61 protein-coding genes and 1 pseudogene (2 of these 62 running past the window's edge) are annotated in these 53,472 nt (G+C 73.0%); 20 read left to right on the top strand and 42 right to left on the bottom strand.

All coding sequences use genetic code 11. The features are described from left to right. The 16 genes from GA0070616_RS22645 to GA0070616_RS22720 all read right to left on the bottom strand — a co-directional run. Nucleotides 1–389 carry the 5' portion of a major capsid protein gene (locus GA0070616_RS22645; RefSeq protein ID WP_091086869.1) on the bottom strand. It extends 529 nt beyond the left edge of the window, so 389 of the gene's 918 nt are visible here — the first part of the coding sequence; the start codon lies at nt 387–389; its stop codon lies beyond the left edge, outside the window. Between the two features lie 17 nt (nt 390–406). Continuing rightward, a complete protein-coding gene (locus GA0070616_RS28345; protein WP_091086873.1) occupies nt 407–937 on the bottom strand; it encodes a hypothetical protein in 531 nt (176 codons plus the stop codon). A 68-nt stretch (nt 938–1,005) separates the two neighbouring features. Then, nucleotides 1,006–1,746, bottom strand: a complete 741-nt coding sequence (locus GA0070616_RS22655; protein WP_091086877.1) for a VG15 protein — start codon at nt 1,744–1,746, stop codon at nt 1,006–1,008. Further along, the gene (locus GA0070616_RS22660) at nt 1,733–3,121 is read right to left on the bottom strand and encodes a phage portal protein (protein WP_091086882.1); all 1,389 of its coding nucleotides are present in this window, start codon (nt 3,119–3,121) and stop codon (nt 1,733–1,735) included. Before GA0070616_RS22660 ends, GA0070616_RS22655 begins: the two co-directional genes overlap by 14 nt. Nucleotides 3,122–3,155: 34 nt before the next feature. Beyond that, nucleotides 3,156–4,904: a terminase gene (locus tag GA0070616_RS22665; protein ID WP_217628224.1), complete on the bottom strand. Its 1,749-nt coding sequence runs from the start codon at nt 4,902–4,904 to the stop codon at nt 3,156–3,158. Next, complete coding sequence (locus GA0070616_RS22670; RefSeq protein WP_091086885.1) at nt 4,901–5,350, bottom strand: phage terminase small subunit; 450 nt, start codon at nt 5,348–5,350, stop codon at nt 4,901–4,903. Before GA0070616_RS22670 ends, GA0070616_RS22665 begins: the two co-directional genes overlap by 4 nt. Nucleotides 5,351–5,495: 145 nt before the next feature. Further along, entirely contained in the window at nt 5,496–5,840 is a 345-nt protein-coding gene (locus GA0070616_RS22675) for a RyR domain-containing protein (protein WP_217628225.1), read from the bottom strand. 159 nt (nt 5,841–5,999) lie between these two features. Next, entirely contained in the window at nt 6,000–6,635 is a 636-nt protein-coding gene (locus GA0070616_RS29500) for an HNH endonuclease (RefSeq protein WP_425412966.1), read from the bottom strand. Nucleotides 6,636–6,845: 210 nt separating this feature from the next. After that, the gene (locus GA0070616_RS22685) at nt 6,846–7,052 is read right to left on the bottom strand and encodes a hypothetical protein (protein WP_091086889.1); all 207 of its coding nucleotides are present in this window, start codon (nt 7,050–7,052) and stop codon (nt 6,846–6,848) included. 15 nt (nt 7,053–7,067) lie between these two features. After that, the gene (locus GA0070616_RS22690; RefSeq protein ID WP_139128979.1) at nt 7,068–7,490 is read right to left on the bottom strand and encodes a hypothetical protein; all 423 of its coding nucleotides are present in this window, start codon (nt 7,488–7,490) and stop codon (nt 7,068–7,070) included. A gap of 157 nt (nt 7,491–7,647) precedes the next feature. Next, nucleotides 7,648–8,190 (bottom strand): hypothetical protein, encoded by a 543-nt coding sequence (locus GA0070616_RS22695; protein WP_091086895.1) that lies wholly within the window; start codon nt 8,188–8,190, stop codon nt 7,648–7,650. Continuing rightward, nucleotides 8,190–8,507: a hypothetical protein gene (locus GA0070616_RS22700; protein ID WP_091086898.1), complete on the bottom strand. Its 318-nt coding sequence runs from the start codon at nt 8,505–8,507 to the stop codon at nt 8,190–8,192. The genes GA0070616_RS22695 and GA0070616_RS22700 overlap by 1 nt, the downstream gene beginning before the upstream one ends. Further along, on the bottom strand, nt 8,504–9,079 hold the full coding sequence (locus GA0070616_RS22705; protein WP_091086901.1) for a hypothetical protein: 576 nt from the start codon (nt 9,077–9,079) through the stop codon (nt 8,504–8,506). Before GA0070616_RS22705 ends, GA0070616_RS22700 begins: the two co-directional genes overlap by 4 nt. 125 nt (nt 9,080–9,204) lie before the next feature. Then, nucleotides 9,205–10,323: a hypothetical protein gene (locus GA0070616_RS22710; RefSeq protein ID WP_091086905.1), complete on the bottom strand. Its 1,119-nt coding sequence runs from the start codon at nt 10,321–10,323 to the stop codon at nt 9,205–9,207. A 116-nt stretch (nt 10,324–10,439) separates the two neighbouring features. After that, nucleotides 10,440–10,706 (bottom strand): hypothetical protein, encoded by a 267-nt coding sequence (locus tag GA0070616_RS22715; protein ID WP_091086909.1) that lies wholly within the window; start codon nt 10,704–10,706, stop codon nt 10,440–10,442. After that, the gene (locus tag GA0070616_RS22720; protein WP_245712860.1) at nt 10,703–11,020 is read right to left on the bottom strand and encodes a hypothetical protein; all 318 of its coding nucleotides are present in this window, start codon (nt 11,018–11,020) and stop codon (nt 10,703–10,705) included. The genes GA0070616_RS22715 and GA0070616_RS22720 overlap by 4 nt, the downstream gene beginning before the upstream one ends. 294 nt (nt 11,021–11,314) lie before the next feature. On the opposite strand from GA0070616_RS22720, the gene GA0070616_RS22725 reads away from it, so the two are divergent. Both GA0070616_RS22725 and GA0070616_RS22730 read left to right on the top strand, forming a co-directional pair. Further along, nucleotides 11,315–12,082, top strand: coding sequence for a DUF5753 domain-containing protein (locus tag GA0070616_RS22725; RefSeq protein ID WP_091086914.1), 768 nt, complete (start codon nt 11,315–11,317; stop codon nt 12,080–12,082). Next, on the top strand, nt 12,073–12,273 hold the full coding sequence (locus tag GA0070616_RS22730; protein ID WP_091086918.1) for a DUF397 domain-containing protein: 201 nt from the start codon (nt 12,073–12,075) through the stop codon (nt 12,271–12,273). Before GA0070616_RS22725 ends, GA0070616_RS22730 begins: the two co-directional genes overlap by 10 nt. A 29-nt stretch (nt 12,274–12,302) precedes the next feature. Here the strand turns inward: GA0070616_RS22730 and GA0070616_RS22735 are convergent, their stop codons facing one another. The 5 genes and pseudogenes from GA0070616_RS22735 to GA0070616_RS22755 all read right to left on the bottom strand — a co-directional run bounded on the left by GA0070616_RS22735 (nt 12,303) and on the right by GA0070616_RS22755 (nt 16,947). Beyond that, on the bottom strand, nt 12,303–12,512 hold the full coding sequence (locus GA0070616_RS22735; RefSeq protein WP_091086920.1) for a hypothetical protein: 210 nt from the start codon (nt 12,510–12,512) through the stop codon (nt 12,303–12,305). Nucleotides 12,513–13,196: 684 nt separating this feature from the next. Then, nucleotides 13,197–14,864, bottom strand: a complete 1,668-nt coding sequence (locus GA0070616_RS22740; protein WP_091086923.1) for a recombinase family protein — start codon at nt 14,862–14,864, stop codon at nt 13,197–13,199. Between the two features lie 40 nt (nt 14,865–14,904). Next, nucleotides 14,905–15,075: pseudogene (locus GA0070616_RS28960) on the bottom strand (antibiotic biosynthesis monooxygenase family protein); the annotation flags it as partial. 114 nt (nt 15,076–15,189) lie between these two features. Further along, the gene (locus GA0070616_RS22750; RefSeq protein WP_091086927.1) at nt 15,190–15,987 is read right to left on the bottom strand and encodes an exodeoxyribonuclease III; all 798 of its coding nucleotides are present in this window, start codon (nt 15,985–15,987) and stop codon (nt 15,190–15,192) included. Nucleotides 15,988–16,026: 39 nt separating this feature from the next. After that, nucleotides 16,027–16,947 (bottom strand): proteasome assembly chaperone family protein, encoded by a 921-nt coding sequence (locus GA0070616_RS22755; protein WP_091086931.1) that lies wholly within the window; start codon nt 16,945–16,947, stop codon nt 16,027–16,029. Between the two features lie 341 nt (nt 16,948–17,288). Between GA0070616_RS22755 and GA0070616_RS22760 the strand changes: the two genes are divergently transcribed. The 3 genes from GA0070616_RS22760 (at nt 17,289) to GA0070616_RS22765 (ending at nt 19,117) form a co-directional block, all read left to right on the top strand. Then, nucleotides 17,289–18,086 (top strand): peptidase M23, encoded by a 798-nt coding sequence (locus tag GA0070616_RS22760; RefSeq protein WP_425413008.1) that lies wholly within the window; start codon nt 17,289–17,291, stop codon nt 18,084–18,086. 103 nt (nt 18,087–18,189) lie between these two features. Then, nucleotides 18,190–18,333, top strand: a complete 144-nt coding sequence (locus GA0070616_RS28350) for a hypothetical protein (protein WP_175440184.1) — start codon at nt 18,190–18,192, stop codon at nt 18,331–18,333. 34 nt (nt 18,334–18,367) lie between these two features. Continuing rightward, nucleotides 18,368–19,117: an EcsC family protein gene (locus GA0070616_RS22765; protein WP_091086936.1), complete on the top strand. Its 750-nt coding sequence runs from the start codon at nt 18,368–18,370 to the stop codon at nt 19,115–19,117. A 20-nt stretch (nt 19,118–19,137) separates the two neighbouring features. Here GA0070616_RS22765 and GA0070616_RS22770 read toward each other — a convergent pair whose 3' ends face one another. Together GA0070616_RS22770 and GA0070616_RS22775 are read right to left on the bottom strand one after the other, a co-directional pair. Beyond that, nucleotides 19,138–19,980 carry a GDSL-type esterase/lipase family protein gene (locus GA0070616_RS22770; RefSeq protein ID WP_091086939.1) on the bottom strand — a complete coding sequence of 281 codons (843 nt, stop codon included), beginning with the start codon at nt 19,978–19,980 and terminating at the stop codon, nt 19,138–19,140. A 112-nt stretch (nt 19,981–20,092) separates the two neighbouring features. Further along, on the bottom strand, nt 20,093–20,731 hold the full coding sequence (locus tag GA0070616_RS22775; RefSeq protein ID WP_091086944.1) for an antibiotic biosynthesis monooxygenase: 639 nt from the start codon (nt 20,729–20,731) through the stop codon (nt 20,093–20,095). A gap of 167 nt (nt 20,732–20,898) precedes the next feature. Here GA0070616_RS22775 and GA0070616_RS22780 point away from each other — a divergent pair, with 167 nt between their 5' ends. The 3 genes from GA0070616_RS22780 to GA0070616_RS22790 are packed head-to-tail and all read left to right on the top strand — an operon-like array spanning nt 20,899 to nt 23,614. Beyond that, on the top strand, nt 20,899–21,162 hold the full coding sequence (locus GA0070616_RS22780; RefSeq protein ID WP_091086948.1) for a DUF6343 family protein: 264 nt from the start codon (nt 20,899–20,901) through the stop codon (nt 21,160–21,162). 16 nt (nt 21,163–21,178) lie between these two features. Next, complete coding sequence (locus GA0070616_RS22785; protein ID WP_091086952.1) at nt 21,179–22,591, top strand: NADP-dependent succinic semialdehyde dehydrogenase; 1,413 nt, start codon at nt 21,179–21,181, stop codon at nt 22,589–22,591. 57 nt (nt 22,592–22,648) lie between these two features. Beyond that, entirely contained in the window at nt 22,649–23,614 is a 966-nt protein-coding gene (locus tag GA0070616_RS22790) for a TIGR03885 family FMN-dependent LLM class oxidoreductase (protein WP_091086957.1), read from the top strand. A 224-nt stretch (nt 23,615–23,838) separates the two neighbouring features. Here GA0070616_RS22790 and GA0070616_RS22795 read toward each other — a convergent pair whose 3' ends face one another. Next, the gene (locus GA0070616_RS22795; RefSeq protein WP_091086961.1) at nt 23,839–26,445 is read right to left on the bottom strand and encodes a glycoside hydrolase family 9 protein; all 2,607 of its coding nucleotides are present in this window, start codon (nt 26,443–26,445) and stop codon (nt 23,839–23,841) included. Between the two features lie 220 nt (nt 26,446–26,665). Between GA0070616_RS22795 and GA0070616_RS22800 the strand changes: the two genes are divergently transcribed. Then, nucleotides 26,666–27,394, top strand: coding sequence for a PP2C family protein-serine/threonine phosphatase (locus tag GA0070616_RS22800; RefSeq protein WP_091086965.1), 729 nt, complete (start codon nt 26,666–26,668; stop codon nt 27,392–27,394). Nucleotides 27,395–27,397: 3 nt separating this feature from the next. Here the strand turns inward: GA0070616_RS22800 and hrpB are convergent, their stop codons facing one another. The 3 genes from hrpB to GA0070616_RS22815 are packed head-to-tail and all read right to left on the bottom strand — an operon-like array spanning nt 27,398 to nt 31,058. Continuing rightward, a complete protein-coding gene (hrpB, locus tag GA0070616_RS22805; protein ID WP_091086969.1) occupies nt 27,398–29,923 on the bottom strand; it encodes an ATP-dependent helicase HrpB in 2,526 nt (841 codons plus the stop codon). Nucleotides 29,924–29,974: 51 nt separating this feature from the next. Continuing rightward, the gene (locus tag GA0070616_RS22810) at nt 29,975–30,175 is read right to left on the bottom strand and encodes a DUF397 domain-containing protein (protein ID WP_091086972.1); all 201 of its coding nucleotides are present in this window, start codon (nt 30,173–30,175) and stop codon (nt 29,975–29,977) included. A 40-nt stretch (nt 30,176–30,215) separates the two neighbouring features. Then, complete coding sequence (locus GA0070616_RS22815) at nt 30,216–31,058, bottom strand: helix-turn-helix domain-containing protein (protein WP_091086978.1); 843 nt, start codon at nt 31,056–31,058, stop codon at nt 30,216–30,218. 140 nt (nt 31,059–31,198) lie between these two features. Between GA0070616_RS22815 and GA0070616_RS22820 the strand changes: the two genes are divergently transcribed. The 3 genes from GA0070616_RS22820 to GA0070616_RS22830 are packed head-to-tail and all read left to right on the top strand — an operon-like array spanning nt 31,199 to nt 33,997. Further along, entirely contained in the window at nt 31,199–31,822 is a 624-nt protein-coding gene (locus GA0070616_RS22820; protein WP_091086982.1) for a GOLPH3/VPS74 family protein, read from the top strand. Between the two features lie 43 nt (nt 31,823–31,865). Next, complete coding sequence (locus tag GA0070616_RS22825) at nt 31,866–33,407, top strand: APC family permease (RefSeq protein WP_091086986.1); 1,542 nt, start codon at nt 31,866–31,868, stop codon at nt 33,405–33,407. Further along, entirely contained in the window at nt 33,404–33,997 is a 594-nt protein-coding gene (locus GA0070616_RS22830; protein ID WP_091086990.1) for a GNAT family N-acetyltransferase, read from the top strand. Before GA0070616_RS22825 ends, GA0070616_RS22830 begins: the two co-directional genes overlap by 4 nt. 138 nt (nt 33,998–34,135) lie before the next feature. On the opposite strand, the gene GA0070616_RS22835 is transcribed toward GA0070616_RS22830, so the two are convergent. Further along, nucleotides 34,136–34,960 (bottom strand): SigB/SigF/SigG family RNA polymerase sigma factor, encoded by an 825-nt coding sequence (locus GA0070616_RS22835; protein ID WP_091086994.1) that lies wholly within the window; start codon nt 34,958–34,960, stop codon nt 34,136–34,138. A 406-nt stretch (nt 34,961–35,366) separates the two neighbouring features. On the opposite strand from GA0070616_RS22835, the gene GA0070616_RS28965 reads away from it, so the two are divergent. Together GA0070616_RS28965 and GA0070616_RS28970 are read left to right on the top strand one after the other, a co-directional pair. Next, on the top strand, nt 35,367–35,765 hold the full coding sequence (locus GA0070616_RS28965) for an acetoacetate decarboxylase family protein (RefSeq protein ID WP_245712861.1): 399 nt from the start codon (nt 35,367–35,369) through the stop codon (nt 35,763–35,765). Next, entirely contained in the window at nt 35,747–36,127 is a 381-nt protein-coding gene (locus GA0070616_RS28970; RefSeq protein WP_245712862.1) for a hypothetical protein, read from the top strand. The genes GA0070616_RS28965 and GA0070616_RS28970 overlap by 19 nt, the downstream gene beginning before the upstream one ends. Here the strand turns inward: GA0070616_RS28970 and GA0070616_RS22845 are convergent. Then, a complete protein-coding gene (locus tag GA0070616_RS22845; RefSeq protein ID WP_091086999.1) occupies nt 36,056–37,645 on the bottom strand; it encodes a phospholipase D family protein in 1,590 nt (529 codons plus the stop codon). The two genes, GA0070616_RS28970 and GA0070616_RS22845, sit on opposite strands and share 72 nt — an antisense overlap. A gap of 122 nt (nt 37,646–37,767) precedes the next feature. On the opposite strand from GA0070616_RS22845, the gene GA0070616_RS29225 reads away from it, so the two are divergent. Continuing rightward, on the top strand, nt 37,768–37,896 hold the full coding sequence (locus tag GA0070616_RS29225) for a hypothetical protein (RefSeq protein ID WP_281188348.1): 129 nt from the start codon (nt 37,768–37,770) through the stop codon (nt 37,894–37,896). A 55-nt stretch (nt 37,897–37,951) separates the two neighbouring features. On the opposite strand, the gene GA0070616_RS22850 is transcribed toward GA0070616_RS29225, so the two are convergent. Beyond that, the gene (locus GA0070616_RS22850; RefSeq protein ID WP_091087002.1) at nt 37,952–38,938 is read right to left on the bottom strand and encodes a pirin family protein; all 987 of its coding nucleotides are present in this window, start codon (nt 38,936–38,938) and stop codon (nt 37,952–37,954) included. Between the two features lie 74 nt (nt 38,939–39,012). Next, the gene (locus GA0070616_RS29230; protein ID WP_091087006.1) at nt 39,013–39,558 is read right to left on the bottom strand and encodes a MarR family winged helix-turn-helix transcriptional regulator; all 546 of its coding nucleotides are present in this window, start codon (nt 39,556–39,558) and stop codon (nt 39,013–39,015) included. Nucleotides 39,559–39,755: 197 nt separating this feature from the next. On the opposite strand from GA0070616_RS29230, the gene GA0070616_RS22860 reads away from it, so the two are divergent. Beyond that, nucleotides 39,756–40,286: a GNAT family N-acetyltransferase gene (locus tag GA0070616_RS22860; RefSeq protein WP_091087008.1), complete on the top strand. Its 531-nt coding sequence runs from the start codon at nt 39,756–39,758 to the stop codon at nt 40,284–40,286. An 83-nt stretch (nt 40,287–40,369) separates the two neighbouring features. Here GA0070616_RS22860 and GA0070616_RS22865 read toward each other — a convergent pair whose 3' ends face one another. Then, nucleotides 40,370–40,957: a general stress protein gene (locus GA0070616_RS22865; protein WP_091087011.1), complete on the bottom strand. Its 588-nt coding sequence runs from the start codon at nt 40,955–40,957 to the stop codon at nt 40,370–40,372. A 205-nt stretch (nt 40,958–41,162) separates the two neighbouring features. Then, nucleotides 41,163–42,569, bottom strand: coding sequence for a glycoside hydrolase family 6 protein (locus GA0070616_RS29235; protein ID WP_091087014.1), 1,407 nt, complete (start codon nt 42,567–42,569; stop codon nt 41,163–41,165). A gap of 117 nt (nt 42,570–42,686) precedes the next feature. Here GA0070616_RS29235 and GA0070616_RS22875 point away from each other — a divergent pair, with 117 nt between their 5' ends. After that, nucleotides 42,687–43,187, top strand: a complete 501-nt coding sequence (locus GA0070616_RS22875; RefSeq protein ID WP_091087017.1) for a metallophosphoesterase family protein — start codon at nt 42,687–42,689, stop codon at nt 43,185–43,187. 83 nt (nt 43,188–43,270) lie between these two features. After that, entirely contained in the window at nt 43,271–44,227 is a 957-nt protein-coding gene (locus GA0070616_RS22880; protein ID WP_091087021.1) for an NAD(P)/FAD-dependent oxidoreductase, read from the top strand. Nucleotides 44,228–44,230: 3 nt separating this feature from the next. Here GA0070616_RS22880 and GA0070616_RS22885 read toward each other — a convergent pair whose 3' ends face one another. Then, nucleotides 44,231–45,520, bottom strand: coding sequence for a cation:proton antiporter (locus tag GA0070616_RS22885; protein WP_091091415.1), 1,290 nt, complete (start codon nt 45,518–45,520; stop codon nt 44,231–44,233). 157 nt (nt 45,521–45,677) lie between these two features. Then, on the bottom strand, nt 45,678–47,804 hold the full coding sequence (locus tag GA0070616_RS22890) for an ATP-binding SpoIIE family protein phosphatase (protein WP_091087024.1): 2,127 nt from the start codon (nt 47,802–47,804) through the stop codon (nt 45,678–45,680). A gap of 190 nt (nt 47,805–47,994) precedes the next feature. On the opposite strand from GA0070616_RS22890, the gene GA0070616_RS22895 reads away from it, so the two are divergent. Then, nucleotides 47,995–48,855: a mechanosensitive ion channel family protein gene (locus tag GA0070616_RS22895; RefSeq protein ID WP_091087030.1), complete on the top strand. Its 861-nt coding sequence runs from the start codon at nt 47,995–47,997 to the stop codon at nt 48,853–48,855. 54 nt (nt 48,856–48,909) lie between these two features. Here the strand turns inward: GA0070616_RS22895 and GA0070616_RS22900 are convergent, their stop codons facing one another. Further along, entirely contained in the window at nt 48,910–49,284 is a 375-nt protein-coding gene (locus tag GA0070616_RS22900; protein WP_091087033.1) for a DUF6401 family natural product biosynthesis protein, read from the bottom strand. 162 nt (nt 49,285–49,446) lie between these two features. Here GA0070616_RS22900 and GA0070616_RS22905 point away from each other — a divergent pair, with 162 nt between their 5' ends. Then, entirely contained in the window at nt 49,447–49,893 is a 447-nt protein-coding gene (locus tag GA0070616_RS22905; RefSeq protein ID WP_091087036.1) for a hypothetical protein, read from the top strand. Here the strand turns inward: GA0070616_RS22905 and GA0070616_RS22910 are convergent. The 6 genes from GA0070616_RS22910 to GA0070616_RS22935 all read right to left on the bottom strand — a co-directional run. Continuing rightward, nucleotides 49,890–50,102, bottom strand: coding sequence for a hypothetical protein (locus GA0070616_RS22910; protein WP_091087040.1), 213 nt, complete (start codon nt 50,100–50,102; stop codon nt 49,890–49,892). The genes GA0070616_RS22905 and GA0070616_RS22910 overlap by 4 nt on opposite strands. A gap of 138 nt (nt 50,103–50,240) precedes the next feature. Then, on the bottom strand, nt 50,241–50,498 hold the full coding sequence (locus tag GA0070616_RS22915; protein ID WP_091087044.1) for a hypothetical protein: 258 nt from the start codon (nt 50,496–50,498) through the stop codon (nt 50,241–50,243). A 103-nt stretch (nt 50,499–50,601) separates the two neighbouring features. Further along, nucleotides 50,602–51,063, bottom strand: coding sequence for an SRPBCC family protein (locus GA0070616_RS22920; protein WP_091087047.1), 462 nt, complete (start codon nt 51,061–51,063; stop codon nt 50,602–50,604). Nucleotides 51,064–51,115: 52 nt separating this feature from the next. After that, entirely contained in the window at nt 51,116–51,532 is a 417-nt protein-coding gene (locus tag GA0070616_RS22925; protein WP_091087051.1) for a DUF2795 domain-containing protein, read from the bottom strand. Nucleotides 51,533–51,578: 46 nt separating this feature from the next. Then, nucleotides 51,579–52,559 carry a YihY/virulence factor BrkB family protein gene (locus tag GA0070616_RS22930; protein ID WP_091087054.1) on the bottom strand — a complete coding sequence of 327 codons (981 nt, stop codon included), beginning with the start codon at nt 52,557–52,559 and terminating at the stop codon, nt 51,579–51,581. Nucleotides 52,560–52,748: 189 nt separating this feature from the next. Further along, a protein-coding gene (locus GA0070616_RS22935; protein WP_091087057.1) for an aldehyde dehydrogenase family protein crosses the window boundary here: on the bottom strand, nt 52,749–53,472 show its 3' portion. The gene runs 710 nt beyond the window's last position; 724 of the gene's 1,434 nt are visible here — the last part of the coding sequence; the start codon falls outside the window, past its right edge — the gene reads right to left on this strand; its stop codon occupies nt 52,749–52,751.

The raw sequence follows: 53,472 nt of genomic DNA on the forward strand, positions 1-53,472 counted from the left end.
AGGGCCTGCATGGTCTCGACCGCGAAGTTCTCGATATCCTCGACCATGCCGCGGATCTGCGGCGCGACGACCTGACGCGCGAAGTTCTCGATATCCATGCGCATCTGGACGTCCGAGACGTCGACCGCGCTGTAGACGTGGTGGGTCATCTCGACCGGCGTGGTGTCCTCGGTGATCGTGTCGACCGTGATCGCGGTACCGTCCGCCGACAGCAGCCGCCGCCGGGCGTTCAGGGTCGCCGGGACGCGGACGTTCACGACGGTGCCCTTACCGCCGCCGAAGTTGTCTTCGTAGTCGCGGTTGAAGGTACCGGCGGTGCCCAGGTCGTCGCGGACCAGCGCGATCGCGGTCTGCAACACCTGCTCGGGAATGACGAAATCGTGAGGCATTTAGCCCCTCCCAGGGGTCAGTAGCGCCGCGCCTTCCGGGCAACGGCGTCGGGGTCGAAAGCGGGGGTGGCGTCGTTCGGCGCTCGGCCCGACGCGGGCGCGGGTCGCGGCAGGCCCGGGAGCGGACTCGGGGCCGGCTGCGCTGCACCGAGACCCGCAGCCAGCGCATCCGCGCTCGCCTTGATCTCCTCGGGCGTCGAACCGGTGACGAAGCCCGCGAGGGCCGCCGGAATCCCCGCCTCTGCGATGGCCGCACGCTTCGCAGCCTCGACAGCCGCGGTCCGCGTCTGCTCCATCTGCGCCGTGAGCGCGTCGAGCTGCGTCTTCAGCTCGGCGACCTCGGGGCCGGGAGCGGCCTCGGTCCGGCGTGCCTTCACCTCGGCCAGCTCGGCGCGAAGGTTGGCGATCAACGACGCGGCGCGTGCCTCGTCGTACGGTCCGTCCCACCGCGGCGCGGCCGGCGGGGAGGCCGGGGGCGCGGGAGCGGGGGCAGGGGCGGGCGGTGCGGCGGGAGCCGGGGGCGTGGTGCCGGGAACCTCGTCGGGCATGGTGGGTCGACCTCCTGGGCCGGTAGAGAGGGCGCGGGGCCTGCCCGCGTGAGCGCTCGCGGAGCGAGCTAGGAGCGGCGCGCTTCGAGCGCGCGACGGAAGGCGTTGACCGCGTCCCTGCCGGACAGGCCAGCGGTCGCGTCCTTCCAAAGGGCCGCGTACTCCCGGGCCTGTCCCGGCCACGGGTCGCTACGGCGATACACGGGCGCGACCACACAGCCGCACCCGTCGTGATACGGGTCGTCCTCGCCGGCCGTCTGCGCGGTCTTGTAGGCCGGGCCGCGGCTGGCGAGCATCGCGCAGAAATAGCAGGGGTCGCCGTCGGTGACCCGTGCCCAGCCGAGCGCCAGCCGATCGCGCCCGGAGGTGCCTCGGACCGTGTCTCGACCTGCGCTGGTGACGTGCCGGATAGTGGCGCGCTCGGTTGCAGACCGACCCCCCGCCGCCGCCTGGGCGGGCGAAGCGCCACGCGCAACCATCCGCTTCACGCGGACCGGGCCCGTCACGAGCAGCGACGTCCACAGCCGCGCCCGCGGGATCGCGCCTGCGTATGCCAGCGCCGGAACCTCGTCGAACACCCGCAGCGCTTCGCGATGCGCGATGTAGAACGATCCGGCCAGCAGCACCGACGACCGCCGCGCCTGCGCGATGATCTCGGCTACTGCCTCGGCGTACACGGGGAACGTCGCGTCAAGGCGAAGCGGGTCGAGCAGCGTTTCGTACGCCACCGTGACCCGCGCCGCCGCCTCCCCGCTGAGCTGCGACTGAAGGCGGCGGTACTCGTCTGCGACCTGCTCAGCCGTTGGCATCGGCGGCCCCGGCGTCGCCCGGCGCGGGCTCGGACCGGCGCGCGAGCTGCGCGGCGAGCTGCGTCAGGCCGTCGGATGACTTCGCCATCTCGCGCCAGCGGACGACGTCCTGATCCGTGACCCCCGGGATACGCTCCCAGGCGGCCTCGGCCGGGACAGCCAGCATCGTGACCATCTTGCCGAGAGCGTCGACCGCCGCGGCCATGCTGCGCGCCTCGGTGTCGCGCCAGCGGACCTGTGCGGAGTCGTCCCGCGCGGCCTCGGCGTCGCCGGCTGCGAGCGCGGCAAGCCGTAGCGTCTGTTCCCACGACTCGCCGAAGATCGTTTCGTACTCGCCGATCTTGCGCTGCGTTGCGGCCTCGGCCGCCGCCAGCGCGTCAGCCGAGAGGTTGACGAGGTCGCCGAGCAGGACGTGAGGGCTGAGCTGAGCGATAGCCGCCAGCGTCCGCACGCCGGACCCGTAGGTTTCGAGGTGCCCAGTTACGTCGGTCTGATCGAACGACCCGAACTTAGCTTCGTGGTTGTCCGTGACCCACAGTCGGTCAACCGCAGCCTGAAAGGGCTCGACGGGCTGGCCGTACAGCGGCGAATCCTCGTCGTCGACCGTCGGGATAGCCAGGCCCGTTGCCCAACGCTGTCGGAAGCTCGCGTACTGAAGTGCGATCAGCAGCGAGAACACCGCTTCGTTGATCCGGTCCTGAAGGACAATCAACGGCTCGACGATGCCGCGGTTTTCCCCGTCGAGGCGGTCGCGGAAGCGGACCAGTGGCGTCACGCCCAACCCATGCGGGTCCGAGCTGACGACCGTCAACTTCCCGCCGTCTTTCGGCAGCGCCAGCCTGTGCACAGCCCCGCTGTCGTACAGGTCGAATAGCTGGGCCCCGCCGGTCGTCTGCCGCAACTTGTGGATGCCGTGAAGCGGCCACTCGTCGCCGTCGTCCTCGTACCGCGCGAACGTGTCGAGCGCGGGCAGGGGGCGGATGCTCGGGGCCACCCCGGCGCTCGGCAGGACGCGCGTGTACGCAGCGCCGAAGTCGAGCGCGCCGCGATGCGCGATGGTCTGCCGGGCGTCGAGGCGGTTCGCCTGCCAGTACGACCAGGGGCGGGCGTTCTCCGTGCTCTTCGCGGCCCGGAAGCCGTCCACGAAGAGGCCCTTCACATACGTTTCGCTGATCAGGGGTAGCCAGTTCGTGACGCTCTTGCGCGCCAGCTCGCGGTACTCCTGACGGGCCCCGCGCGGGGCGTACGGGAGGTCATGGTCACCGCGCAGGTAGCGCGCGACCCGCCCTGCCCCCTTCCGAGGGTTGTCGGTTGCGGCCTTGTGCTCCCCGATTAGCTCTTCGGCGAGGCCGACGACACTGCCGTCAGTCGGCATAGACGGGCCCCCTTCCGAGGCGTGTAAACGGGGATCAGAAACCGAGCAGGCGGCCGGTCGGCTTGCGCCGCTTCGCGAGCACGCCGTCAGCGATCACACGGGAACGCGCCATCACCGCGAGGAGAAGCGCGGCCAGCGCATCGACCTTCTTCGGGGACTCGCGCGTCTCTTTGCCGAAACTGACGCCCCACCGATTCGGCCGGCGGCGAGCGTTCAGGACGTGTCGACGTAGGCGCGGCTCACCGTCGTGCGGCACTTCGCCGTCGATGAAGGCGCGGTGAAGTGCCTCGACCGCCCGGACCGTGTCGCCCTGGTGCGAACGCATGTCCCACGCAATCGTGTGCTTCGTCGTGGCCTTAACGAGGAGGCGTTCCCCGTGAAGCTCGCGCCAGCGATCGACGTCGGTCTCCCAGTACGCGACGTCCGAGAAGAACCCAACGACGTCCAACGTCGCGAAAGCGTGATCGACCACGCCGCGCACGTCGTCCTGATTGACTTCCCAGCCGACGCCGGACGGGCCCTCGGGTTTCTCCCAGAGGCCCAGCAGGAACGCCGCGCCGTCGGACATGCGGACCGCAACCAGTGCGGTTGAGTCGTCCGTACGCCCGCCGTCGAAGCCGAGCGTCACCGTGTCGGCGCTGCGCCACTTCCCGGGCTCGCTGCGCTTCAGCGGGACCAGGTCGCCGCGAAGATTCGCGTCGTACTCATGCGGCGCGAGCCAGCTATCGGCGGCAGCAACGATTTGGTTCAGGTAGAACCGCCGGGCCTCCTCGGGCGGCGTCGCCGGGTCGTACACCTCCTCGGCGATCCGTTCGAGGTCGACCCAGAGCGAGTCGCCGTACGCCATAGCGAGGCCGTCCATTAGGGCGTCGCGGTCGCTCAGGTCGATATGCCCCGGGGCCTCGCGGGAGTCGTACAGAATGCCGGTCGCGCGGGTGCGCTTTTCCTTCATCGCGAGATACGCGAGATAGGAAATCTCGGCGACGCTGTCTTGCCCCGGCGCGTGCGCGTTCGTGGTCTCGATTGCACGTGCCATACCGTCGCGGGACTTCGCCAGGTTGCGCCGGATCACGCGGGCGAGGGCGTAACCACCGTTTGACTCGGTCCAATGGTGGGTCTCGTCCATGATCGCGAAGGACGGACGAGCGCCTTCCTGCGTCGAGCTGGACGCGGTAACCGGCATGATCTTTCCGCCCGAGGGCGTGAAGATCCGGGTCTTCCCGATGTCCAGACCTTCGGCCTCGACCAGGGGCGATTGCTCGACCATGGCGCGAATCGCGGCCATGGTGTTTTCAGTCTGCGTCTCGCTGACGCCCGCAATGACAATCCAGGGCGCGGGGTGCGGCTTGCCGACGGGCTCGAAGTCCCGGCGGGGGTCTTCATTGCGGCCGGCGGACTCCCAGTGCGAGAAGCGGACCGGGCCGCACAATTCGGCCAGCGCCAATGCCCCGAGAAATGGCGACTTCCCCCACCCTTTTGCCCTGCGCAATACCGCGCGGCGGTAGACGAAGCGCCCGCGGTCGTCGACCGCATAGAACCAAAGGACGAAGTTCAGTTGCTCGCGCGTCAGCCGGTACGGCTCGCCCGCCTCGTCGCCGTCGGGCTGAAGTAGCCAGCCCTCGACCCACTCGACGACGCCCCACCCGAGCGTTTTCACGCTGCCGTCGAGCGGGAACGCCTCGACCGTCGTCAGGGCGTGCGCGGCGACAGCCTTCCGGGCCTCCTCGGTGGCGAGGCGCTTCAGCTCTTCCAACTCGGCGGCGCGGGCGACCTCGGCGATCACGCGAGCCGATCGCGCAGCGCGGCGCGACGCTCAGCGAGGGACGAGACGCCCGCCGGAAGGTCGCCCTCGGCGGTCTCGTCGCCGGACTCGACTCGCATCCGGGCGCGCATCCGGTCGACGACCGTCGCGCCTAGGCGCTCTTCGTTCATCCGGATTTCTGACAGTGCAGCCGCCGACGGGCGACGCCAGTAGGCGTCAACGATCGGTGCGAGGGTCGCCAGGCGCAGCCAGTCCGTCGCGATGAACACCGCAGCCTGCGGCGAGCGCCGCCAGGTGTCGAACCACGCGACGGTCTCGGGGCGAAACTCACGGCCGGCGGTCAGCGTCGCCAGCTCGGGGCCGCGGACCACGTCATCGTCCGGAAGGATGGTCTCGCCGTGCGTCGGGGCGTTGCGCCGACGGCGCGCGGCGTCGGACTTCGGGGCGTGCATGGTGCCGCGGGCCACGGGCGGACCTCCTTTCAGGCGTAGGGGTAGTTGTCGGACGCCTCTCCCACCTCGGCGGGAACGCACCTTCGGCCCTGCTCGGCCGTTTCTCCCGCTGGCGCTTTCGGCCGTGCGGTTTCCCCGTGGTCAGAGCGAGGCGTCCGGGTCAGCTCAGGGCGGCGACGATCGCGGCGAAGACGGCGTCCTTCTCGCGCTGGCTCTGCGGAAGGTCGGCGTACGGGATCAGGCACGGGTGAGTGCGCGCGTCGGCGTCCTTCACGGGGCCAAACGTCCAGCCCTCGGCGCGCTTGAACTCGCACCACGCCTCGTGAAGCTGCGCGGGGGTCGCGCCGGCCTGGGCCTGACGGACACCGTCGACCGCCGAGGCGCGCTGCCAGTGCGGCGCGTCGTCCCACGCGGGCGACGGGGCCGGGTCACCTTCGAGTACCTGAAGAGCGCGGTTCGCTTCGTGACAGACGCGGGCGATCTCGACGGAGGTCAAGCCGGACATTGATACTCCTCAAAGTAAGCGTGACGCTGCGTGAATTGGCTACGCCCAGTCACGACCTCTATGCCCGTACGCAGCCCGAGGCGCTATGCCGCTTCGGTGAGCAGGGGATCCGGGCGGGGGCCACCCCCCCCCCCCAGGGGTTACGCAGCGTTACAACACTCAGAGTGAGCCAGGATGACGCTCGGGCTTGCGCGCTCGTTTCGGTCGCGGCTGTCGCGCCTGGGCGGCCTCGCCTGCGGTCTTGCGTGCGTGGCAATGCGCGCACAGCGCTTGTAGGTTGCTCAGGTCGTGGTCATCGCCACGCTGTATGTGGTCCACCTGCGACGCAGGCTCACCACACAGAGCGCCTGTGCTGAAGCGCTGCCTACAGCGGTAGCCGTCACGCCGTAGTACCCGCACTCTGCGCAGGGCCCAGTCATGCGGAAGGCGGGCCCTTCGGTCTGACCCCTCCCAGGCCAAAGCGACCCCCCAGGTAGAAAGAGACACCCCCGGGTGCGCATCCACCTCCCCGGGCTGAAGCCACAGGGCAGGGCGCACGCCGGGGGCGTGGTTTAGAAGCACAGCAACCCCGCCTCCGAGCCTGCCCCCAGGGGCGCGCAGGTCGTCGGAAAGCGGGGTGCGTGCGGTCGAGGTGGGGAGACTGATCTCCCCCTCTACATAGGTAGTGGGCCGGGACCCGGAGACGCGCGGCTGCGGCGAGCACGGGCGCTGTCGCAGCCGCGGCACGTGCGCCTCAGCCCATCGCCGGCTGCGGCGTCCTCGGCGAACGCACGCGCCGGCAACTCGACCTCGCACGCCGGGCAGCGCTTGAACGGCCGCGCCGCACGGGCCTTTCGTAGGTCGCGCTGTCGGCGGACACGGGCCGCGAACTCGTCCGGGTCGACGCCGTGGCGCTCGGCCAGCGAGCGCGCGAGGTCGGAGAGGGGGTCCGACATGGGAGTGCCTTTCACGACGAGAGGGCCCGCCCAGCGCGCAGCCGGGCGGGCCCTCGGTAGGGGGGTTGGGTCAGTCGGACGGTACGGACGGCGTGCCGCGCATCATGCCGACAACGCCGGACACGAGGCCCACGACGAGAACCGCGGGGCCGTAGCCGATGGTCGGCAGGTCGGGCAACCACTCGCTGCGGATCACACCGACGGTCAGCATGAACAGCCAGCCGAGCACCGCCGCCCAGGCCAGCGCGGCGAGGGCACCAGCAACGAAGTTTTTCACAGCGTCTCCTAGGGGTCAGGCGGGCGACGGAAGGTCAGCGAGGCCGAACAGCAGCGGTCCGTTCCCGCCGTCCGCCTCGTCCGCGGCGTCGAGGATGCCGGCCGCGAACCGCCGGGCGTCGGCGGTCGTCAGGATCACCAGGCCGCCGCCGGTCGTGCCGCTGGCGACGGAAAGCCGGACCGACGGGCCGTGCACGGCAGAAACGCCGCCCTGAACGGTCGCCTTGTCCGTCGGGGTGTCCGCGCAGGCGACCTCCCGCTTCGGGCCCAGCGGACCGGGGTCGCGGGTGTCCTCGGCCGGCTGCGGGTCGGCGTTCTCCAACATCCACGCCGCCGTGTCGAGCGCGACCCGCGCCATGTCGTCGGCGGGGGCGTGGTTGCCGAACGAAACGGCGAACTCGCGGCCCTTGGCAAGAGCCTCTTCGGGGGTCATGGTCACGGGGTCTCCTTCAGGCAGGACGAACAGACGGCAGACCAGGGCGGGAGCGAACGACTGCAGGGGACGCACTTCCCGAGACCGACATAGCGAGCGGCGGCGTACAGCACGGTGAAGGCCAGGGCCACACCGCCGAGAGCGGCGAGGGCGTCGGGGATCACTAGGCGCGGCCTTCGAGCTTGTCGACGAAGCGCCGGAACGCCCCGCTGATCTCCCCGTCCACGAACGACCCACTTACGCCGTAGTAGTCGGCCACCTCCCGCGCCGCCTGGGCGACGTCGACCGCCGCCGGGGTCGGCTGCGGGTCGTCGATCGGAACGAGGTACTTCGGGTCGACGTAGCGTGTGATCAGCGGGTTACCGCCGTGCCGTCCGTCGAGCGGAGTGACCGGCGCGTCGCCGTCGTCGTCCAGCGGGGCGGCCACCCGGACGCGGGTCGTGCCCTCGCTCGCGACCGTGGTCCGACCCCCGTCGCGGTACCGCGAGTCCGGCAACAGCCGGTACTCCCGGCCGACCTCGACCAGCGTCCGCGCGGGGTTCGGGGCCGGCTTCGGCTCGTCGCCGAGAACGGCGGTCAGGTGGTCACGGAGCTTCACGACCTCCGCGCGCGGGAAGCCGTGCCCGAAGATCGAGAGGTCTCCGTCGTCGTCGAAGTTGTGTGCCGCGAAGCGATCGACACCCCGGTAGTCCTCGAAAGTCGCCATCAGAACAACCCCCCAGTCAGAAAGTGCACACTCAGCCAGCCCACGAAGGCCAGCAACACGAACCGCCGCAGCCGAACCCACCCCGTGACCACACGCTCAGGCTCGCCGGGCTTACGCCGGGCGGTGCCGAACCACAGCCACACGTGTTCGCTGAGCGTGTCCCCGTCGCGCGAGTTGAACAGTGCCGCCAGCTCGACGACCGCGAAGCACGCGAACCACACCAGCCACGCGGCGGCCCAGTTGCCCAGCCCGAAGGCCAGCCCGCCGACGGTGCCCAGGAGCGCACCGCCGACGGCGTAGGGGAGGAGGCGCTTCACGACTCGGTCCCGGCCAGGAACTCGGCGACGCGGACGAGGTCGTACGTGTCGCTGCCCGGCTTGACGTACTCCCGGGCCTTGTCGAGCGCCGCGACCCGCGCCGGGTCGAACTGGCCGACGGTCGTCACGGCCGGGAGCGTGTACAGCCGTCCCGGGTCCGCCGCCGGGACCGGGTCCGCCTCGGCCGGGTCGAACGCCTTCAGCGCCGCCCGCAGCCGGGTCACGCCATCCGGGGTCAGGTTGACGGCGGGCGCGTTGTCCTCGTCGGCGTTGATCACCAGTTGTAGCGGCTCGCCGGGGTTGGTCCGCGTGTAAACGGTCAGGGTGTCGTCGTCGGGGTCGACGTAGTCGAGCACCGCCGAGCCGTCCGCGACCGCCGCCGACGCAGCGCGGCGAGCGCCGTGCGGGGCCAGCGCGTCGCGCAGGCGGTCGACGTCGGCGGGGGTGAGGTGCACGCCGACGGAACTCGCGCCGAAGCGCGGACGCACGAGTGCGAAAAGAGCGCGCCCCGCCGGGCGCTGTATCACCAGCCGGTCGCCGCAGCTGTCGGCGTGGTCGAAGACCTGAGTCAAGGCCCCTCCTCGGGTTGTGTCTTGCGTGGACACAAGGGGAGTGGGCCAGCGCAGGCCGAGGTGTTCACCGCGCGGGCAAAGAAAAAGCCCGCCCCCGGGCGGGGACGGGCTTTCTCAGTGAGGGGTTACGGGCGGCGCAGCACGGAGGTACGGGTGTACCACCCCGCGTCGGGCCGCGTGGCGGACGCCGCGCGCACCTGACGGGAACCGTCGCGCGGGTCCACGCGCTCGCTGATGTAGGTCAGCCGGACACGCTCGCCCGTGCGGAAACCATCGGCGTACACCCCGCCCTCCGTCACGATCGCCTCGTCACCCACCGCCCAGGGCCGCTCGGCGGCCGGGATCGGGTCGCCCAGGAACTCGCGGCTGACGTACTGGCGCTTACCGGTACCGGGGTTGAACTCGGTGCCGGACCCGTTGACGTTGCTGACGATGAAGTTGCCACCCGGGTAGCTGGGAACCTCCTCGACCTTGACCCGGGTCACGTCCGGCTTGAAGTACACGCCGCCCCCGTGCTCGGTCTCCGCCCCCGGCTTCAGCTCGACGACGTCACCCACCTTCAGCGCGGCCGGGGCGGACGGCGTCGCGGTCTCGGCCGGCAACGTCAGCGCCACGTCCGACGGGCGGACGTGCGCCCGCACGAGCGCGCCGTCACGCATCGCGTGAATGACGTAGCCGCGGGTCGCGTCGTCGTCGGACAGCTCGACCACGACCGCCGGGGTACCCTTCGCCAGCCGGGCCGGCGTGCCCGCCCAGCCGCGGGCGTCGTCCGTGACGATCACGACCGGCGTGCCCGCGGCGAAGACCGGCGCGGGGGCGGGAGCCGGGGCCGCGTCCTTCACGTCGAGCGTGAGGAACTTCGGCAGCATGTACCGCTCCACGCCCGGGTGCGCCCCGTCGAGGAACTTCACCTGTACGTCGCCGTCCGAGTCGACACCCGCGGTGACCTCGCCCAGCGTTGCGCCGTACAGGGCCGGCGTGTCGCCGAACGCGTCCACGGCCCCGGACGCGATCCGCACCCGGTCACCCCGCTTCGGCGACCACCCGGCCAGCCCGTACCGCTCCACCAGCCACGCGCCCAGCTCACGGACCGCCGCCGGGGCGAGGTCGATGTAGACGCTCTTCGAGTCGATACCGAAGAACGTGTGACCCTCGCCCCCGTCCCGCCAGCTCGGCTCGACCCGCATCTCTCGGGTGGTGTCGCTGGCGCGGTCGAAGACGTTGACCTTGATTTCCTGCGTCACTCTGGCCTCCTCGGGCCTCGTGTCTCGGTTGGACACAAGGGGAGTGGGCCAGCAGTGCGCCAGGTGTTCACCCCAAAAATGGAACCGCCCCCGGTTGCCGGTCCGGGGGCGGTAGCTCATCGGGCGCGGGCCCAGTTCGTGAAACGGTCGTCGAGGTCAGGGGGCTTCAGGTTCCCGTCCTGCTCGGCCATGTCCTCGGCCGCCTGCGCCTGCAAATCCTTCAGCAGGTCGAGCAGCGCCGCCCGCCGGTCGCGGTACGCGGCGAGAAACAACAACTTCGCCACCGCGCACGGCCAGAACCGCCCGCACGCCCGGCAGCGCCACGACGGACGGACGGGGTTGTGCTCGGCAACGCCACGCCGCCGACGCCGGTAGTAGGTCATGCGTCCGCCACCACGGGACCACGCCGGACCGGCGCACGCCGTACGGGGGCCGTCCGGCGGACGGCGGGATCCGGAATCGCCTCCAACCCCGCCGTACGCACGAACAACGTCCGCCGTGCGGTCGCCACGCCCCAGTGGTCGAGTTGGTAACACTCCACCCACTCCCAGCCCCACGGCGGGAACCGGTCGAGGAGTTGCTTGAAGATCCGCACCGTGATCGGGACGACGAACTGCGGGGACGCCGACCGGGTCAGCCGGTACACGCCGGGGGCGATCGTCTGTCGGCGGGTCGGGCCGGGGCGGGGCGCGGTCACCGGACCGGCCCCACGTTGCGGCGTGATGACCACCGCGACGCCGGAACGGCGTTGGCGCGACCCGGGCCCCGGAACGGCGGAATGAACGGACCGATCGGGCCGGGCACCACCGGCCGGGCCGGCGGCGGGGGCGGGGGCGGGGGCGGCGGTGGTGGCGTTGCGGGCTTCGGCTTGTCCGGCACGGTGTTCCCCTTCCGTCGTGGCGACGAAACCCACACTGCCGAAGGTGTTGGGACCGATACACAGCGTTTGTTACGGTCGTGGGACGTTCCGGACGTCCACACAGGAGGCGTTGTGAATCACGGACTCGTCGCGGCGATGGCGGAAGCGGGAGAAACTGCCGACAGTCTTGCAGGTCAGGTCGGCGTAGATCCGAAGACGGCGCAGCGTTGGGTGAACCCCGGACGCGTACCACGCCCCCGCCACCGTTCCCAGGTCGCCGCACTCCTCGGGCGGGACGTAGGGGACCTTTGGCCGGACGTACTGAAGCGGCGTGAGCCGGCATGGTTCCGGGCATGGGCCGAGGTCGAGCGCGAGGCGGCGGCCCTGCGGTGGTTCGAACTCGCGTGGGTCCCCGGCCTCTTCCAGACCGAGGCATACGCGCGGGCAACGCTCGCCATGACGAACCTAGGGGAAGAGGAGGTCGACGAGTTGGTCTCGGCGCGGGTGCAGCGGCAAGCGATCCTGCACCGGACGCGGCCCCCGCTGGTCGTCGTCGTCCTCGACGAAGCGGCCCTACGGCGGCGCGTCGGCCGCGACGGGGCGGTCATGCGCGAGCAGTGCGAGCACATCGCCGCGTGCGCCGAACTGCCAGGCGTGCGGGTGCACGTCGTGCCAGGTGACACGCCGATGTACCTCGGGATGGGCGGCCCGTTCATCCTCGCCGAGATGCCCGACGGCACGCGGGTGGCGCACCAAGACAGCCAGGTCCGGGCGAGCATCACCGACGACGCGACCGAAATAACTACGCTTGAGGACCGCTGGGCGCGCATAGTAGGGGAGGCCCTACCCTGGGCACCGTCCCTAGACCTCGTCAGGAAAGTGGCAGCATCATGGACATGACCGGCGCGAAGTGGCGTAAGAGCAGCAAGAGCGGCAGCAACGGCGGGGCCTGTGTCGAGGTCGCCGACAACCTCGCGGGTGTCGTCCTCGTCCGCGACACGAAGGACCGTGACGGCGGGACGCTGGCCTTCGGGCCGGCGGCCTGGGCAGGCTTCGTCAGCATGGCGAAGACGGGCGGCCCGACCGGCTGACCCGCACGCCACCGGAAGCCCTCGGCCGTCTACCCGGTCGGGGGCTTCCGGCGTTCGAACGGCAGCACACGGGCGGCGGACCGGTCGGCCTGGGCGGCGCGTGCGCGTTCGTCCTCACGGCCCAGCTCGTACGCGGCGGCGTACTCCTCGGCGGACAACGGCGCGGCGGCAGGGCGCGGCTTGCGCTGGCGACGGACGACCCAGACCACGGGCAGCACCAGCGCGGCGAGACCGACCACGTAGACGACCCGCTCGCGCTCGCGGGTGCCGATCGGCGGGGAGGGCGCGGCGACAGCGGGCCGCGCGGTGGCAGGGGTTGCGTCTAGGACCGGCGCAGAGGGCTCGGGGGTACCTCGGGTGGGGGTCGGCTCTGCCAGGCCGTCAGGCGAGTTTCTAGCGGGGGCGCGTGGGGGCTCGGGCGTGGGGACCGCGGGCGGCGTAGCGCCGGGCGAGGGCGCGGTGCGCGGCGGGGCGGTCGTCGGCGTCGTTGACGGGGCGGGGGCGGGGCCCGTACCGAGGAGGTCGTCTGCGGTGTCGGTCACGTCCTCGACGACACGGCCTAGGAGACCGCCGTCCGCGGGGGTCGGGGTCGGCGCGAGGGCCAGGGTTAGGGCCAGGGCTGCGGTGCGCATTTCGTGCCTCCCTTGCGGGGGTGTTTAACGTGGCCGTTACCCCGGGAGCGGCAGGGTTATTCGGGAGTGACGAAGTGACCCCAGTTGCTACACTCGCTTATTTCCGTTCTAGGAAGAAGAAGAAGCACAGTAGTAGTAAATAGGGGAGTGTAGCAACTGGGAGCACTCCGTCACTCCCGCGTCGCTCTTGCGCACCGCGCGTCACCCCGGCGTCACGCCCCGTGAACCCAGACGCCCCCGGGATCGGAACCGGGGGCGCTGTCGGGCGGTGCGGAGGCCGAGTTTACACGGTCAGCCGTCGGCGTCGACCCCCGCCCAGGTGAGCGAGACCCGCGTGTCGACCGGCGCGCGGTGCCCCCGGGCCGGGGCCTTCCGCACCTCGACCCGGGCGACGAAGAGCGCCACGAACGCCCGCCGCTCGGGGAGCGCCGTCCGGTCCCACCACGACCCGGGCCCGATCGGGTCTTCCCCAGGCTCGGCAAGCCACTGCTCAATGGGCAGGGTTGGCGACGCTGCGGCGTCGAGGGCGTCGAGCTGCGCCGTCAGGGCCTCGATACGGCCGTTCAGGGCCGCCGCCGAGGTGCGGAATCGGGCCTGCCCGATGGTGCCCGCGTACGCGCCCGCCGCCCGGTCGTCGTACAACTCGTCGAGCGCCCGCCGGGCCTCGTCCAGCTCGCCCGACATGGTCCCGCGCGCCGCGACCGCCGCCGGGTCTGCGCTGGCGACGCCGAACCGGCGGGTTGCCTCGGCGATTACGTCGAGGGTGTCCGGGTCGTCCTCGGCGGTGGCGATCAGCGCGAAGATGCGCCGTGCCACGTAGTCGTCCAACGCACGTTGTGAGATCGTGCACCCGCCCGCGTGCTGCCCGGGGAGCTTCAGCCCGTGAACGCGAGAGCAGACGTAGACGGAATAGTAAGCAAGCTTTTCGTTTCGGTGGGATCGCATCGGCGACCCACACTCGCACGCCAGCGCGCCCAGCCCCGAGAGCAGAGACGGGGCGGGGGCGGCCGGGGTGGGCCGGCGGCCGAGGCGTGCCTGAACCTCGAACCACTGCACAGGGGCGACGATCGCGGGATGCGCGGTGACCGGGATGCCGTCGGCGTCGCGCGTGATCCGGTAGTGGTCAATGCGTTTGCTCGGACTGCCGTCCGGGCGCGGGACGTAGACGATCTCGGCCCCATAACCGGCGACCCGGGGGTCACGAAGGATCCGGTCGACCGTGCGGGGCCTCCACACGCTGTTGGCGTGCATCTTGCCGACGGTCGCGCCGCGAGTCGGTACCTGGTCGTTGTTCAACTCGGCGACGAGGCGGTTAATGTTGGCGGGGTCGTCGGGGTCGAGCATCCGGGCGAACATGCGCCGGACGACCTCGGCCTCTGCGGGGTGCGGGTCAAGTAGCTGTACGGCGATCGGCCTGCCGTCGGCGGCGGCCCGGACCTCGGGCCGCAGCGCGAAGCCGTACGGGGGCTTCCCGCTGACGTACCCGCCCAGCTCGCGCGCAAGTGCCTTCGCGCCGCGCACGTGAACGCTCTTGGTTTTCGACTCGCCGTGTGCCTGGTCAAGGCGCATGATCATGTGGATAAGGTCCATGATGTCGCCGCGCCGGAACTCCCCCTCGGTCACGCTGACGATGGTCACGCCACGGTTGAGGAGGTCGGTCACGACCGGGATCGCGTCGAGCGGGTCGAGGCGGGAAAGCCGCGAAATGTAGTAGACGATGATCAGGTTGATCCGCCCGGCGTGGCAATCAGCAATCAGGCGGTCGAAGTCGGGTCGCTCAACCCCGCTAAACGCGCTGATCCCTAGGTCTTCATACCAACCTACCCACGTCGCGCCCATCTGGTCGGACCGTGCCCGTGCGGCCTCGTGCTGGGAGGCGGTAGACACTTCGCTGCGGTTCGCGCGGGCTTTGGACTGCCGGCCGTACCCACCCGCCCGGTACTGGTGAAAGGGGGACATGCCTAGGACTATAGCCACGCGGGCGGGAGCTTTCGGTCTCCCAGCGGGTGTAGACGAAGTACTGGTTCTTTCCGGCGACCGGGCGGAGCAGTTCGAAGCCGAGGAAGCCGGGAGAGTTCTCCACCCCGCCGGCCCGGGCCGCGAAACGTCTCTCCAGCTCCTCGCCGGCACCGGGCGGGACGTCGATCGCGTTGATCTTCACGACTGCCATGTCTTCACCCTAACCGACCGGCGGCCACAAAGAGGCTAGCCTCCTATGACGGTTTGCGGGTGATGATGCTCCACACCGAGGGTGACGCCTACGACGAGGGGGCCTCGGCGCGGGTCAGAACGACTCGACCACGGGGACCAGATCGGCGTCGACCACGATCGGGGCATGGTCACTTGGGCCCTTGCCCTTGCGTGCCTCACGGTCGACGTACGCGGACCGCACCGTCCGGGCGAACCGGGCCGAGGCGTACACCAGGTCGATGCGCATGCCCTTGTTCTGGTGGAACATGCCGGCCCGGTAGTCCCAGTAGGTGTAGGGGTGCGGGCCCTTCATCGGGGTCGGCACCACGTCGGTGAGGCCGAGATCGCGCAGTGCCGCCAGGGCCGTCCGCTCGGCCGGGGTGACGTGGGTGGAGTGCGTGAACAGCGCCGGGTCCCACACGTCGGCGTCGGTCGGGGCGACGTTGAAGTCGCCGCACACGGCCAGCGGCAGCCCGCCGGCCAACTCCGTGTCGAGGGCGTCGCGGAGCGCGGCCAGCCAGGCCAGCTTGTAGGCGTAGTGCGGGTCGGCGGGAGCGCGGCCGTTGGGCACGTACACCGACCAGACCCGTAACCCGTCGCAGGTCGCGGAGATCGCCCGGGCCTCCGGTTCGGGGAAGCCCGGCTCGCCGGGAAAGCCGACCGCCACGTCGGCGAGGCCGACCCGCGACAGGACGGCCACGCCGTTCCACCGGCCGTCGCTGTGGCTGGCCACCGTGTAGCCCAGCTCGCCCACCTCGGCCACGGGAAAGGCGCCGTCGGGGCACTTGGTCTCCTGGAGGCACACCACGTCGGGGCCGGTGCCCGCCAGCCAGTCGAGCAGACGGGGCAGGCGGGCCTTCACCGAGTTCACGTTCCAGGTCGCCAGGCGCATACCCTAAGCCTGCCGCATCGCCGCCCGCCCGCGCCCGGTTCAGCTCCCCGGGGTGTCGCCCGGACGGGGCTGCTCGGCCAGGAACCGTTCCAGTTCCGCGCCCAGCTCGTCGGCCGTCGGCAGCGGTCCGGTTTCGGTGGCCAGCAGGTTCTTCTCGCCCCGGCCGCGCGCGAAGGCGTCGTACTGCTCCTCCAGGGCCTGCACCAGCGAGACGGCCTCGTCGGTCTGCGCGACCTGCCGGTCGATCTCCACCCGGACCACCTCGGCGGCCGAGCGCAGCCCGTCCCGGGGAAGCAGCAGCCCGGTGCTGCGCGACACGGAGGCGAGCAGCACCTCGGCGGCGGCCGGGTACTCGGTCTGGGCGACGTAGTGCGGCACGTGCGCGGCGAAGCCGAGCGCGTCGCGGCCCTGTTCGCCCAGGCGGTACTCGAGCAGGTGGCCGACGCTGCCGGGCACCTGCACCCGTTGCAGCCAGGGCTCGTAACCGGCGATGAGCTCCCGCCGGGTGGCGTGGGCGGTGACGCCGGTGGGCCGGGTGTGCGGCACGGCCATCGGGATCGAGTTGAGCCCGACGGTGAGTCGGACGTCCAGGCGCCGGGACAGCCCGGCCACGGCGGCCACGAACCGCTCCCACTGCAGGTCCGGCTCGGGGCCGGTGAGCAGCAGGAAGGGGGTCTCGTCGTCGTCGCGGAGCAGGTGCAGCTCGAGTTCGGGCGCGTCGTAGCTCTCCCAGTGGTCCTCGACGAAGGTCATCACCGGCCGGCGGGAGCGGTAGTCGAAGAGCTGGTCGATGTCGAAGCGGGCGACCGGCGTCGCGTCCAGCGAGGTGAGCAGTTGCTCGCGGGCCAGCCGACTGGCGTTGCCGGCGTCGACGAAGCCGGTGAGGGCCTGGACGAGGACCGGCTGACCGAGGTCGGGCAGATCGTCGGTGAGTTGGTAGAGCTCGTGTGGGTCGAGCACCGGTGCGGACCTCCCTGGTCGTGCGTACGGGCACCGTGTTGCGGACGGCGGCCCCGGTTCGGGGAACGTATCCGCCATCCTGGTGCATTCCTGCGGACGCCCGTCGGAGGGCCGCCGAATGATCCACGTCCGAAAGGATGACCAGCGTACCCGCCGAACGGGCGATCGGTGGAGTGTCCTGTCCTGGGCTGCCCCCGACCCGGCCGTCACCGGGGCGAGGTCCGCTGGTTACGCGAGGTTCGCCCCGGACGCTCCCGCCGTCGACCGACTCGTCCGTCAGTGGGTGAGCAGGACCACGAGATCACCAGGGGTGGTCGGGGTTTCCGCCTGCCTAGCCTCGGCTGATGCCCGACGATCGCATCCCCGACGACCGGATCCCCCACGACGACCCCGCTGGCCGTTCGGACGACCTCGACTCCTCCGGCCAGCAGGTCGCCTCGCGGGCCGCGTTCCGGGCCAGGGCGCTGCTCGCCGCCGGCGTGGCGTGCTGCCTCGGCCTGACCGTGCTCGCCCAGACCCGACCCCGGGTCGCCGACCCCGCGCCGCCCGCCCCGGCTGCCGCCGCTGACGCCTCCGGGCGGGTCGAACCGGAGGTGGCCTCCCGGGCCAGGGCCCGCGCCTCCGCGAGCCCGGCCCGCTCCGCCACCGACGAGGACCCCGACACCGTCACCGCCCGGCCGGAACCCACCCGCCCGGCCCCGGTGGCCGGCCTGACCCGGGCGCAGATGGACAACGCCGAGGCGATCGTGCGGGCCGGTCGCGAGATGGGTGTCCCGCGCCGGGCCCTGGTGATCGCGGTGGCCACCGCGATGCAGGAGAGCACGCTCTACAACGTGGCCAGCGGCGTGCTGCCCGAGTCCCAGCGGCACCCGCACCAGGGCGTCGGCTGGGACCACGACTCGGTGGGGCTGTTCCAGCAGCGGTCCAGCAGCGGTTGGGGGCCGGTCGGCCGGCTGATGGATCCCGAGTTCGCCACCCGTCAGTTCCTCACCGCGCTGCTCAGGGTGCCGGGGTGGCAGCGGATGCGGCTCACCGACGCCGCCCAGGCCGTGCAGGTCTCGGCGTACCCGGGGCACTACGCCCGGCACGAGGGGCTGGCCACCGAGGTCGTCGACGCCCTCCTCCCGTCGGTTGGGTAGTCTCCCGGCGACCACAGTGGACGGTTGCGGGGTGGGCGTTCCGGGTACAGGCGTTGCCACGCCGAGGTACACATGGATGAGGCACCACCGACAGGAGGACGTCATGTCACTGATGCACAAGCTCACCACCTTCCTCCGCTCGCCCAAGGGTCAGCAGTTGGTCGACCGGGGGCGGCGCGAGTTGGCCAAGCCGGCGAACCAGCAGAAACTGCGCGGCCTGAAGGCCAAGCTGTCGAAGCGGCGCTGACCCCCGCTCCTCCGGCGACCTCCCAGGAGTTTCCGTGACCGATCCCGCGCCCGTCGACGGCCAGCCCGTCACCCCCGCCCCCCGGCCCCCCGGCGTGCCCCCGGGCGCGACCGGGGAGGCCACCGAGGCCCCGCCGGCCACCCTGTGGGACCGGATGCGGGAGGACCCGCAGTACGCCCCGGAGCACCTCGCGCTGGAGGCGGTGCGCCGGCTCGGGCCGGAGGCCGCCCGGTGGGCCGGGCAGGCCCGCGCCGAGCAGCCGGGGGTCACCCCCGACGACCTCGCCGACCAGGCGGTACGCCGGTTCGTCAACCGGGCCCGGCTCTCCGGTGCCGTCTCGGGTGCCGCCGGACTGCCCGGGGCGGTGATAGACGTGGGCGTGCTCGCCTGGACCCAGGCGCGGATGGTCCTGCACGTCGCCGCCGCGTACGGGGTCGACCCGGTGCACGCCGACCGCGCCGCCGACCTGCTGGTCCTGCAGAAGGTGCACAAGGTGGCGGCGAGCGCGCGGCTCGCGCTGGGCGTGGCCGCCGGCCGGGAACGCGCCGGTGCGCTGTTCGGCGGCAGCGGGCAGACCCCCATCGGCCGGGTCATGCTCCGCCTGGGCATCCGGCTGGCCCAGATGGCCGGGGTGCGGGCGGCCAAACGGATGTTCGCCAAGGTCGTGCCGGGAGCCGCGATCGTCCTCGGCACCTGGGCCAACTCCTCGGCGACCAAGGATCTCGCCCGGCGCTCCCGCGAGCTGTACCGCCAGCACGGAGTCCCGCAGCAGCGCCAGCCCTGACCCTCGGCGGGGTGGGCGGGTCAGTCGGCCCGCCGCCACGCCCGCCAGGTCACCTCGGCGAGCCGGGACTGGCCGGCCGCGTTGGGGTGGAACCAGTCCAGCCGATTGACGAGGTCGAGGGTGAAGCGGACCCGGTGCACCGCTCCGCCGTCGTACCGGCAGCGGGAGCCGTACGCCCGGCAGGCGGCGGCGAGCTGCCGGTTGTAGGCGTCCACCCGGTCGCGGAAGGCCGCCCGGCGGGCCCGGTCGGCCGGCGCGTCGGAGGTGGGCTCGGCGAGCAGGGCGGGACAGATCCCGCGTCGCCAGGCCCGCGCCGCCCGGGAGTCGGTGTGCCCGACCTCCCACAGCCGGTACAGGTCGGGGATGCTCACCACCAGCACCCGTGCCTTCGGGCGGCCCTCCCGCAGCACCCGCAGGCCCCGGTCGACGTCAGCGCGGAACTTCGCCACCGGGGTCATCGCGTCGATGCCGCCCCGGCAGGCGTCGTTGGCACCCACCAGCACCGTCACGTGGTCGACGCGGTCGCGTACCGCCGCCTCGGCCTGGTCCGCCAACGCCGCGGCGCGGGCTCCCGGCCGGGCGTGGGTGTGCGCCTCGCCGCGCAACGCCGGATCCCGGTCGAGCAGCCGTTGGTAGATGCTGTTCACCCGCAGGCCGTTCCCGGTCGACCAGGAGTTGCGCTCGCACGAGTTGAGGAACAGGCACGAGCCGAAGCCGGTGCTGATGGAGTCGCCGAGGGCGGCGAGGCCGCCGGAGGCGGGTTTCCCGCCGGTCGGTCGTGGCGCGGGCTCCCCGCCGCCCTCGCACGCCAGGGCGACGAGGGCGAGCAGACAGATCGCGGCGGTGGTCCAGCGTCGAGGCATGACGTCCCCAGTCAGGCGAGCGCAGAGCGAGGGCGCGATGACTCTACGCGCGGAGTGCGCGAGAGGCGATCCCTGCTGTCGGACATGCGGCAGACGACTGCCGCCGAACCGCTCAGCGTGGTAGGCGCCAGGGTGCCCGCTGCCCGTGCAGCCACCACTGGAGGGCGCGGGTGAGCCGGGGCAGCACGAGGTAGGTCATCAACGGGGTCAGCGTGAGCGTCATGGCCAGCACCCGTGCGGCGGTCGGCAGATCCGGCAGGAACCGGCCGGTCAGCAGTGTCGCGGTGAGGCTCAGCGGGAAGAAGGCCAACCAGATCGTCACCGCCTGCTTCCAGCGCGGCGGTGACGGCGGCGGCCCGGCCGGGGTGGCGTCGATCGCCACGACCGCCGCACCGTCGGCACCCCGCCCGGCGGTACCGGTATCGGGGCGCGGCGGGTCGAACCAGCCCTCCACCCCGGTTCGCCGCTCGACCCGGGTGTGTTCGACGATGCCCTGGGCCGACGTCAGCCACCAGCGCCGCTGCGGCGACTCCTCCCATCGGCTCAGCGTCTCGTCGTCGGCGAAGCGGTAGAGCATGTGCCACTCGCCCGACCCGGGGGCGCTGCGCACCCAGCCGGCGCCGAGGAACCCCGGGAACGCCTCGGCCAGCGCGGTTCCGGCCCGCATCCAGGCCACCATCTCGTCGGTGCGGGCGGGGTCGGTGCGCCGGGCGACGGCGACGGTCACCGGTGCGGTACTGGTCAGGCTCATGCCCCCATGGTCCCCGTTCGGGTCCCGACGGGCAGGTCCGCGACGGGCCGGTGTTGCCCACGCCACGACGACGGTTCCGTCACAGTGCCGCTGACCCGGCCGGTGTCGTCGCCGCGGGTTGGTCGTCGCCGAGGGTTAGTCGTCGCCGCCGGGGGTAGGTCGGGGCAATGATGAGATCGCAGCCCCGGCGTGCCCGTGGCACGGTCGGCCACGCCTACAGCGCGCTGAACCTCCGGCTCGTGCTCGCCAGCTTCGGTCTGGTGACCATGGTCCTGTTCGCCGTCCTCGCCTTCCGCGCCGACCTGGCGTGGCTGGGGGCGCTGTGCGTGGTCTTCGCGGTCGTCGCCGTGGTCGATCTGGTCGTCATCCAGCGGCGCCGCGCCGCCCGCCGCCGGGAGGAGCCGGGCACGCGGCACTCACTCTTCGAGTGACAGGAGTGGTCAGCCCATGCCCATCGCCACCACCGACCCCGCCACCGGCCGGGTCCTCAAGACGTACGAGGCGATGTCGGCCGAGCAGGTCGACCGCGCGATCGAGCGCGCCGACCTGGCGTACCGGCAGTTGCGGGGGACCACGATCGTCCAGCGCGGGCGGTGGCTGCGGACGGCTGCCGACCTGATGGAGGCCGAACGCGACGAGATCGCCCGGATCGTGACCACCGAGATGGGCAAGACGTACACCGCCGCGAAGGCCGAGGTGACCAAGTGCGCCGCCGCCTGCCGCTTCTACGCGACGAAGGCGGCCGAGTTCCTCGCCGACGAACCAGCCGACGCGGCGGCCGTCGGGGCCACCCGGGCGTACGTGCGTTACCAGCCCATCGGCCCCGTCCTGGCGGTGATGCCGTGGAACTTCCCGCTGTGGCAGGTGCTGCGCTTCGCCGCCCCGGCCCTGATGGCCGGCAACACGGGCCTGCTCAAGCACGCCTCCAACGTGCCGCAGACCGCGCTGCTGTTGGCGGACCTGTTCCGCCGGGCCGGGTTTCCCGAGGGCGCCTTCACCACCCTGCTGGTCGGCTCCGACGCCGTCGACCGGATCCTCAGCGACCGCCGGGTACGCGCCGCCACGCTGACCGGCAGCGAGGGCGCGGGTCGGTCCATCGGTCAGATCGCCGGCCGGGAGCTGAAGAAGACGGTCCTGGAGTTGGGCGGCAGCGACCCGTTCGTGGTGATGCCGTCGGCCGACCTGGACCGCGCCGCCGAGGTCGCCACCACCGCCCGCTGCCAGAACAACGGGCAGTCCTGCATCGCCGCCAAGCGGTTCATCGTGCACGCCGACGTGTTCGACGCCTTCGCCGAGCGGTTCGCCGCGAACATGGCGGCGCTGCGCGTCGGCGACCCGATGGACGAGAGCACCGACATGGGCCCCCTGGCCAGCGAGAGCGGACGCGACGAGGTGCACGCCCAGGTGCGCGACGCCGTCGACCACGGCGCCACGGTGCTCTGCGGCGGCGAGTTGCCCGACGTGGCGGGCTGGTTCTACCCGCCGACGGTGGTCACCGACCTGACGCCGCGGATGCGGATGTGGGACGAGGAGGTGTTCGGGCCGGTCGCCGGCCTGTACCGGGTCTCGTCCTACGCGGAGGCGGTCGAGGTGGCCAACGGCACCGCCTTCGGCCTGGGGGCCAACGCCTGGACCCGCGACCCCGACGAGCAGGAGCGGTTCGCCACCGACCTGGACGCCGGCAACGTGTTCGTCAACGGGATGACCACCTCCCACCCGGAGCTGCCGTTCGGCGGGGTGAAGAACTCCGGGTACGGCCGGGAGCTGTCCGCGCTCGGCATGCGCGAGTTCTGCAACACCAAGACGGTCTGGGTGGGCGAGGGCGCGGCCTCCGCCGGGGCGGGCGCGCACGCCGAGTGAGCCGGGCCGGCCGGGCACCCGCTTACCCACCACGCCGAGTGGGTAGGGACACGGGGCATGACGGCGATCGGTTTCCACGCTTCCCACGAGCAGATCCACCCCCGCGAGCTGCTGGACGCGGTGGTCCACGCCGAGCGGGTCGGCTTCGACGCCGCCATGTGCTCGGACCACTTCTCCCCGTGGAGCGCACGCCAGGGGCAGTCCGGCTTCGCCTGGTCCTGGCTCGGTGCCGCTCTCGAGGCCACCGGCCTGACCTTCGGCGTGGTCAACGCGCCCGGTCAGCGCTACCATCCGGCGATCATCGCCCAGGCCATCGGCACCCTCGGGGCGATGTACCCGGGCCGGTTCTGGGCGGCGCTCGGCACCGGTGAGGCGAGCAACGAGCACATCACCGGCGACGCCTGGCCGCGCAAGGACGTCCGCAACGCGCGGCTGCGGGAGTGCGTGGACGTGATCCGGGCGCTGCTGGCCGGCGAGGAGGTCAGCCACGACGGCCTGGTGCGGGTGGACCAGGCGAAACTGTGGACCCGACCCGAGCAGCCGCCCGCCCTGGTCGGCGCGGCGGTCAGCGTGGCCACCGCCCGATGGTGCGCGGAGTGGGCCGACGGGTTGATCACCGTCAACGCGCCCGTCGCGCACCTGCGTCAGATGATCGACGCCTACCGGGGCGCGGGGGGCCGCGGCCCGCTGCACCTGCAGGTGCACGTGAGCTGGGCGCCCGAGCAGGCCGAGGCCGAGGCCATCGCGTACGACCAGTGGCGCAGCAACGTCTTCGCCCCGCCGGTCTGCTGGGACCTCGACAGCGTCGCGCACTTCGACGTCGTCTCCGCGGACGTGTCGATGGAGAAGGTCGCCGAGGTGGTCAACGTCTCCGCCGACCTGGGCCGGCACGTCGGCTGGCTACAGGAGTACGTCGAGTTGGGCTTCGACGAGATCGCGGTGCACCACGTCGGGCAGCAGCAGCGGGCGTTCCTGGACGCATTCGGCGACCAGGTGCTGCCGAAGCTGCGCACCGCCGGCTGAGCGGCCCACGCCGGTCGCCACCCGGCGACCGACCACCCGGTGCCGGCGGGCGGGCGAGCGGCGGGCGGGCGACCGGCCGGCGGTGGCCATCCCGCGTGCGGCAGGGCGGCCAACCCGCGTGCGGCAGGGCGGCCGGCCCGCCGGGTCGGGTCCCGAGCCGGATCTCGGGAGGGCCACCCGAGCGCCCGGGTGGGTGGGGCCGCCGGCCGGCGGCCCCACCGCACTCAGTAGCTGGTGCAGGCCCCCCCGTTGAGGGTGACCAGACCCGGATCCGGGTTCGGTCCGCCGTCGCTGACCCCGTTGAAGCCGAAGGTCACCGTGGCGCCCGGGGCGATCCGCTTGTTGTGCGGCTCGTTCGTCGCGGTCACCGTGGCCCCGGTCTGGGTCACGTCGGCCAGCCAGGACTGGCTCACCTTCTGGTCGCCGACGAAGGCGAACCGCAGCGCCCAGCCGTCGACCGCCGCCGTGCCGGTGTTGCGGACGGTCACCTGCGTCGTGAACCCGCCCGACCAGCTGCCGTGGGTGGTGTAGCGCACCGCGCAGGTCGGCGCGGGCACCGCCGCGGCGTCAGCCTGGTCGGCCAGGAAGGACGCGAGCCAGGTCAGCGCCGAGTTCCAGTTGATCGCCACCTCGTTCGTCGAGTACGAGGCGATGTCGTCGACGAAGCAGAACATCGGCTTGCAGCCGGCCAGCAGCTGCTGCACGAACGGGTCCTGCAGGGCGGCGTTGGGGCCACCGGCGATCGAGCCGGCGGGCGGGTTCGGCAGCTCCGGGTCGTACTGGTTGCCGAAGATGCGGCTGTGCTGGTTCTTCGCCGCGTGCTCACCCCACCCGGTCACGTACGAGATGTTGAGGGCGTTGCGGCCGAGGATGTAGTCCATCGTCTGCACCGCCCCGTCCCGGTACTTCGCGTCCCGGGTCAGGTCGAAGGCGGTGGCCAGCACGACCGCGTTGTTGATGACGTTGCCGTTGCCGCCCCAGAAGTAGCTGCCCGGGTCGCCCGGCAGCGGCAGCCCGTACGCCTGCCGGTCGATCTCGGCGAGGTACGCGTCGGCGGCATCGGTGACCGACTCCCGGATCCGGGTCAGCTCGGCGGCCGGCAGCCCGTTGGGCACGGTCGCCAGGTCGAGCCGGCCCAGCGCCGCGACACCCTGCCAGCCGAAGCCGCGCGGGTCGAACACGTCGCCGGTGTGGTGCGCCGAGGCCCGCAGGTCGGTCAGGTACGCCTGCTCGCCGGTGCTCAGCCACAGCTCGACGGCCGCCCAGTAGAACTCGTCGGTGACGTTGCTGTCGTCGTACGCGCCGCCGCCGTTGCCGTCGGTGGGGCTGGCGTACCGCTGCGGGTTGGCCTTGGCCGCCGCGTACGCCCGCTCGGCCGAGGTGGCGCAGCGCTGCGCGAACGCCGCGTCGTAGGGGGCGAACAGGCGGGCGCACTGCGCGGCGGTGGCCGCCAGGTTCAGGGTGGCGGCGGTCGACGGCGGGTGCAGTTCGCGCAGCTCCGGGTCGTCCTCCGGCTGCAACGGCAGCCCCGTCCAGTTCTGGTCGTGGATCTTGTGGTGGGCCATCCCGGCGAGCGGCTCGCCGGCCGGCACCTGCATGCGCATGAGGAACTCCAGCTCCCAGCGCGCCTCGTCGAGGATGTCGGGCACCCCGTTGCCCCGCTCGGGCACCCGCAGGCTGCCGTCGCCCAGGGCCGCCCCGCCGTCGGCGGTGGCGGCGGTCTTGGTCCGCTCGAAGGTGTTCAGCAGCTGGTAGGTGGCGATGCCGCCGTTGACGACGTACTTGCCGTGGTCGCCGGCGTCGTACCAGCCGCCGCGCACGTCGAGGGAGTAGTCGCAGACGCCGGGCTGGCACGGCACGTCGGTGTCGCCCCGGTTGGGCGCGACGCCGAGGTGCCCGGCCGGCCGGGCGTACTCCTCGCCGACCAGGTCGCCGTCGATGGCGATGCCGCTGCGCTGGATGTAGAAGAACTGCAGGGCGTCCGAGCGGAGCTGGTCGTAGACGGTGCCGGAGACGTCGAACGGGTGGCTGGTCTCACCGTCGACGGTGAGCGTCAGCCCGCTGCCCGGCGTGTCGTACGACGAGAAGTCGACCGTGTGCACGTTCTGCCCGGACGCCTCGTCGACGCCCCGCGGGGTGCTGGTGCCGTTGGCCAGCACGGCCCCGGCGGCCGAGCGCAGCTGCCAGGGCAGGGCCTCGGTGGCGTCGGTGACGACGGTGGCGTTCTTCGGCCCGCCGGGCAGGTACCCGACCTGGTTGACGCGCACCCGGGGCCCGGTGTCCGGCACGTAGGGCTCCGGCGGTTCGCCGCCGCGCAGCGAGACGTTGTCCAGGCAGATGCTCTGCTCGTCGGCGTTGCCGCCGATCTGGAAGATCATCTGGGCGGCCGAGTTGTCGTCGGAGGCGACGAAGGTCTTCTCGACGCGCTGGGTGGTTCCGGTGGCCGTGGTGTCGACGGTGACGTACGCCGTGTAGGGGGCGGCACCCAGTTGCAGCACGGCCCGGACCGCGCCGCCGGGAGCGGCGGAGACGTCGAAGCCGAGGGTGTACTCGGCACCGGCGATCAGCGGCACGCCGTCCTGGCCGACGCCGGCGTCCCACGGGTTGGCCAGCCCACCGGCGACGGTGGTGCACAGCTGGCCGTCGGTCACCCCCAGCGGGCCGGTGCCGAAGGAGAACCAGGGGGCCACGCCGGCGCTGAAGTCGCCGTTGGTGATCTGTTCGGGGGCGCCGGGGGGCGGGTCGGCGTGGGCGACGCCGGCGCTCACGCCGGTCAGTGCCACGGTGGTCGCTGCGGCGAGCACCGCGAGGCGACGTCGGGATGGCGTCACGGGGGGTTCCTTCCGGACGGGCGGACGGGACGGCACGTGCGGTGGTGGCGAACCTGGGAGCGCTCCCAGGTATCGGGCATGTTTCCAGGGGTGTCGTCCCCTGTCAATCGACCTGTCCCGATGGTGGCGCGGGCCCGTCGTCAGTGAGTTTCGCCGCGCCACGCCCGTCGTCCTGATCTCCTAGAGACAATCCCACCCACTTCCTGGCAGGCTGCCTCCCATGACCCTGAAGCTGCGTTCGATCGGGACGAGCGACCGCGGGTTGATCCGCAGCGGGAACCAGGACGCCCTGCACGCCGGCACCTGGCTCGTCGCCGTCGCCGACGGCATGGGCGGCATGGCCGCGGGCGACCTGGCCAGCGCCATCGCCATCGACGCGGTGGCCCCCCTCGACGCCGAGACGCCCGAAGACGCCCTGGTGGCCGCCCTGCAGAGGGGCATCCAGGTCGCCACCACCCGGATCCGGCAGGCGGTCACCGAGGACCCCCAGCGCCAGGGCATGGGCACCACCCTGACCGCCCTGCTCTTCGCGCGTACCGGCAGCTGCCTGGCGCTGGCCCACATCGGTGACTCCCGGGCCTACCTGTTCCGGGAGGGGGTGCTCAAGCAGATCACCCGCGACGACACGTTCGTGCAGATGTTGGTCGACCAGGGCATGATCACGCCGGAGGAGGCCAGCAGCCACCCCCGGCGGGCCGTGGTCACCCAGGCGTTGCAGGGCGACGAGGTCTCCCCGACGTACGCCACGATGGTGCCCTGGGCGGGCGACCGCTGGTTGCTGTGCAGCGACGGCCTGTCCAACGTGGTGGGCCCGGAGACCCTCGCCGAGGTGCTCGCGCAGCACCCGGACCGGGCCGAGTGCGCCCGCCGGCTGATCGACCTGGCGCTGCGTGCCGGTGGCCCGGACAACGTCACCGTGATCATCGCCGACGTGCTGGACGAGGACTGAGCCCTACCGGCGGCGTACCGTGGTGTGCCGGGTCGGCACGGCCGTGCCCGGGTCCTGCGGCCACGGATGGCGCGGATAGCGTCCCCGCAGCTCGGAGCGCACCTGCGGATAGCCCGTCCGCCAGAACGAGGCCAGGTCGGCCGTGACCGCCACCGGCCGACCGGCGGGGGACAGCAGGTGCAGCAGCACCGGCACCCGGCCGCCGGCGATCCGGGGCGCGTCCGCCCAGCCGAACGTCTCCTGGAGCTTGACGGCGAGCACCGGGGCGGCCGGGTCGGCGTAGTCCACCCGGACCCGGGAACCGCTCGGCACGGTGATCCGCTCCGGGGCCAGTTCGTCCAACCGCCCCGCGAGGGGCCACGGCAGCAGCCGACGCAGTGCGGCGACGACGTCCACCCGGGCCAGGTCGGCGCGGCGGCGGGCGGAGGTCAACTCCGGGCCCAGCCAGTGCGGTGCGGCGGCGAGCAGCGCCTCGTCGGACACGTCCGGCCAGTCGTCGCCGAGTGCCTGCCGGCAGAACGCCAGCCGCTGCCGCAGCGCCCGGCCGGCCGGGGTCCAACCGAGCAGGTCCAGGCCGCAGCGGCGCAGCCCGTCCAGCAGCGCAGCGGTCAGCTCCGCCGGGTCGGGCCGGGTCAGCGGACGCTCCACCAGCTCGATCGCGCCCAGCCGGCACACCTCGCGGGCCACCACGTCGGTGCCCGACCAGCCCACCTCCCGCTCGGTGCGCAGCAGCGGCCCGCCCGCCTCCCGGGCGGTCGCCTCGTTCACGGCGGCCGCCAGCCGGATCCGGGCGGACGGCGTGCCGGGGGAGCGGTCGGCCACCGCGACGGCCAACCAGTCGACCCCCGCCAGCGGCGACGCCGGTGCCAGTTGCGCCGCGGTCCCGCCGCTCATCAGGTACGCGGACCCGCCGGGTCGCCGCACCCGGGCCAGCCGTTCCGGGTACGCCAGACCGACCAGCAGCCCGGCGGCGAGATCGTCGGGCAGGTGGTCGCGGCGGGGTTCCCCGGCCCGGGGGGCGGCCTCGGGCAGGGCGGCGCGCAACCGGCGCACCTCGGCCCGCCAGCGGCCGGTGGCCGCCGGGTCGGCGCCGGCGCGCAGCCGCCGCCATGCGGCGACCAGGTCGTCACCCGGACCGGCCACGGTCTGCTCGGCCAGCAGCGCGACCACCTCGGCGGCCCGGTCGGCGCCCACCCGTGGCGCACCGTCGAGCAGGGCGCGGGCCAGCCGGGGGTGCGCCCCGGCAGCGCCGATCGCACGGCCCCGCGCGGTGATCCGCCCGGCGGCATCCAGCGCGCCGAGGGTGGTCAGGGTGTCCCGGGCCACCGTCAGGGCCGCCGCGGGCGGCGGGTCGGGCAGGGCGAGCCCGGCGCCGTCCGGCGACCCCCAGGCGGCCAGGTCCAGCGCCAGGCCGGTCAGGTCGGCGGTCGTGATCTCCGGCTCCGGCTGCGCGGACAGCCGTTCGTGGGCCGCCACCGACCAGCAGCGGTAGACCCGCCCGGGGGCCTCCCGGCCGGCCCGGCCGGCCCGCTGGGTGGCCGCCGCACGGGACACCGGCACGGTGACCAGGGCGCCGAGCCCTCGGGCCAGGTCGAGGCGGGCCACCCGGGACAGCCCGGCGTCGACCACCGTGCGCACCCCCGGCACGGTCAGGCTGGTCTCCGCCACGGCGGTGGCCAGCACCACCCGGCGACCCTCGGCCGGGCGCAGCGCGGCGTCCTGCTCCGCGCCGCGCTGGCGGCCGTGCAACGGCAGGACGGCCACGCCGTCGCGCAGGTCGGCCAGCCGGCCGGCGACGGCGCCGATCTCACCCGCGCCCGGCAGGAAGACCAGCACGTCACCGTCGTGTTCGCGCAGCGCCCGCCGGACGGTCGCGGCGACGTGGTCGAGCAGGGCGCGGTCCACGGGGCCGGCTCCGGGTGGGGCCACCGGCCGGGGCGGTGGGGCCCACACCCGCTCGACCGGGTGCAGCGCGGACGGCGCCCGCACCACCGGCACGGGGTCGCCGTCGCCACCGAGCAGCGCCGCGAAGCGGTCCGCCTCCGCCGTGGCCGACATCGCCACCAGCCACAGGTCGGGACGCAGCGCGGCGCGGGCCTCCACGGTGAAGGCGAGCGCGAGATCGGCGTCGAGCTGCCGCTCGTGGCACTCGTCGAGCAGCACGGCACCGACGCCGGTCAGCTCCGGATCGTGGTGCAACCGACGGACCAGCAGCCCGGTGGTGACCAGCTCGACCCGAGTGCGGGGCCCGACCCGCCGCTCGCCGCGGACCGCGTAGCCGACCCGGTCGCCGACCCGCTCGCCGAGCAGCGCGGCGATGCGGTGTGCCGCCGCGCGGGCGGCGACCCGGCGGGGCTGGGCCACCAGCACCTTCCCCCGTACCCCGTCGGCCACCGCCAGCGGGGCGAGGGTGGTCTTGCCGGTGCCCGGCGGGGCGACCAGCACCCCCGCACCGGCCGACCGCAGGGCTGCGACCAGCGCCGGCAGGGCCGGCCGTACGGGCAGGTCCAGCGGTACGTCGGAGAGCACGGCCCAGTCTCGCACCGGGACCCCGGGGGCGTGGGCCGTGGCCCGCCCGGTCTAGTCGGGGCGTACCCCGTCGATGCCGCGGACGAAGGCGTGCCAGGCGGTCGGAGCGAAGGCCAGGGCAGGGCCCTGCCGGTCCTTGCTGTCGCGGACCGCGATCCCACCGCCGGTGCCGGCCACCTCCACGCAGTTCCCGTTGCCCACACTGCGCGTGCTGGTGCGCCACTCCGCCCGGGTCAGGTCGAGCGCGGTCATCGCGGTACCTCTCGTCTGTGCCGACGCGCCGCCGATGCGGTCACGTAAAGTAACGAGAAGCTTCCTCCAGGCGGGTCAACGACGCCACCGGATCGAGCGCCATCCGGCGCAGCTCCTCGTGCACCAGGCTATACCCGCGGACCTGGCCGGCTTCTTCGAGAGCCAGGCCTGACGTGAGGTTTTCCAGGTAGACCACCGCCGCGTCGGCCGCATCGGGGAAGGTGAGCACGACGTACGGCGCGTTCATCGCCGGGTGTCCGCCGGCGGCGAACGGAAGTACCTGCACCGTCACGTTCGGTAGTTGCGCGACGGTGTGCAGGTGGGCTGCCTGCTCGGCCATCACGGCCCGGCCACCCACCGGCCGCAGCAGCGCCGCCTCGTTGAGCACCACCGACAACTCCACCGGATCGTCGCGGCGCAGCACCTCCTGCCGGCGCAGCCGCGCGGCGACCTTGCGGTCCAGGCCCTCCTCGCCGGCCGTCAGCCGGTAGACCGCCCGGGCGTACGCCTCGGTCTGCAACAGCCCCGGCACGGCCTCGGCCTCGTACGTGCGCAGGGTCGCCGCCTCGGCCTCCAGCCCCACGTAGAACTCGAACCACTCCGGCAGCACGTCGCTGTAGTGCTGCCACCAGCCGCGCTGCTGCGCACCACGGGCGATCTCGATGAGCGCCTCGGCGTCCGGGCCGGTGACCTGGTAGAGCGCCAACGCGGCCCGGACGTCGCGCGGCTTGATGCCGATCTGTGCGTTTTCGATACGGGACAGGTTGCTTTTGGACATGTCCAATTGGCGGGCGGCGATGTCGAGGGTCATTCCGGCGCGCTCGCGCAACTGGCGTAGTTCCCGGGCGATGCGGCGTCGGCGGACGGTGGGGCTCGCGGTCACCCTCCGAGTCTGTCACGGCAAGATCCGCAGGTCGCATCAGCACGGAGTGCAACCATCGAAAACGGGAGTTGCGTTGCAGTTGCGCTCGGTGCATCCTTTCCCGGTTGCGATCATTGGGACAACCGGTCTGGGGAGGACGTTTGCTCATCGCCGACGAGTTCTTCCTGATCGCGCACAACGACAGCCGAGGCAAGGCCAAGCTCCACCCGACCGCGGCGGGGCTGGGCCTGGCGGGCGGGCTGCTCGGCGAGCTTGTCCTGTACGGGCACGTCACGGTGATCGACGGGACGGTCACCGTGGTCGACCGACGTCCCCCGGCCGACGCGCTGGCGCACACCGTCCTCGACCAGCTCGTCGGGGAGGCCCAGCACCAGTCGGTGCGCACCTGGCTGAGCTTCCTCGGGCAGACCGCGGTGACCGCGGTCGGCGAACGGTTGGCCCGGGGCGGCGTGCTGCGCCGGCAGGAGAGCCGGCGGCTGTTGAAGACCACCGTCAGCTACGTGCCGCTCGACCTCAACGTGGTCGCCTGGCCGGCGACCCGGCTGCGCGCCGTGCTGGAGCGGCCGGATCCGCCCGGCGTCCCGGACGCCCTGCTGCTCGGTCTCGTCGCGGCGGTGGGGCTGACCCGCGAGGTGCTGTGGAGCGCGGGGCCGCGTGCCCACCACCGGCTCAACCTGCTGATCCCCGCGCTGCCCCCACCGCTGAAGGAACTGGTCGCCCACACCGAGGCCGCCGTCGGTGCCGCGGTGCTGCGCGGCATCTGAACCGGCACCCCTACCCCTTCCCCCCCTCATTCCGGAGTAGCGCATGCCCCCGACAGCGACAACCCCCCGCCCGAGCAACGTCTCCGAGGCCCTCGCGAGGGGCCGGCTGGGCGTCCCCTCGGTGATCTTCTTCGTGCTCTCGGCCGCCGCGCCGCTGACCGTGGTGGCCGGCGTGGTGACCACCGGCTACGGGGTGATCGGGGTGCTCGGCATTCCGCTGGCCTTCCTGACCGTGGCGGTCGTGCTGACCGTCTTCTCCGTGGGCTACGTGGCGATGGCCCGCCGGATGACCAACGCGGGTGCCTTCTACGCGTACGTCGCCCGGGGGCTCGGCCGGCCGGCCGGCGTCGGCGCGGCCTGGGTGGCGCTGATCGCGTACAACGCCCTTCAGGTCGGCCTGTACGGCACCATCGGCGCCGCCGCCGAACCCGTGCTGGCGCGGTTGTTCGACGTGACCGTGCAGTGGTGGGTCGTGGCCCTGGTCGCGTGGGCGCTGGTGGCGGTGCTCGGCCTGCTCCGGGTGGACATCAACGGTCTGGTGCTGGCGGCGCTGCTGTGCGCGGAGATCGTCGTCATCCTGGTCTTCGACCTCGGGCAGCTCGCCAACCCGGCCGCCGGTGAGGTGAGCTTCGCGGCGTTGTCCCCGGACAACCTCGTCGTGCCGGGCGCGGGCGCGGTGCTGGTGCTGGCCATCCTGGGCTTCGTCGGCTTCGAGGCCAGTGTGGTGTTCAGCGAGGAGAGCAAGGACCCGAAGCGTACGGTGCCGATGGCCACCTACCTGTCGGTGGCGATCATCGCGGCGATCTACGCGTTGTCGTCGTGGAGCATGACGGTGGCCGTCGGACCGGACCGGATCACCGAGGCGGCCGGTGAGCAGAGCGTCGCGCTGATCTTCAACCTGGCCGAGGCGCACCTGGGCGGCACCGTCGTCACCATCGGCCAGGCGTTGTTCCTGACCTCGGTGCTGGCCGCGATGATCTCCTTCCACAACACCACGGCCCGGTACGCGTTCGCGCTCGGCCGCGAGCGGGTGCTGCCGGCCGCGTTCGGGCGCACCTCGCCGATGACCGGCGCGCCGCGGGTGGCCTCGATGGCGCAGAGCAGCCTCGGCCTGCTGGTGATCGTGCTGTACGCGGCGAACGGCTGGGACCCGGTGCTGCAGCTGTTCTTCTGGGGCGGCACCAGTGGCGGCTTCGGCGTGCTGCTGCTGATCGCCACCACCTCGGTCGCGGTGATCGCGTACTTCGCCCGCAACGGGCAGGGGGAGAGCCTGTGGCGCCGGCTGGTCGCGCCGGCGCTGGCGGCGGTGGCCCTCACGGTGATCATCGTGCTGGCGGTGCAGAACTTCGCGAACCTGCTGGGCGTCGCGCCGGATTCGCCGCTGCGCTGGGCCATCCCGCTGGCGTATCCGGTGGCGGCGGCACTCGGCGCGCTGTGGGGGGTGATGCTGCGGCGCAACCGCCCCGACACGTACGCCCGGATCGGGCTGGGCGCGGAGAGCGTGACGGCGATGACCGCGCCGGCGGGGCCGGCGGGGCCGCGCCACGGCGAGCCGGTCCCGGTCGGCGCGGAGGCGCGACGGTGAGCGGGCCACCGGTCGAGCGGCTCGGGTCGGCGGACATCCGCCTGGTCGCCGAGCGCATCACCGAGGCGTTCCTGGTGCTCGACCAGCCCCGCTGGCTGGTGCCGGACGAGGCGAGCCGCCCGACGGTGATGGCCGCGCACTTCGAGATCATGGTCGACCACGCCGTGCGGCACGGCCTGGTGTACGCGACTACCGACCGGGCGGGGGTGGCCGTCTGGTTCCCCTCGGTCGGTGATCCCGCACCACCGCCGCCGGACTACGACGCGCGACTTTCGGCGGCGTGCGGGCAGTGGACCGAGCGTTTCGTGCACCTCGACAAGCTGTTCGCCGACCACCACCCGCACGACGACCACCACCACCTGGCGTTCCTCGCGGTGGATCCGGCGCGGCAGGGGCAGGGGTTGGGGACGGCCCTGCTGCGGCACCATCACGCGGTGTTGGACGCCCAGGGGATGCCCGCCTACCTGGAGGCGAGCTGCCCGCGCAGCCGCGACCTCTACGCCCGGCACGGGTACCGGGTGGACGAACCGTTCCGGCTGCCCGACGGCACCCCGTTCTGGCCGATGTGGCGGGAGCCGTCCGCCGGTTGAGTCGCCGGGCGGCCGGGCCCAGGGGTGTGTTCGGCCGCCCGGTCGTCGGCCGGTGGACGCCGGCCGGCATGACACGGCGGCGGGGCCGGGTCGATGACCCGGCCCCGCCGCCGTACCCCCCGGCTGTCCCCCCTGCCGTCAGTACGTGCCGTCGAGCTGCCCCCGCAGCTTGGTCAGCGCCCGGGCCAGCAGCCGTGAGACGTGCATCTGCGAGACGCCGATCTGCTCGGCGATCTGCGACTGGGTCAGGTTGCCGTAGAAGCGCAGGGTCAGGATCTTCTGCTCCCGCTCGTCGAGTGTGGCCAGGGCGGGGCCCAGCGCGACCCGCAGCTCGGCCAGCTCGAACTCGGAGTCCTCGCCGCCGAGCATGTCGCCCAGCTCGGTCGCCCGGTCGCCGTCACCGGTCGGGGTGGACAGCGACACCGCGTTGTAGGCGCGGGCACCCTCCAGCCCTTCCAGGACCTCTTCCTCGGTGAGCTTGAGGTGGGCGGCGATGTCGGCGACCGTCGGGGAACGGCCGAGGGTCTGCAGCAGGGAGCTGTTGGCGTCGGAGATCGCCAGCCGCAGCTCCTGGAGCCGGCGCGGAACGCGGATGTCCCAGGTACGGTCGCGGAAGTGTCGCTTCAGCTCGCCGATGATGGTGGGGATCGCGTAGCCGGCGAAGTCGACGCCGCGGGACGGGTCGAACTTGTCGATGGCCTTGATGAGGCCCACCGCGGCGGTCTGCGCCAGGTCGTCGGTGGGCTCGCCGCGACCGCTGTAGCGGTGGGCGAGGTGGTTGGCCAGCGGCAGCCAGGCCTCGATGGCGCGGTCGCGCAGAGCGGCGCGCGACGGATGGTTGGCCGGCAGGGCGGCCATCGCGTTCAGCAGGTCGGCGGCGCTGTCGGTGAGGGCCCGCGGGTCGAGCTTCGCGGGGGCGGCCTCGGTGGTGCTGGCCTGCTCGCTGATCGTTGGCGCGGTCATGGGTAGTCCTCCCTGCACCTCGTCCGCGGATAAAGACGTGACGCTTTGGTTTAGTTCCAGATGGGCCGTTCGGGAGTCACCTTAACCTGATCGGCTCGTGGAAATCTAGCCGAAAGTACGATGTACTTAAGCAACCTTTCCTCATGTGTGTAGCAAATCGGACGTATCGCGGTCTGTTGGTGACCCGGATCACCCCCTCGACACCCGCTCTGGCGGCGTCGGCGGGCGGGCGTCCGGGTTGCCCGGCGGCGCGGGCGGCCGTGCGGGTTGGCTCGGCGCGGCTGTCCGGGTGGCGGGGCGTCCCCGCCCGACCCCGAAGACCGACCCGGACTGTCGCCTTTCCGTCGTTGTCCACTCCACGGGACCGCCCGTAGCGTCGCGGGTACGTCACCCGTTCGGAGGCACCGTGCTCGATCCCGCCGTACCCCAGCTCGTGGTGGACTGCCGCACGCTGTACTTCAGCTGGATACCGGCCGACCCCGACGCGGTCGCGGCGCTGGTGCCCGACGGGCTGCGTGCCCACCCCGACCGCCAGGTCTTCATGAACCAGTACGTCGTCGACGACGCCAGCCAGACCTCCGGGTTCGGCGCCTACTCGCTGACCTACCTCGGGGTGACGCTCACCGGGCTGGAAGCCCCCGACGGGGTGACCCCCGCCGGCTGGTGGACCCACTACGTCACCTCCAGCGACCGGGTCCGCGACTACGCCGGGGCCCGGGGTGCCCCCGTCCTGCCCGGCCGCACCACCTTCGTCACCCGCGGGACAGCATCGAGACCGAGACCGAGATGCACGGCGTCCCGGTGATCCGCGCCCGGGTGCGGGCCGGCGACACCGGGCACACCATCCACGCCGGCCACCACCGCTACGTCACCGCCGTGTCGGGGCGACTGGTCAGCAGCGTCTACCCGGTGGTCGCCGAGCCGGTCACCCGCTTCGAGATCGAATCGGTGGAGTTCCTGGAGCCCGAGCATCCGATCTTCGCGCTGCGCCCGGAGAACCCGCTGACCATCGCGTGGGGCTACTACTCACCCCGGGCGTCGTTCGCGTACCCCGGCGGCTTGACCGTGCTGGGGGAGCGGGAGATGGTCCTGCGCTCACCAGGTGCCGGCACGCCGGGCCCGCAGCGGGCGGCCGTCGGGGTCGTAGACCAGCCGGTAGGCCGGTAGCGCCCAGGCCCGCGTCCACCACGGCAGCCGCCGTGCCCGATGGGGCCGCAGCCGGCCGGGCGGACGGGGCCCGACCCGGCCGCCGTCGTACCACCGCTGGAGCGCCTCCGCCGAGGCGGTGATCGTCGCGACGGCGTCGGCGGGGTCGATCAGGTCGGCGTCGTCGCCGTCGGCCTGGTCCCGGTCGAGGTGCTCGCGCCACAGTCGCAGCCGCAGCTCCCGGGCGAAGCGGCGGGCCCCGTCGCCCCGCCCGGCCGGGTCCACGGGGCTCCGGTCGTCGCGGGTGTCGTCCAGCACCGCACAGGACAGCTCACTGTCGTGCGTCCAGGAGCGGCGGTTGAAGTTGTCGCTGCCGACGCTCGCCCACACGTCGTCGACGACGCAGACCTTCGCGTGCACGTAGACCGGGGTGCCCTCGTGGTTCTCCACGTCGAACACGTGCACCCGGTTCGGCGCGGCCTTCTCGCACAACGCCAGCGCCTGTTCCCGGCCGACCGTGTTGGGAGGCAGCGCCAGCCGGCCGTCCACGTCCGGGTGGCGTGGCACCACCGCCACCAGATGCAGATCCGGATTGTCGTGCAGGGCCCGCGCGAACAGGTCGGCGACCTCCGTCGACCAGAGGTACTGGTCCTCCAGGTAGACCAGCCGCCGGGCCCGCTGGACCGCCTTGGTGTACCCGCGCGCCACGGTCCGTTCGCCCCGGGGGGCGAAGGAGTACCGCGGGCGCACGGCCGGATAGGTGCGCAGCGCCTGCACGTGGTGCGGGCCGCACGGCGACGGGTCGGCCGGCTGCGGGGGCAACCGGCTCGGTCGGAGGTCCGCGCCGCGCAGCCGGTCCCGCAGGTACGCGAGCGGGTTCTCCGAATCCAGTGGCATCGGGTCGGTCCACCGTTCGCGGAACACCGTGTCGAGCGCCCCGACCACCGGCCCGCGCACCGCCAGCTGCACGTCGTGCCAGGGCGGCCGGTCACCGTAGTGGTGGGACATGACCACGGCCTGCGGGTCGCCCCGGTGGGAGTCGTCGTCGCGCCGGCTGTGGCACAGGTCGATGCCGCCCACGAAGGCGACATCCCGCTGTGGCGAGTCCGGGTGGCGCAGCACGACCAGCTTCTGGTGGTGCGAGCCGCCGCGGCGTACCCGCTGGTCCAGCAGCACCTCGCCGCCGGCGGCGTTGACGGTCTCGCTCAGGTTGCGGTTCTCCTGGTGGCTGTAGGAGAGCACGTCCAGGTGGGAGCGCCAGATCAGTCCCTTGACCACCACCCCGCGCTGCGCGGCCCGGGAGAACAACTGCGCCACCGTCGGGCCGTCCGGGCGCAGCCGCTCGTCGGGGTCGCCCCGCCAGTCGAGGAAGAACAGGTGGTCACCGGCCTTCATCGCCTCGACCTCGCGCACCAGCCGGTCGAAGTAGGCCGCTCCGTGAATCAGCGGCTCGGCGAGGTTTCCGCTGGTCCAGACGGGTAAGTCAGAGGCCGGGTTGGCGCGTTCCGGCGCGGTGAGAAACCAGTCCCGCATCGTCAACGTCCATCCCTCCCGAGGTCCCGACGCCTCGCGACACGACCCCGATCGCGGGCCCGCACGCCGGTGACCGCACCGGGGGCGCCATTGCCCACCACTTACCCGAGCACCGAGGAGGCCACACCATGTCCGGCGAGACGACGAACCCCGTGACCGAGCACCGTGAGCAGGCGGTGGAGGGTGAGCGGGGTGCGCTGGTGGCCCTCCTGTTGATGGTGGTCCTCGGCGTCGCCGGCATCTTCGCCGTGTCTTGACCGCCCGGCGGGTGGACGCCCTCCCCGGTCACGCAGGAGCCCACCCGCCGGTACCTCAGGGGCGCGGTCCCTGACCGCCGGTGTGCGGCACCCGTGCCGCCGGGATGACGCCGAGCCGGCCGGCCTGGAAGTCCTCGAACGCCTGGATCAGCTCGTCACGGGTGTTCATCACGAACGGGCCGTAGTGTGCCACCGGCTCCCGGATCGGCTCGCCGCCCATGATGTAGAGGTCCAGGGCCGGGGCGTTGCCGTCCTGCTGGGCGTCCGCGGTGAAACGCAGCGCGGCACCGGGGCCGTGCACCGCGAGCTGCCCGGTGTGCACCGGGCGCCGTTCGGTGCCGACGGTGCCCCGTCCGCCGAGCACGTACACCAGGGCGTTGAAGTCCGGCCGCCAGGGCAGGTCGACCTGCGCCCCCGGCTGCACCGTCACGTGGGTGATGGTGATCGGGGTGAACGTCGAGCCCGGCCCCCGGTGCCCGGCCACCTCACCGGCGATCACCCGGATCAGCGCACCGCCGTCCGGGGTGGTGAGCAGCGCCGCCTCCCGGCCCCGGATGTCCTGGTACCTGGGCGGGTTCATCTTGGCGGCCCGGGGCAGGTTCACCCACAGCTGGGTGCCGTGGAACAGGCCGCCGCTGGTCACCAGGTGCTCCGGCGGTGCCTCGATGTGGAGCAGGCCGCTGCCGGCCGTCATCCACTGCGTGTCGCCGTTGGTGATCGTGCCGCCCCCGCCGTGGGTGTCCTGGTGGTCGAAGGCCCCGTCGATGATGTAGGTGACGGTCTCGAACCCGCGGTGCGGGTGCCACGAGGTGCCCTTCGGCTCGCCGGGCGCGTAGTCCACCTCGCCCATCTGGTCGAGGTGGATGAACGGGTCCAGGTCGCTGACCGGCACCCCGGCGAAGGCGCGGCGCACCGGGAAGCCCTCCCCCTCGTAGCCGCTGGGCGCGGTGCTCAGCCGGCGGACGGGCCGGAAGGCGGTGGTCTCCGGAAGCTGTGGCAGACGGGGCAGGACGAGGACGTTGTCGACGGTGATCGCGGGCATCTCGGGCTCCTTGGCGCTTCGGACGAACTGCCGGACGGGGTCAGGTGGCCGGCGGGGTCAGGTGGCCGGCGGGGTCAGGTGGCGGCGGGGGCGGCGGGCCCGGCGGTGGCCTGGCCGGCGGCCGGGCCGGCGGTGGCCTCGTGGGTCGTGGCCTGGCCGGTTGTGGCCTCGCCGGTGCGCAGCCGCCGACCGAGTCGGGTGAAGACCCGATCGAGACAGGCGACCTCGGCGTCGTCGAGGTCGTCCATCAGGTGGGCCCGCACCGAGCGCAGATGGTGCGGTGCGGCCTCGCGCAGCGCCAGCAGACCGGCGGCGGTGAGCACCGCCTCGCTGCCCCGGCGGTCCTGCGGGCAGGACTGCCGGGCGACCAGGCCGCGCCGCTGCATCGAGGAGATCTGGTACGTCAGCCGGCTCGGGGAGAAGACCAGCAGGCCGGCCAGTTCACCCATCCGCAGTCGTTGGCCCGGTGCCTCGGACAGCAGCACCAGCACGTGGTAGTCGGCGAAGCTCAGGTCGCTCGCGGCGCGCAGGTCGTCCTCCAGCTGGGTGAACAACCGCTGGCTGCCCTCGATGTAGGCGCGCCAGGCGGCGAGGCGGACGCTGTCCAGACTTTCGGTCACGCCCCCGACAGTAGCACTACTTCAAAGTTGAAAGAGTGGTCTGGGACACCGGAGGTACAACCTGACGAAGCATCTCGTCCAGGATTGAAAGACGTGCCGCGGGGCGAAGCGTGGCGAGCCCGGGTGGTTGTCCGCTGACCCGTGCCGTCGCCTGACCCCTGCGGTCCGATGAGCGGACCTGTGCCAGACTCCGCCTCGTGGATCGCGTGGAACTGGCCGCCCCCGGCCTGCTGTTGCGTCCGTGGCGGGCGCAGGACGCGCCGGCGGTGCACGCCGCGCTGCGGGAGCCGGACATCGCCCGGTGGAACCCGCAGGGCGACCTGGTCACCGTGGCTGACGCCGCCGCCTGGATCCGCCGCCGGGCCGACTGGTCCGACGGGGGACACGTCTCGCTGGCGGTCACCGACGCGGACGACGGCACCCTGCTCGGCGCGGTGGCGCTGCACTCGATCGTCGACGAGGACGCGGGAATCGGCTACTGGACCGTCGTTGCCGCTCGGGGGCGAGGCGTCGCCACGCGGGCGGTACGCGCGCTGAGCACGTGGGGGTTCACCGCGCGCGGGCTGCACCGCATCGAGCTGTGCCACGCCGTCGCGAACCGGGCCTCGTGCCGGGTCGCCGAGCGGGCCGGCTTCCCCGCTGAGGGCACGCTGCGCCAGTCGCACCGCTACGGCGACGGGCGGCGCCACGACGAGCACCTGCACGCCCGGCTCGCCACGGACGACTGACCCGCACGATGACGGTTCCCGCGGTCCACCTGCGGGGGTGGCGGCGTCGGTGCCCCGCAGCCGCCCCCGCGAGGCCCCGCCGGTCAGCCGGAGTGCGGTTGGTCGGCCTCGAGACGTAGCCGCCCGAGCAGTTGTCTGGCCTGCTCGGCGAGGTGCGCGTCGACGATCACCGCGTACTGCCCGGCCCGCAGTGAACTGGCCGAGGTGAAGTCCCGCTTGCCGCCGGTCATGGCGTGCGCGACGGCCCCGAACACCGCGCCCCACACCGCACCGATGACCAGGCCGACCAGGATCACCGCGAGCCAGTTGCCGACGGTGAAGATGCCGAACAGCAGCCCGATGAACAACCCGAACCAGGCTCCGGTACCCGCACCGACCAGACCCGCCCGGAAGGTGGTCATCCGACCCAGGACGGTCTCGACCAGGGTGAGGTTGGTGCCGACGATGGCGGCGTGCTCGACGGGGAAACGGTTGTCGGCCAGGTGGTCCACCACCCGCTGCGCCGACGGATAGTCCGGGTACGACCCGATGGTCACGGTCGGCGGCCCGGTCGGCGGGCCGTGGCCGTCGTGCCCCGGTGCGGTGGGCCGGCCCCCGGGGCCGGACGGGAGGGTGTCGCCACCGGACATGTCCGGTCGCCAGGCCGACGTCGGACTGGACGGTGTGGTCATGGTCCTCCTCCTTCGTCAGCCTCCCGCATTCCCCGGGACCCGACCCCAAACCCACCCCACCCCTCGCCTCCCGCCCCACCCTGCGAACGGCATGATCACCACGTTGCGGCCGGCCGGATCGGCGTGTCGGCGAGTCAACGTCGTGACCGACGCGAGCGGGGTGGGGCGGGAGGGGTGGGGTGGAGGAGAGGAACGGGTGGGTGGGTCAGGTGCAGGGGGTGGCGTTGAGGGTGAAGGAACCGGGTGTGGGGAGCGTGGCACCGCTGAAGGTGCCCTGGTAGCCGACGGACACGGTGCCGCCCGAGGGCAGGCTGCCGTTCCAGGCGGCGTTGCCGACCGTGATCCGGTCGCCCGACTGGCTCCACTCACCGTTCCAGCCGTTGGTCAGCCGCACCCCGCTGCCGGGCGTGAAGGCGAGCGTCCACCCGGTGAGGGCGGCCCCGCGGTTGGTCACCCGGATCTCGGCGGTGAAACCGCCGGACCAGGAGTTCGGAGTGTAGGTCACCGTGCAGCCCCCGGCCGGCGGAGTGGTGGGGGGAGCGGTGGTCGGGGGAGTGGTGGTGGGGGGAGTGGTGGTGGGGGGAGCGGAGGTGGGGGGAGTGGTGGTCGGCGGGGCGGTGGTCGGCGGGGCGGTGGTCGGGACCGGCCCGGCGGCCACGGCCATGTCGTACGCGCGCTGCGGGACGAACTGACCGGCACCGGCGATGCACCCGTCGGCCTCGCCGGGCAGCTTCACCCAGAGGAACGCGTCGATCGCCGGGTCGCCCGTGGCGGTGGTGCTCGGCGTGCCGATCGCCCGACCCGGCGGGTCGCACCACTCGGAGCCGGCCGGCCCGTTGCCGTTGCGGCTGGTGTCGACGACCGCCGTCAGTCCGGGTACGCCGGTCGCCGCGATGATCGCCTTCGCGTACCCGACCTCGTCGGCCGTGCGCCGGTAGTTGGACACGTTGAGCGAGATGCCGTCGGCGCTGTTGGCGATGTCCGCGCGGTTCAACCGGGCCGCCGCCTCGCCGGGTGAGAGCCAGGCCGAGTGTCCCGCGTCGAAGTAGACCTTCGCCGCGGCCGAGCCCGCCTTGAGCGCCTTGCCCGCGTAGGCCATCGACGCCACCGTGTCGGCCTGCTGGGCGGCGCTCTGGCAGTTCGTCATGATCGGCAGGACGTCCGGTTCCAGGACGATGGTGGCCGGTCGCCCGGCCAGGCCCGCCGCGACCTGGTCGACCCACTGGCGGTAGGTCGCGTGGTCGGGTGCCCCGCCGCCGCTGGCACCGCTACAGTCCCGGTTGGGGATGTTGTAGACGACCAGGATCGGGATCTTGCCCGCTGCGGCGGCAGCGCCGACCAGGGCATCGACCTCGGCGCGTACCGTCGAGGTGTTGGTGCGGGTGAACCAGCGGCCCTGCGGCACGCTGGCGATCCGGTCCCGGATGACGGCGGCTCGCGGGTCGCCGGGGTTCTCCGCCACCCAGCGCGCCGCGGAGGTGCTCGGGTCGACGTAGAAGGCCGACTCGGCGGCGGCGGCCGCGGGTGTCCGGGCGATGCCCAGGGCGACGGTGGTGACAGCGGTGAGCGCGGTCGCGGCGACTGCCGCGGCGAGCGCCGGTCTGCTTCGCATGGCGTCTCCAGTTCATTCAAGAGCGCCACTGGAAGCGCTCCCATCGTTGGACGACAAACTACGGGCTCGTTGCGGTCGTGTGAAGCCCTCGGCATCCCGGCGGCGGACAATGACGCCATGCGACTGCTGATCACGGCCGACACCCACGTCCCCAGACGGGCCCGGGACCTGCCGCCGCAGCTGTGGGCGGAGATCGAGGCTGCCGACGTGGTGCTGCACGCCGGAGACTGGGTGGACGAGCCGCTGCTCGACGCGATGTCGGCGCGGTCCGCCCGGCTCGTCGGGGTGCACGGCAACAACGACGGGCCGGCGCTGCGGGCCCGGCTGCCCGAGATCGCCCGGATCAACCTCGACGGACTGCGCGTGGCGATGGTGCACGACACCGGCCCCCGGACTCGGCGGGAACACCGCTGCGCGGCCCGGTTCCCCGACTGCGACCTGCTCGTGTTCGGCCACTCGCACATCCCGTGGGACACCGTCGCCCCGGGCGGCCTGCGGTTGATCAACCCCGGCTCGCCCACCGACCGGCGCGCGCAGCCGCACGCCACCTACCTCACCGCCACGGTCGCGGCGGGCCGACTCGACGACGTCGAGCTGCACCGCCTCCCGCGCCGCTGACCGCACGTCGGGCGGGGCTGACCGCACGTCGGGCCGGGGCGATCCCCAGTCGTCCGCCGCCGGCCGGCGCATATGATCACCGGATGGGTGCGGACCGTAGTGGCGTCGTGGTGGTCGGCGCGGGCATCGCCGGGGTGGCCTGCGCCGTCGAACTCGCCCGGGCGGGCGTCGCGGTGCAGATCCGGGAACGCGGCCGCGTACCCGGCGGCCGGATGGCCAGCAGACGCTTCGACGGCCGGCCGACGGACATCGGCGCGGCCTACCTGACCGTCAGTGACCCCGACTTCGTCGAGGTGGTCGACCGCTGGCGGGCCGCCGGGCTGGCCCGGCCCTGGACCGACACCTTCGTCGCGTACGGTGCCGACGGTCGCCGAGTGGTGCCGGGCCCGACCCGCTGGGCCGCCCCGCGAGGACTGCGGTCGCTCGTCGAACACCTCGCCGCCGACCTGCCCGTGACCGTCGACCGGCTGGTCCTGGCCGTGGAGCCGGGGCCGGTGGTCGACGGTCACCCCTGCCGCGCCGTGGTCCTCGCGATGCCCGGTCCCCAGGCGGCGCTGGTGCTCGACCCCGCCCTGACGGCCGCCACCCGGGCGGTCCAGGAGCAGACCTGGGCCGCCTCGCTGGCGGCCGTGCTGCGCTTCCCGTCCCGACGCTGGCCCGACTTCGCCGGCGCGTTCGTCAACGACCACCCGCTGTTGACCCTGGTCTGCGACGACGGCGACCGCCGCGGCGACGGTGCCCCCGTGCTGGTCGCACACACCACACCGGAGTTCGCCGCCGGCCACCTCGCCCAGCCCAGCGCCGCCGCCGCAGCGATCGAGGAGGCCGTACGCGACCTGCTGCGGCTGCCCGATCGGGCCGTCCACACGCACGTGCACCGCTGGACGTACGCCAAGCCGACCGCCGGACCCGGCGGCGGGTTCCACCTCGACGCGGACGGCGTCGGGCTGGCCGGGGACGCCTACGGCACCCCCCGGGTGCAGAGCGCCTGGCGCTCCGGCCGGGACCTCGGCCGCGCCCTCGCCGAGCGGCTGACCTGACCGTCAGGCCGAGGTGACCGCCGGACGGTCCGGGGCGGAGGGCGGTGGCGGGTCGACCGTGCGCTGGCCGGCGCGGTCGAGCAACTGCATGACCGGGGTCGCCGCCACCCCGTGCAGGACCACCGACACGATCACCACGAGGCCGACCGTGGCCCAGACCAGCTTCGCCTGCGGGAAGTCCGCCTTCGTGGTGGCGTACGCCAGGTAGTAGAACGACCCCACGCCGCGGATGCCGAACACGGCGATCACCCAGTGCTCGGCGGGACGCCCCGGCGCGCCGCGCAGCGCCAACCAGCCGGCCAGCGGTCGCACCACGAACACCAGCGACAGCCCGACCAGGGCGGCCGGCCAGGTCAGCGGCACCAGCAGCCCGTTCACCACCGCACCGCCGAACAGCAGCAGCAACATCACCGTGAGCAGCCGTTCGACCTGCTCGGCGAAGTCGTGCAGCACGGCGTGGAACTCGTGGGTACGCTCCGCCGCGCGGATCGCCCGGGCGGCCACGAACACGGCCAGGAAGCCGTACCCGCCCACCAGCTCGATCAGCCCGTACGCCAGGAAGGTGGCGGCCAACGCCAGGAACCCCTCGGAGTGCCGGGCCAGCCGGAACTCGCTGGGCGCCCGGAAGAAGAGCTTGCCGAGCAGCCAGCCGATGACCCACCCACCGGCCACCCCGACGGCCACCTTGTAGAACACGTCGACGCTGAGCCACCGGAGCAGCCAGTCCGACGGGGCGAGGCTGGTGGTGGCGATCGCGATCGCCGCGTAGACGAACGGGAACGCCAGGCCGTCGTTGAGCCCGGCCTCGGAGGTGAGCGCGAAGCGCACCTCGTCCTCGGCGTCCTCCACGTCGTTGGGCTCGCCGACCTGCACGTCGGCGGCGAGCACCGGGTCGGTGGGGGCCAGGGCCGCACCGAGCAGCAGGGCCGCGGCCGGCACCAGGCCCGCCCACCACCAGCCCAGCAGGGCCACCGCCGCGATGCACAGCGGCATCGCGATCGCCAGCAGCCGCCAGGTGGACGACCAGCGCGCCCAGCTCAACGGCCGGTCGATCTTCAGCCCGGCCCCCATCAGCGCCACGATCACGCCGATCTCGGTGAGGTGGGTGGCGAAGACCCGGTGTTCGAGGGGTTCGGGCATGGGCAGCCCGATGGGCAGCAGGAACACCAGCATGCCCAGCCCCAGGAAGGCGATCGGCATGGACAGCGGCCGACGCTCCAACATGCGGGGCAGGATGCCCGCCAGCAGGGCCCCCAGGCCCACCACCGCGAACGCTACGTCGACCGGTTCCACGGCCACCACCTTCCGCCTCGCCCGCGCGCGCGGACAGGTGGAGCCCACAGTGCCCCCGGAAGACTCTTCGTATTCCTGCCCGTGGCGGGCGGTCGGCGGTCGGGCGGAGCGGTCGGGCGGAGCGGTCGGGCGGCGCGGTCGGGCGGAGCCGGGCCGGTCAGCCCGCCGGGAGCAGGATCTCGAACCAGACGGTCGAACCGCGCACCGTCGGGTCGGTGCCCCAGGCGTCGGTCAGGTCCTCGATCAGCCCCAGCCCCCGGCCCCGGCTGCTGAGCGTGTCCGTGCGGGCCCGGGTGACCGTGCCCCGCGTCCCCGAGTCGGCGACCGACACCAGCAACCGCTCCGGGCTCAGGTCGATCTCGACCCGGGCGGCGGTGCCCGCGTGCAGCAACGCGTTCGTGGTCAGCTCACTGGTGCACAGCACGGCCGCGCCGACCACCGTCTCGGGCACCTGCCACTCCGTGAGCTGGCCGGTCAGCCAGTGCCGCACCCGGCTCGGCGCGGTCGGTTCGGCCGGCACCTCCATGCTCGCCGACCGGCTCGGCCGCAGTGCGTGCTCCACCGCCAGCACCGCCACGTCGTCCTCCGTCGCGCCCGGCACCGCGGCCGTCGCCGCCGCGCAGAGGGCACGCGGATCGCCGCTGTGCGCCCCCGCGACCGCCTCGGCCAGGGTCGCCAACCCTCGGTCGAGCCCCTGCTGACGGCGCTCCACCACCCCGTCGCTGAACAGCAGCAACGTGTCGCCGGGGTGGAACGGCACGGTCCGGGTGACGGGGCGGGAACCGAGCCCCAGTGGGGCGCCGGCCGGCACGTCCACGTAGGTGGCGCGGGCCTGCCCGTCCGGGGCGCACCGGCGGACCAGCGGGGCCGGATGACCCGCGCTGGCCAGGGTGACCTGCGAACGGTCTGCGTCGATCACCCCGAACACCACCGTCACGAACAGCTCGTGCGTCGCCCCCTCGGCACCCAGGCTGGTGACCAGGCGGTCCAGCCCGGCCAGCACCTGGTCGGGACGGGGATCGTTGAGCGCCAGCGCCCGAAGGGCCGCCCGTACCTGCCCCATCCGCGCGGCGGCCTGCACGTCGTGCCCCGCCACGTCACCGAGCACGATGCCCAGCTCGCCCGTGGGGAGCTGGAAGGCGTCGTAGAAGTCGCCGCCGGCGGCGTTACCGTCGACGCCCGGGTCGTAGCGGGCCGCGATCCGCAGCCGGGGCAGGTCGGGCAGGTGCTCCGGGAGCATGCTGCGTTGCAGCAGCTGGGCCGTTCCGTGCTGGGTCTCGAACCGGCGGGCCCGTTCCGCGGCCTGGCCGATGAGTTCGGCGGAGGCGGCCAGCAGCGCCCGGTCGGCGGCCGACCAGGAGTGCGGGTCGTGGTGGCCGACCGTGATGCCGCCCCGCACGGCCGCGGCCCGCAGCGGCACCGCGGCCAGCGCCCGGACCTTCTGGTCGTGGCGGTCGACGGCGATGCCGCGCAACGGCTCCCCGTCGTCGACGTACGAGGCCCCGCCCCGGCGGGCGGCCTCCACGGCGGGTGCCGGCCAGTCGGCCGGCCCGCGCCGCCACAGCGGCGGCAACCGTTCGTCGGCCTCGTCCATCAGCTCGCCCCGGACGCGCCGGACCATCCGCCATCCACCGCCGCCCTCGTCGACGGCGAACGAGACCCGGTCGGCGTCGAACACCGTCAGCGCGTACCGCAGCGCCACCCGGGCGACATCGTCCAGGGTCAGGGTGCCGGCCAACGCGGCGGCGAAGTCGCCGAGGCTCTGCAACTGCCGGGTGACCTGCGTGATCTCCGCCGCCACCGTCAGCACGCCCACGACCCGTCCCGCGCTGTCCCGCACCGCGCAGGAGCCGCGGGTGAACACGCTCTGCTCGGCGACGTCCGCCCGGCGGTGAATCGGCAGCGTCGCCTCCTTCTCCAGGAACGGCTCCCCGGTGCGGTAGGCGTGCTCGATCACGTCCCCGACGCCGGGCATGCTCCAGACCTCGCCGAACACCTCCGCCGCCGGTCGGCCGAGCGCCGCCGGGTGCTTGTCGCCGATCAGTTCGGCGTACGCGTCGTTGTAGAGCAGAAGCAGCTCGTCGCCGAGAGTGAGCGCCATGGGAACCGGGGAGGCGAGCACGAGGTCGGTCGCCGCGCGCACGGCCGGATCCCAGGTGGGCAGCGGGCCCAGCTCCGTGGCGGCCCAGGGGTGCCCGAGCACGCGTGCCGCGGCTCCCGTACCGCTGGGCGCACCCGAGACCGGGGCGGGTGGCGTGGGGACTCGGCCGACCGTACCTGGCATGCCCGCAGCCTAGCCGCAGCGCTCTCGCCCGCGTTCCGATCATGCTCGCGTCGCCTGCGTGCCGTGCTCCGGGGAAGCGGTCCGGGTGGCTTCGTGCCGCCATGTCGGGAAAAACGTGGCGTCCGGCGCGGCGTGCCACCGGAGCAAGAGGGTATGCGCGCGGGGCAGTCCATGCGACAGGAGGGACATCATGCCGGAAACCCTGGCGGTCAGGCAGGTCGACATCGGCGATGCCGCGGCCGACATGTGGAGGTCGGTGCTGCTGTTCGTGCCAAGGGCCATCGCGTTCATCGCGATCCTCGTGGTCGGATGGCTCATCGCGAGAGCGGTACTCAAGGTCGTCGACGCGGTACTGGAACGGGTGGGATTCGACCGCTGGGTCGAACGGGGCGGCATCAAGCGCGCGCTCGAACGCACGAAGTACGACGCCAGTGACATCCTGGCGAAGCTGGCCTACTACGCGGTGCTGCTGTTCACCCTGCAGTTCGCCTTCGGCGTCTGGGGGCCCAACGCGATCAGCGACCTGATCAGCGGTGTGGTGGCGTGGCTGCCACGGGCCTTCGTGGCGATCGTCATCGTGGTGGTCGCCGCCGCCATCGCCAACGCCGTACGCGACATCGTCAGCGGGGCGCTGGGTGGACTGTCGTACGGCAAGGTCCTCGCCAACGTGGCGGCCGTGTTCATCCTCGCGCTGGGGGTGATCGCGGCGCTGAACCAGGTGGGCATCGCCACGACCGTGACGACTCCGGTGCTGATCGCGGTGCTCGCCACCATCGCCGGCATCCTGATCATCGGCGTCGGCGGTGGCCTGGTGAAGCCGATGCAGCAGCGCTGGGACGGCTGGCTCGACCGGATGGCCGAGGAGTCGCGGGCCGTGCGGGAGCACCGGCGTGCGACCGGGGCCGGGCGCAGCGACACGGAGCGGCAGATGGCCGACCGGGGCGGTGTGGTGCGCGCCAGCACCCCCGAGTCCGAGCAGGCCATGTCCGGGGGCCGGGGCACCTACCGCTCCGGCGGTGCCAGCGACGAGACGCAGCAGTTCGGCCGCTGAGACCGTCCGTCACGACAGGGGTGTCCGCTGCGGCGGGCGCCCCTGTTCGTGGTCCTACAGCGGGGGCGGTGCCGGTGCGGGGGAGCCGAGGGAGCGGGCCAGGGCGCAGACCGCCAGCAGGCGCACCGCCACCCAGTCGGGCGCGGACCAGTCCACCGCGTCGGTCGGCAGCGGCCAGCCGTGCTCGGCCGCGGCGTCGCGTACCCCCTTGGCGTAGCCGGCCAACGCGGCGGCGCACAGCGGCCGGCGGTCGCCGCCCAGGCTGTCGCGTACGGCGGCCGCGTGCTGGTCGACCAGGGCGAGCAGTTCCGGCCGGACGGCGGCGGCGGCGAGGCCCCCGGCACCCACGGACGTCGCCAGGGCGGTGAGGCTGGACCGCGCCGACTCGACGGCGGTTCGGGTGGCGACCCGGTTCGACGACACGCGCATGAGGACCGACGCTAGCCAACCCGGGGGCCGGCCGGCCTCGGCCGCTCGGCCGGTCGGGGGTCGTCCAGCGGGTCGCCCGGACCGGCCGTGGGGATTGAGCCGGACCGGACCGGGCACAGGAGAACCGCCCGGAGGGGCAGGACCGACACCAGGGAGGCACGGATGGGCGAGGCGGACGGACCCGACGAGCGGCACCGGCGACCCGACGGGGTGAGCGACGACACGGTGGCCGCACTGGGCAAGCTCAGCGAGGCGCTGGAGTGCGTGGAGCGCGTCCGTGGCCACCTGTACTCGCTGCACCAGCTCGTGGGGCATGCCGACCTGATGCTCGACGACGCGGTGGAGATGTTCCGCGCCGCCGGGCACCCGCGGATCGCCGAGCGGATCGACACCGAACTGCTGGGTCGCAACGTGATCGCCGGCCGGTGGACCTTCCAGATCGTCGAGGACTTCGACGACGGCTACTACGCCCTGTTCCGGGAGCTGGAGACGGCGGCCCGCGACGAGTTGGTCGCGGGCCGCCGGCACCTGTACGAGGCGGAGATGAAGGAACGCCGACGCACGCGGGGGCGCCCCGGGCACGAGGCGCGCCCGGGTGTCGACACCTAGTCGGTGGAGGTGGCGTCGGCCGGGCGTCGGCGGGCCGCGTCGTCGGCGATGATCACGGTCGCCACCATCACCGCGACGCAGAGGCTGAACAGCCAGGAGCTGTCGGCGGAGAACCGGGCGGAGACGGGCGCCTGCGCGGCGGCGAGCAGGAAGCCGAGCCACGCCAGGCGGCGCTGGCGCGTGGTGAGGAAGCCGGAGCCCTGATGCATCCCGAAAGTCTTGCGCGTGCGGGCGGCGTTGCCGTCAGCCGAACGGCCGATTCTGGCTGAGCTGTCCGCTTTCCCGTCCGCCCGGGCAGTCCTTCCCGCCGGTCGGCTGACGACGCGCCGGCCGGAGCGCGGCGGGGGTCACATCGAGTCGGGGCCGGTCCGGCCGGTGGTGGAGGGACGGTAGGCGCGCTCCGGGTCGGTGGGCTCGTCGCCGGCGGCCTGCCCGCCCCGGTCCACGGCCTGGGGGCCGTGCCCGAACGCGGCCTCCTCGCCGGCGTCGTTGCCGGTCACGTCGTCGGCCTGCCCGTCGATGGTCGAACGCGCCACCGCGCGGTCCAGGTCCCGCAGCGGGGTACGTTCCTCGTTGCGCCATGCCCTGTCGTCGTCGTTGGTCATGCCTTCGCGGTACCCGGGCCGGTGGGGTGCAAACGGAGCCGGTTCTCCCGACGCGCGACGGCCGCCGGCGCAAGCCGGCGGCCGTCGGACGGGTTCGGGGTGGTCAGGGTGTCGGCCGGTCGACCGAGCCCCGCCAGGCGCCGGTCTCCACGCCCCGTCGTTCGATGAAGGTCTTGAAGCGCTCCAGGTCGCCCTTGGCCCGCCGGTCGACGATGCCGAGCTTGTCGCCGGCCTTCTCGACGACGCCGTGCGGCTCGAACTCGAGCTGGAGGGTGACCCGGCTGTTGTTCTCGTCCAGCCGGTGGAAGGTGACCACCCCGGCGTGCTGGGTGCCGCCGGTCGACCGCCACGCCACCCGCTCGTCGGGCAGCTGCTCGGTGATCTCCGCGTCGAACTCCCGCTTCACCCCGGCGATCTCGACCGTCCAGTGGGTCATCTTGTCGGTGAGCTGCCGAACCTCCTCGACGCCCTCCATGAAGTGGGGGAACTCCTCGAACTGGGTCCACTGGTCGTAGGCCGTCCGCACCGGGACGGCGACATCGACGTGCTCGGTAACGCCACTCATCAGCTTCCTCTCTCCTCCGGCGGTGGGACGGCGGGACCGCAACCGGTCCGCCTCACCAGCGGGTCGTCTCGTTGGTGTGGCCGAGCGCCGCCCACACCTCGGACACCGTCTGGTACCGGGTGCCCTCGGGCAGGCGCTCCAGGTCGGCGAGGACGTCGGCCGGCGCCTCGTTGTCCTGCGCGTTCGCGATCAACGTCGCGCGGTCGCCCGGCAACGCGGTCATCGTGATGAACCGCCCGAGCCGGCTGCGCGCCTCGACGTCCTCCGAGGTCATCCCCTGCGGCGAACCGGTGCGCAGGTCACCGGTGGGTGCCGTCGTCGGCTCCGGCTGGTCCTCGCCCGCCGGCTCCGCCTGACGGAACTCGTCGACCCGGGAGCCACCGGCTCCCGGCCCCTGCACGAGGCCGCTGACCTCCTGGCTCATCTGGTCGTCGAGCCTGGGTCCGTGCTTGCTGCTGCCACGTTCCATGCCTTCTGCGCTACCCGACGTGAACGCCGGTAAACCCGGCAAGCCGTCACGAAGCGGCCGGGGAGCGCGGCGGCAGCACCGGCTCCTCGGTGTCGGCCGCACCGGCCTGAAGCATCCGGCCGCGCTGCAGCTCGGCGTTGATCTGCACGCCCAGCATCAGCGCCGAGTTGGACAGGTAGAGCCACACCAGGAAGGCGATCACCGCGCCGAGACTGCCGTAGGTGGTGTCGTACGAGCCGAAGTTGGCGACGTACAGGCCGAATCCGAACGACGCCACCGCCCAGGACACGAGCGCCACCGCCCCGCCCGGGGTGAGCCAGCGGAACCGTGGCTGGCGCACGTTCGGGGCGATCCAGAACAGCAGCGACATCAGCATCATCGCCACCAGCGCCAGCACCGGCCACTTCAGCAGGCTCCACGCGGCGCGGGCCGCCCCGCCCGCGCCCACCAGTTCGCCGACCGCGTCGGTGACCGGCCCGCTGACGATGAGGCCGGTGGCGACCACCGCCAGCAGCACCAGGGACAGGGCCGCCAGGGCGATCTGCAGGGGGCGCAGCTTCCAGAACGGTCGGCCCTCCGTCACCCCGTAGATGGCGTTGGAGGCGCGGGTGAACGATCCGATGAAGTTCGACGCCGACCACAGGGCGCCGAGCAGCCCGAAACTCAGCAGCACGCCGGCGGAGCTGTTCTGGTCGACCACGTTGCGGACGACCCCCACGAAGCTCTCGTCGGCCACCACCGAGCCGGCCCCGACGTCACGGGCCAGGTCCAGCACCGTGTCGACCGTGCGTTCGCCGTCGGAGACGAGCCCCACCAGGGCGACCACCACCACCGTCGACGGGAACAACGCCAGCACCCCGTAGTAGGTCAGCGCCGCCGCCCAGTCGGTGCAGTTGTCCCGCAGGTAGTTGCGGCCGCTGCGGACCACCACCCCGCGCCATGTCGACCAGCTGAGTTGGCGTACCAGGCCGGGTACCGGCAGGGACGTGCGGTCGGCGGTCGGCGTCGCGGGGTCCGTCGTGGTCATGGCCGCTCCAGGGTGCCCACCGGCCGCCCGGGCGGCGTCCGGCTTCCAGTGCGGTTGGTGGTACCCGACCGGCGGGCGTCGGCAAACCGGGGCCGAGTTCGTCGACGCGGGATCGGTCTACGGTGACGAACCGCCGCGATCGGGACGATCACGCCCCGGGCGGACGTGCCCGGCCGGTCGAGGCCGCCCTCACCAGTGGCCGCCGCCGGGCGGGGCGACGTGCACCATCTTGGTGGCGGAGAACTCGTCGAGCAGCTCGGGGCCGTAGCCGTAGCCCTGGCCGCTGGCCCGCCGGGGGTGCGCCGCCCCGCCGGGCGCCCCACCGAACACGGCGTTGACCTTGACGGTGCCGACCGGCAGCTCCCGGCAGGCCCGCTGGGCGTGACTCATCGAACCGGTCAACACGGTGGCCGCCAGCCCGTACGGCGAGTCGGCCGCGCAGCGCAGCCCCTCGCTGAACGAGTCGACCACCACCACGGGCGCGACCGGCCCGAACGTCTCCTCCCGGACCAGGGCCATCTCGTGCCGGCAGTCCGACACCACGGTGGCGGGATAGAACGCGCCGGGTCCGTCCGGCAGGGTCCCGCCGGCCCGCAGCCGGGCGCCCTCGGCGACCGCGGCGGTGACCTGACCGTGCACCCGGTCGCGGTGCCGCCGGTCGACCAGGGGGCCGAGCTCGGTGCCCGGCTCCAGCCCCGGCCCGACGCGCAGCGTGGCGGCCCGCTCGACCAGCGCGTCCACGAAGTCCTCGGCCACGTCCCGGTGCACGTAGATCCGCTCCACCGCGACGCAGATCTGCCCCGCGTTGGCGAAGGAACCGAGCGCCGCCTGTGCCGCCGCCCAGCCCGGGTCGACGTCCCCGTCGACCACGAGCGGGTCGCTGCCGCCGTTCTCCAGCAGCAGCTTCGCGCCG

Source organism: Micromonospora nigra (genome assembly GCF_900091585.1).
GTDB lineage: Bacteria > Actinomycetota > Actinomycetes > Mycobacteriales > Micromonosporaceae > Micromonospora > Micromonospora nigra.

Excerpts from the sequence above, each read along its gene's own strand:
- GA0070616_RS22850 (WP_091087002.1), bottom strand. The coding sequence starts at position 38,938 with ATGCCCGCGATCACCGTCGACAACGTCCTCGTCCTGCCCCGTCTGCCA.
- GA0070616_RS22730 (WP_091086918.1), top strand. The coding sequence starts at position 12,073 with ATGGACATGACCGGCGCGAAGTGGCGTAAGAGCAGCAAGAGCGGCAGC.
- GA0070616_RS22790 (WP_091086957.1), top strand. The coding sequence starts at position 22,649 with ATGACGGCGATCGGTTTCCACGCTTCCCACGAGCAGATCCACCCCCGC.
- GA0070616_RS22875 (WP_091087017.1), top strand. The coding sequence starts at position 42,687 with ATGCGACTGCTGATCACGGCCGACACCCACGTCCCCAGACGGGCCCGG.
- GA0070616_RS29225 (WP_281188348.1), top strand. The coding sequence starts at position 37,768 with ATGTCCGGCGAGACGACGAACCCCGTGACCGAGCACCGTGAGCAGGCG.
- GA0070616_RS22895 (WP_091087030.1), top strand. The coding sequence starts at position 47,995 with ATGCCGGAAACCCTGGCGGTCAGGCAGGTCGACATCGGCGATGCCGCG.
- GA0070616_RS22915 (WP_091087044.1), bottom strand. The coding sequence starts at position 50,498 with ATGACCAACGACGACGACAGGGCATGGCGCAACGAGGAACGTACCCCG.
- GA0070616_RS22780 (WP_091086948.1), top strand. The coding sequence starts at position 20,899 with ATGATGAGATCGCAGCCCCGGCGTGCCCGTGGCACGGTCGGCCACGCC.
- GA0070616_RS29235 (WP_091087014.1), bottom strand. The coding sequence starts at position 42,569 with ATGCGAAGCAGACCGGCGCTCGCCGCGGCAGTCGCCGCGACCGCGCTC.
- GA0070616_RS22695 (WP_091086895.1), bottom strand. The coding sequence starts at position 8,190 with ATGGCGACTTTCGAGGACTACCGGGGTGTCGATCGCTTCGCGGCACAC.
- GA0070616_RS22865 (WP_091087011.1), bottom strand. The coding sequence starts at position 40,957 with ATGACCACACCGTCCAGTCCGACGTCGGCCTGGCGACCGGACATGTCC.
- GA0070616_RS22880 (WP_091087021.1), top strand. The coding sequence starts at position 43,271 with ATGGGTGCGGACCGTAGTGGCGTCGTGGTGGTCGGCGCGGGCATCGCC.
- GA0070616_RS22775 (WP_091086944.1), bottom strand. The coding sequence starts at position 20,731 with ATGAGCCTGACCAGTACCGCACCGGTGACCGTCGCCGTCGCCCGGCGC.
- GA0070616_RS22900 (WP_091087033.1), bottom strand. The coding sequence starts at position 49,284 with ATGCGCGTGTCGTCGAACCGGGTCGCCACCCGAACCGCCGTCGAGTCG.
- GA0070616_RS22905 (WP_091087036.1), top strand. The coding sequence starts at position 49,447 with ATGGGCGAGGCGGACGGACCCGACGAGCGGCACCGGCGACCCGACGGG.
- GA0070616_RS22920 (WP_091087047.1), bottom strand. The coding sequence starts at position 51,063 with ATGAGTGGCGTTACCGAGCACGTCGATGTCGCCGTCCCGGTGCGGACG.
- GA0070616_RS22675 (WP_217628225.1), bottom strand. The coding sequence starts at position 5,840 with ATGTCCGGCTTGACCTCCGTCGAGATCGCCCGCGTCTGTCACGAAGCG.
- GA0070616_RS28970 (WP_245712862.1), top strand. The coding sequence starts at position 35,747 with ATGCACGGCGTCCCGGTGATCCGCGCCCGGGTGCGGGCCGGCGACACC.
- GA0070616_RS22835 (WP_091086994.1), bottom strand. The coding sequence starts at position 34,960 with ATGACCGCGCCAACGATCAGCGAGCAGGCCAGCACCACCGAGGCCGCC.
- GA0070616_RS28345 (WP_091086873.1), bottom strand. The coding sequence starts at position 937 with ATGCCCGACGAGGTTCCCGGCACCACGCCCCCGGCTCCCGCCGCACCG.
- GA0070616_RS22740 (WP_091086923.1), bottom strand. The coding sequence starts at position 14,864 with ATGTCCCCCTTTCACCAGTACCGGGCGGGTGGGTACGGCCGGCAGTCC.
- GA0070616_RS22825 (WP_091086986.1), top strand. The coding sequence starts at position 31,866 with ATGCCCCCGACAGCGACAACCCCCCGCCCGAGCAACGTCTCCGAGGCC.
- GA0070616_RS22930 (WP_091087054.1), bottom strand. The coding sequence starts at position 52,559 with ATGACCACGACGGACCCCGCGACGCCGACCGCCGACCGCACGTCCCTG.
- GA0070616_RS22800 (WP_091086965.1), top strand. The coding sequence starts at position 26,666 with ATGACCCTGAAGCTGCGTTCGATCGGGACGAGCGACCGCGGGTTGATC.
- GA0070616_RS22810 (WP_091086972.1), bottom strand. The coding sequence starts at position 30,175 with ATGACCGCGCTCGACCTGACCCGGGCGGAGTGGCGCACCAGCACGCGC.
- GA0070616_RS22770 (WP_091086939.1), bottom strand. The coding sequence starts at position 19,980 with ATGCCTCGACGCTGGACCACCGCCGCGATCTGTCTGCTCGCCCTCGTC.
- GA0070616_RS22925 (WP_091087051.1), bottom strand. The coding sequence starts at position 51,532 with ATGGAACGTGGCAGCAGCAAGCACGGACCCAGGCTCGACGACCAGATG.
- GA0070616_RS22750 (WP_091086927.1), bottom strand. The coding sequence starts at position 15,987 with ATGCGCCTGGCGACCTGGAACGTGAACTCGGTGAAGGCCCGCCTGCCC.
- GA0070616_RS22660 (WP_091086882.1), bottom strand. The coding sequence starts at position 3,121 with ATGCCGACTGACGGCAGTGTCGTCGGCCTCGCCGAAGAGCTAATCGGG.
- GA0070616_RS22655 (WP_091086877.1), bottom strand. The coding sequence starts at position 1,746 with ATGCCAACGGCTGAGCAGGTCGCAGACGAGTACCGCCGCCTTCAGTCG.
- GA0070616_RS28350 (WP_175440184.1), top strand. The coding sequence starts at position 18,190 with ATGTCACTGATGCACAAGCTCACCACCTTCCTCCGCTCGCCCAAGGGT.
- GA0070616_RS22910 (WP_091087040.1), bottom strand. The coding sequence starts at position 50,102 with ATGCATCAGGGCTCCGGCTTCCTCACCACGCGCCAGCGCCGCCTGGCG.
- GA0070616_RS22890 (WP_091087024.1), bottom strand. The coding sequence starts at position 47,804 with ATGCCAGGTACGGTCGGCCGAGTCCCCACGCCACCCGCCCCGGTCTCG.
- GA0070616_RS22715 (WP_091086909.1), bottom strand. The coding sequence starts at position 10,706 with ATGACCTACTACCGGCGTCGGCGGCGTGGCGTTGCCGAGCACAACCCC.
- GA0070616_RS22785 (WP_091086952.1), top strand. The coding sequence starts at position 21,179 with ATGCCCATCGCCACCACCGACCCCGCCACCGGCCGGGTCCTCAAGACG.